The following is a 55,477-nucleotide window of genomic DNA, read 5'->3' on the forward strand; positions in this document are numbered from 1 at the left end:
CCAGCTTCCCCGCTGGTTCGCCCACTACAACGACGTCCACCCGCACAGGGCGCTGGGCTACAGATCACCCCGCGAGTACATCACCCAAACCCGCGAGACCCCGTCAGGCCTTTAGGGGGCAACAACAGGTCGATCGTAACGGATCACCGAGCCCTCGGGCATGTCGAAGACCGAGGAAGGCACCCCCGCGGCCTCGGTACCTCCGGCCAGGGACGTTAAGTCCACCGAACCGTGCAATGCTGGTACGTGCGCCGATCACCGCTCATGACTGATCGACTAGGCGAAGGCTAGGCTTAACGCTGAGCATCAACACCGTCGACCCTTCAACCGGCGGCTCTACTAACGCCGTACCAGGGTCAGTCAGAGTGCCCGCGGAAACTGCAGCGCTGCGCAGATACCCCCGACCGATCGGGGCGAGCGCAATGCTAGACACGCGTCCTGCCGTTCGCGTGACAAAGATGAACGACAATCTTTCGAGCAGCTCTATGTCGGCGTGGCTGGTGGCGACCAAGTTGCCGGGCCGTGACCGAGATTCGTGCATACACCCGTGGGGGGCGCCGGCTAGAGTAAGGAGCAGCTGGTGCTGCCGCGGAGTAAGTGGCACCTTTCTAGTGCTCCCCGCCGGGTTCACGGGGCTGGGCTTCTTCGCGATCGATCCATTCAGCATAGAAGCGCGCCATGGCGATATGCGCCATTCGCGCGGCCGGTTGCTGCGTCCGCCGAGCGCGATCGAGACAGGCGACCCGGCGATCCTGAAGATAGGAGAGTTCCATGCGATATCGCTCCGTCACGTAAGCGGGAGCACACGGGGTCTCTCAGCCGTCGGCGCTTGTTGATCCGATGTCGACGATGGCTACCATTATCACATCACTGTCGACGCGCTAAGCGAAATCGCAGGCAGGGAAGCGGCAACGGCCATAGGGCGGTCCCCGATCATCGGTTGTGGGCTGATAACGGGTGTCTGCCATGCACATCCCGCAACTGGCGAAAGCGGAGCCTGCGCGAACAACACAGGATGGAAGCGTTGCGTGGCGAGCGTACGCTCAGCCGGGTCGCTCGCGGTTCGAACGGGTGATTGCCGGAACTGGTAATCGTGCGTGACGTGCCGGTGCAAGCGTGGTAACCGGTGATCATCGCCAGCTTCGACTCTTCCAAGCGCCGGCGGCTGAGAGACCATCGTGCTCCCGCTTGCACTTAGGGAGATGCGTGTGCGTCTGAAATTCAGTGATGATACCTGTTCGTCCGGCATCTGGGTGGATGCCCACCGGCCAAGTGCCGCGCTCAAGTCGCGATCGCCGCGCGTCGTTCGTTCAATCGCGTTGAGGGGCGAGGTTGGGCGGGTTGTTCTCTACGCCTGGGGTGCCGATGACGAACCACGAGTGGAGAATGTTGCGTGCCTGGAGCTGGACGGCTCCGTCCGGTGGCGGGCTTCGTTGCCGGAGGGCTTAGTCGGCGACTGCTTCAACGGCTTGGAGGATGACGGTGTCGGCGTACTGGCGTCCACATGGAGCGGCCTGCGCATGCGCCTCGACCCGGTGACCGGCGGCGCGACGAAGGTTTAGCCCGGGTCCGGCCGGAGCATTGCCACGAAGCGGCCCAGCGCACTGCGCACCCGATGCCTGACCATCGACGACTTTGCTGAGGTCGAAACTGCGAAGGAGGAGAGGCGGTCGCCTTTCTCTGGGATCGGGCACCTGCTCATACGGAGCGGTCCGGCGCATCAGTCGGCGGAGTAGAAGAACGTACGGAGCGGCCGCGATCGGGAGTCTCGCTCGGCTCGTCGACGAGTTTGGCGCGGGCCGCGTCGCGGGCCAGCGCAGCATCGAGGTCCGATTTGGCGATGATGCGCGAGGCGCGTCCGCCGCAGGTCTCCACAATGAGCTCTATGCTGGTCGCGACAAAGACAGGGTCGAATGCGCCCTCAAACATCTCCTCGTGCGTGTGGATCGTGTACGAGCCGGCGGGCAGCTCGCGTACGTCACGACCCAGGCGGAAGGGACGGGCGAACAGGACCGCGGAGGCGGTCGTCCGGGTGCCGTTGGGATGCTGGCGCACTAGAGTGACCAAGTGCGCAGCGGCGTCCGGCGGACCGCACCCGTCAGCAGCTTCGCCCCGAACACACGCTTCATGGTCGCGGCCCCGTCGGAGTTGGTCAGCACCACCCGAGTTCCGCCGGACGCGAGCGTCTCAATCGCGGACACTTCCGCACCGTGCATCCGGCACGCGTTCAGCACTTCCTGCTCGGCTACGGCGACGTTTATGGCTCGGGACATGCCGGCTCCTCGATCAAGCGGGAGCGCTGCACCGTCTCTCAGCCGCGCCCATGCTAGGAAGGCGACGCGGTGTTCTTCAGATGGGCGTGAGCCGCCGGAAGCGCAAGCGCGAGCCGCGGCCGGGATCACCTCTTAATCGATGTGAGATAACTCCTGTTCTACCTGCCACATCCAGCGGGCAGCGTGAGGCGTTGACGGCATGTCGCGGCGGGATCTCTCTATCCTTGTTCGTCACTAGGTCCGCCGCGACATGTAATTCCACAAACATGCGGAGCAGCCGATGGAAGGTGACACGATCACGCACCTGCTTCTTGCCTGCATGATCTCAGCAGCGGTGGCAGCAATTATATACGAGTGCCATCAGTCGCGCGAGCGGATCCATGCGCGGCAGCGGCTGCGGAAGACTGCGACGCACAAGAAAGCTATGGCCAAAGAGGAGCGGCGTTGAACCGCTGCAACCCTGGCGCGATTGGGCGCGGCAGGACGTGGTAATCGGCGCAACCCTGTTGGCCATAATGACGGGCGTGTTCGTAGTCGGGCTACTCAAGCGGCGCGGCAAGACGGTTCTGCGCATGGGCAATGACGCGCTCGCCGCAATCCTGCTGTTCGCCGGCAGGCTCGGGCTGCTCGCGCGGACTAAGGAGTGAGGCGCTCAAGAAGAGAAGGGCCGCGTCAGACGGTAGAGGCGCAGGTACGCACATTGCCAAGCCGGATCTATTTCGCCGAAGCTGAGTGCCTGGACGCGGTCAGGTCGGTTACAGCTGAGAGTGGAGGCACTCAGCTGGCCTCCACAATTGTAATGAATGAACGACCGGTTTCGATTGGTAACCACCCGAAAGCAGACAGGCCGCTATCCACCAATCACCGCCTACCGACGGGGGGATCGAGGGGCCAAGCACGCCCTGCGATGGGCTGTACGGGGCAGTAGCTGCTAAATTGGCACCCGATCAATGCAAGCGAAGGAACGAGGCCTCGCAAAAGGAGAGCACGCGCGGGCGACTATGAGCGAGCAGGTTCGGGCGCTATGCTGCACGTACATCGGGAGCCTACGGATGACAGACCCGACCCAATTCGACCCCCTTAGCGGCGGCGATCGCCTTCGCGCATTAGAGAACGAGCGTAGTGCCGAGCACCGCGCCGGCTCGAGAGACGGTCTCGACGGATTGCGCGAGTATAGCACCGCATGGCATGAAAACCGTTCGACAGCCTATCTGCTGCAAAAAAGTTGGGCCGATCCAATCAGTCGCTGGTTCTTCATTGCGGTTGTGACGATCATTTTGATCGGGTGGGCTTACCTTCTCCTATAATAGTTGTCACTCAAACTCCGGCGGCTTGAGTTGCCCCTGATCAATCCAACTGCGAGCTTCGGCGGGTGTACGTCCCGTCGGCTGGTCATGCACGTTCGGCACCTCCTCACCACGGCGCAGCCTGGCTCTCTGAAGTGCTGAACTGCCGTTGCTCTGCTGAGAGGCTACCTCGCCCTCTATAGTCTCAGATCGAAGCCGGATTGTAGACAACTCCTGTGCCGCATCAATACTCGGCAACGTCGCTGACACAGCTGCATTGCTGGCTCGTACCGCCTGTTCACTCGAGTGTGCTGGTCGGAGCAGCCCACTCGGATTGGGTTCCACGAGATGTGTAGCCACTTCTGCTCGCATCTCGTCCCCGACGACCTGGACGTACCTAGAAATCAACTGATCGCGTTCTGTGACGATTTGAGCATCGCTGCTATGCCAATGCGCAGCATTCGCTGGATCGAAACGTCCATAGATCAGCGGAGTGCTGGCGATTTCAGCACGAGCGAAGCCCAGGAATGAGTCACTTGTGTTCAGTGCGCCACTAACACCAACACCGTCCTGTGCCGACCAACGAGCCTCAAGGCGGTCAGCGGCTTCATAAAAGCGACGCGACTCTTTGGTGAAGCCCTCTGCATCAGTTACACTCGAGCTAATCCCTGAAGCCTGACTCGCCACATCACTTCGCGAGCTGGTTGAGATAGAACGATCAAAGGTATCGCGGTTTGTCGACCAGCCGCGGTTGACCGACCAGCTTTCGAGAGCATCTTGAATTCGCGTGCCGTCGCGCGAAATGGTCGCAACGTCACTATCGGTCCAACGTTTACTCGCACCACCCGATAATCGGCCAATGACCCCAGCAGAAAGTGGGCCGAGGCTGCCGCTGAGCCCAGCGCTCGCCTCGGCGGAGCCACTTACAAACTTTTCAACCGCTATAGCGTCCGCCACCTCCGCCCGCAGCCCAAACCGGCTCTGGAGCATACGCGACGCCTGCTCGACCTCGTTGAAGCTGGACGTGATCGCCGCCTTGTCCTCGACGCCGTAGCTGTTCGCGACCGACTGATCGGTAGTGACCGCGTGCCGGAACTCCTGGAAGCGGGTGACCGCGTTGCTGACGCTCTCGACGGCCTGGTTGGACAGCGTCTCGCCGCGGGTGCGCGTCTCGGATGCGACCTTGGCCGCCTCGGCTGCGACCGACTGCGTCACCTGCGGCGTGAACGGCAGCTTCGACACCGGCACGTCGAGGGTCTGGTTGCCCGCGAAGTTGGTGGTGAGCGTGCCCGTGTCATTGAACGAGCGGGTCTGGGCGGCGCCAAGGCTGAAGCTTGGCGCCTGGTTCCACTGGTCGTGCTGGCGGGTCTGGACCGTCTGGTTGTCGAAGCTGGTGTTGCCCAGCGCGACGTTGCCGGTCGAGGCCTCGCGCGCCGCTTCCTCCGCCGCGTTCTGGGACGGGTTCAGGTAGCTCGTCGCGTGGTGGGAGATCGCCATCGCGCCGCGCGCAATGCCGCCGGCCAAGAACGGCACGGACGCGATCAGGTAGCCGGCGAGCAGGCCGACGTCGTCGCTCGCCTGCGCTATGCCCGTGAAGCTCGCGAGCGTGAGCCCCGTGCCGGTGCTCGCCCCCGCCACCTCGGCCGCACCTTTGAACATCATAATCATGTGCAGGATGACGTAGAGCGGCCCCCAGGCGGCGAGGTAGAAGAACCCGGTTAGATAGCCCTTGAGCGCGACCGGTCCGCTCCTCGGCATCAGGAACAGCGGGAAGAGCACGGGAAATAGCGCGTAGAACACGACCGTGAGCACGATGTTGAGCACCGGCACCCACTTCATCGCCGCGTGCGCGATCGAGCCGTAGGTCTTCTCGGTCTGAATGTCGGCGCGGGTCTGGGCATAGACGTCGACGCTCCCCGTCCCGCTCGCGCCTGCGGCGCCGTGCATGGCCTGCTGCATGGCGTTGATCGTCAGCGTCTGCTTCAGGATGTCGCTCGCGGACGCGGACACGCCGGTCAGATAGCGATAGGCTACGGGCAGGTCGGCGAAGAGCTTGGCCTTCGCGAGGTCGGCGGTTTGCTTCGGGTAGAGCTGACGCCCGAACAGCCGGCCAAGATCGTCGACCATGCCGGCCCATTGCTGGCTCAGCGCGGCGTAAGCCTCGCGGCAGGTCTGGATCGAGGAGGTGACCTCGCCCGAGCCACCGCGCGTCAGGAAGCGTTGCGCCCGGGCCTGGCTGCCCGGCCCGATCACGTTCCAGATGTCGGGCGCGTTGGCGAGCGTCTCCATCGAGTAGCGCCCGAGCAGCACGTCGTAGAACACGCACTGGCGAAAATGCTCGTCGAGGTTGGCCGCGAACTCCGGATCCTTAACCCTCAGGCCCCACGTCGCCTCGAAGAGCCGCGCGCCGTAGATCATCCCGTTGCGGCTATAGTTGAGGTCGCCGGGCAGTCCGAACACCAGCTCCGACGAGCCGACAAGGTAGTCGCCGACCTGGCTCGTGAAGCTCGCGATCATGGCGAGCCCGAGCGGCACGTTCGCGACATGCGCGGGCGCCAGGCTCGGGTTGATGCGGTCGGTGACCTGAACGTCGAGGCGCGGCACCATGAGCACGGTGTACATGAGCGTTGCCTGCAGGAACCAGTGCAGCCAAGCTCGCCAGTCGAGGCTGAACGCCACGATCAGGACCGAGTAGGCCAGCCCCATGACCATGACGACCTGGAGCAGGCTCTTGTAGCCCCCCGCCCCGGTCCAGGCGGCGACCGCATTGAGGACGGCGACGATGTACTCGCCGCCGCCGATCGTGAAGAGCTCGACCGTACCCATGCGCCCTGCTCCCCGCGCTTACTGGAGGCCGCGCGCGGCGATGCCGCGCGACCAGTCGAGCGACGCCGCCATGCCCGGCGAGAGCGAGTTGGCGAGCACATTCTCCAAGAACTGGGTCTTCTGGATGATCGCCATGATCGCGCTGACCCGCGCCTGCGTCGTCTGCTGCCGCTCGGCGAGCGCCGTGCGTGCTGCGTTGATCTGCTGCGTCCAGGCAGCGAGCTTCGCTTCGTCGGCGGCGATGAAGCTCGCCTTCGACTTGCCTACCTCGCTCACCAGCTGGTCGAGGGTGGCGTAAAGGAGGTCGATCGAGGCGATCTCGGCCAGGGTAGAGCGATCGTCGGTCGAGAGCCCGCGCGCATGGGCCGCTTGCACCGTCAGGATCTTGTACAGCGGCACGGACGCGATCTGGAGCAGCTCCTTCTGCGCCGGCGTGATCGCCGTGTCCGCGCGGATCGCGTCCACCATGCCGTCGATCAGCGCCGTCACGCGGGGCCGGAGCGCCTTGGCGGTCGGAACGTCGAGGCTGCCGAGCGCGGGTGACAGGCACTTGTCCTCGGTGTCGCAGCGATAGACCTGGACCGCGCCGCCGCTCGTTCCGTCGAGGAGCGCCGTGACCAGCGTCGAGGTCGTGTCGCCGGTGAGCGGCTGAAAGCGGCCCGGGTCGCTGTCGGTCGGCGGCACGTAAATGATCGTGCCGACCATGGTCATGACATACTCGGCGAGCTCGCGGTCGAAGCTCCCGCCCGACTGGAAGAACTTGGAGCCTCGGAGCACGTGCCAGGTGTAGTTGCGCGCCACCGCGCTGTTCACCGCGTCCCACTTGGCGGGATCGGCGCCGTCGAGCGTCGAGCGGCGCTCGCCCTTGTTCCCACAGCCATGCTTGGCCGCCGCATAGTCGGTGAACACCCCGTCCGAGTTGCCGATCGCCTCGCAGATCGCCTTGTCGGCGAGATCGCCCTTGGGCCAGACCGAGCCGACCAGCGCCTGCGCCGCCTCGCAGCTCGAGATGTTGAGCTGGTTCATGAGCTGCGCCTTCTGCGCGAACTCGTCCATGACCTTGGAGCATTCGGGGCAGACGGTGTCGATGGCGAGCTTGAAGGCGAAGCCCACCGCGTTGTTCGCGACCGCCTTCAGCATGGCCACCATCTCGCTCGCGTTGATGAACGAGAAGGAGCCGGCGAACAGGTCGATGCCGCCGCACCCGGCGCGCGCCGAGGGAAGCTGGATGTTGGCGAGGTTGGTCGTCTTTTGCGGGAAGCGCGTCCAGACGTTGCCCAGGCTATAGTAACCTGCCGACTGCCCCTGGAAGGCGCTCGGGCCCGTGACGTTGGCCGCCCCGCCCGCGTCGCGGACGAACTCGTCCATGGCGCGACCGACCTGAGCGCCGGCGGGCGCGACCGGCAGAAGCATGGGCGCCACCGCGAAGCCGACCGCGACGGCGCAGGCCCATGATGCCGCCGTGGCTGAGGTCCGACCCGCGACGCGGACGACTAGACTGACGAGGGAGCGGGAGAGCGCGCCGACGCGCGCGCGGACGCGATCAATAGTCACTGCCGACCTTTCGCTGGGTAAGGAGGAAGATGCGCTCGACGAGCTCGTCGGCGGCGATGACGCCGTAGCCGACCGGGATGGTCGTCCTGGTCGCGCTATCGAACAGCACGACCGCGGGCGTCAGCTTGGGCGTGAGCCCCATCGCGGCGCGTTGGTTCGTCTCGACCGTGTATTGCTGAAACGTCTCGGACGGGCCGCCATCCGTCGAGATGGCGCGCACCGTCAGGCGGTAAGTCTCGCCCACCGACTTCACGATCGGCGACATGACCCGGCACGCGCCGCAGCTCTGCGCGAAGAAATAGAAGAGCCCGTAGCGGTCGCCCAGCCGCGCCATGGCGCGCTCGCGCTCGACCTTGCGGCTGTCGAGCCATTGCTGCTTGGCTACCGTCCCAACGGGCCGCTCGAGCGTGTAGTCGAGCTCGGGCGTCCGCCACAGCGCCCGCTGCCACACGTCGCCGAAAAGCGACGCGCGGTCGAGCTGGGCACGCTGATAGCGGATATACGCCGTCACGTTCTCAGGGCTGGGCTCCAGGATCGCGCGCGCCTTCAGCTCGCGCAGCTCGGCCGTGACCGCGTCGAGCTGCTCGGTCGCGGTCGCCGGCGGTGCGCTGGACGGCGGCGCAGGCTCGACCGGCTCGATCTTGGGCCGTTCGCAGTAGAACCAGGTCCCGAGTTTCCGGTCCTCGCAGTAGAAGCGGTCGCCGGTCTGCGCGGCCGGCATCGCCGGTCGCTCCTGGCCGGCGAGCGCCGGGACCGACATAGCGGACGCGAGGAAGGCGACCGCGCCGAGAACGGGGCGCACCGACGAGCGTATCATCGGCTGCCTCCGTTCAGCGCGTAATAGTCGCTGATCTTCTGCTGCATCGCCGAGACGGTGCTCAGCTCTTCCGGGAGCTTCGCCGCATCCTGGAATTCGGCATAGACCTCCGAGAAGTCCATCCGGCTGAGATCAAGCCGGGCGAACTCCTCAATCGTGAAGCCGCGGCAAGTCTCGTTCTTCGGCTTGGCCCAGGGCTTGCCGATCTGAGGCCGCCCCTGCTCCTGAAGGATGCGGCTCAGCTTGGACTCGAAGCAGCAATAAGCCTTCTTCTTGGTGACGCAGACGCCGAGCACGCTGTCCGAGCAGTAGCTCCCGACATAGTGGCACAGCCCCTGCGCGTCGCGCTGGTGGAGCAGCACCTCCTCGCGGCTGCACCCCATGGCGAGCAGCAGCTGTGCGCCAGGCAGCAGCGGGAAGGCCTTGCCCTTGCAGCAGTTCAAGATGCCGAACACCTTGGAATGGCAGGTCTCGCGCTCGCCCTCGAACAGCGTCATCGTCGCCGGGTCGAACTCGCGCCCCGCCTGCGACGCGGCGTTGAGCGCGACCGCGGCGTCCTTGAACTCCTGGTTCGGTTCCCGTTCGATCGTCTCGCACTCGCCGTTGATGCAGTAGATGTCGCCATCGCAGACGAACTGCGGCGCAGGCGCGGGTCCGTCCGGCACCGGGCAGCGATAGACGCGCTCCACCGTCGGGCAGGGGTGCTCGTCGGTCAGGCACTCCTCGCGGACGAGCCGGCAGGCCGGGTTGCGGTCGAGGTCGCCGCAGTCCTGGGCGGGGCGAGTCCGGTTGCACTCGTAGCTGCGCTCCCAGGCCCAGCACGGCTTCGTGACCGACACGCCGTCGACGACCCGGGTGACCGGATCACTGGACGTGCAGGTCTCGGCCGTCATCGCACACTGGCTATCGGCCGCCGGCCCCGCGCAGGCGCTCTCGTCGCGACGCTCGGCGACGCTACTCGCCGTCTCGGTGCCGAGGAGCTCTGCGCCCGTCACCTGTGCGTCGCACAGCAGCTCGGTCACCGGCTCGCCGGGCTCGGTGCAGTAGAGCCGTCCACCCTGCTCATGACCCTGCAGGCAGCGGCCGGGATGATGCCCGGTGGCCGTGCAGGCCGCGGTGTCGAACAACGAGCAGTCGTCGACACCGTTGAATGCCGCGTTATAGCCGCTGCACCAGTAGCGATACGCCGTCTTCGTCGTCACCGAGATCGCGAGCGGCACCGCGCAGCGTTCGGTCCTTTGCTCCAGCGCGACGCCGACGTTGCAGGTGGCCTCATAGGTCGCGCCGCCCGCGCCTGATGGGGGCAGCTGACGGCAGCTCCCCTGCCCGCCGCCGACCGACATGCCGCTCACATAGGCGTTCGGGTCCGCGGCGATGGCCTGGCTCCGCGCGATCGTCGCCTCGATGTCCGCGACCGCCACCCGCGGCCGCCGGTCGAGCGAGGACCGCACCGTGCGATAGCCGTCGTTGCTCGACGCCGCCGACGCCGCCCGCGACGCGATCGCGTCCGGGTCTTGCGCCAACACGGCCTCAGCCGGGGTGCCCCCATAGCCGGGGAGGCTTGACGCGCTCGGCGCGGTCTTGGTTGTGGCCTGGGCGCGGCCGAGCGCGCCGGCGCCGAACGCCTTGCCGTCCGCCCGCGCCGCCTCGGTCGAGCTCGCCTGGCCGAAAGCCGTGCTGGCGAGCGCGCCGCAGCCGAGCAGCGCAGCCGCGACGAGATAAACCCGCGTCATCGTTGATCCTCTCGGGTAAGCCGGGCGCGGTAGGCGGCCGCGACGCGCGCCGCCGGACCGCCGCCGGTCGCGAACCGGTCGAGCGCGAACCCGAGCGTCACATTGCCCGACATGCGGTCGTGCGGGGGCACGGCGGTTCGACAGTCGAACCCGTCGCACAGGTCGAAGTCGGTCGCGGTCACGACAAAGGCGGGCACCGCCTCCACGTCGAAGGCGCGGAACAGCCGCGGGTCGACGCCGACCGCGCTCCGCGCTCCGCCGTCCGGCAGCGCACGGGCGAGCGCGGCGGTGAAGCTCCGGGCCGAGTTGCCGGGAAAGCCCCGGAATACGACTACCCCGCCCGCCCTGCTCACATCCGCGATCATCTGCTTCAGCGACGCCGCCGGCATCGACAGACTGGCGAACGCCACGAGCCGCGGCGCGTCGTCGGGCTCCAAGCCCTTGGTCGAGCCTGCGACCATCGCGTCGAAGTCGAACGTAGCGACCTGGTCGGACGCGGGCCGCGCTTGGCGGGCGTAGCGCGCCGCAGCGGCGCGGGCGGTCGCGGCGTTGTCGGCCGCCTCGCGCTTCAGCGCCTCGCCCCGCCGGGCGACCACCGTCGCGAACGCCTCCGCCTCTTCCGGCGACAGCTTGGCGCGCGCACGCACTTGTCCGAGATCGAGGCCGTCGACGGTCTGGGCGGGAACCGCGGAGCCGAGGCCGAGGATCGCGCCAGCGACCGACAGCGCGCCCGTGATGAGAAGAAGCAGCTTCTTCATCACAGCACGCAGCAGTTGCGCTTGCGCCAGACGAGGTAGCCCATGTCCTCGCCAATCGCGGGATAGACCTGGCCCGCCGACATGAAGGTCGTCGACGCCCCGATCGGCGCGCACGCGTAGCGGCCGCTCGTCTGCGGGTTGGGGTTGGTCGCCTGGAACCGGTATTGCTGCTTGCGCATCACCGGCATCAGGTACTTACCGCACAGGCCCTTCGAGCCCATCGTGCCCCAGGCGACGAGCTCGCGATGAAGCTTGTAGGCGAAGCGGGCGAGCGCGAGCCGCGATGCCTGAACATGGCCGATCGATGCGGCGATGTTGCCGTTCATCGGGTACATCGTCCCCTGGCAGCCCGCGCACCAGAAGAGCGGGTCAGTCGGCAGCCGCGTGGTCGCGGCGACGCAGTCGGCGGCGCAGGCGGCCAGCGCCAACGGGTTGGCGAAGAGTGCCGCTTCCGGGTTGATGATCGCGGTGAGCTCGGAATCCTGCCAGAGCGGGTCGATCTCGGTCAGGTAGAGGATGTCGATCGAGCCCGCCTCCAGGCACAGGAAGTCGGCGACGATCTCCATCCAGTAGATGAGGGGATAGGCGTACCAGTGGACGTGCCAGCCGCTCGTGTTCTGCGCCTTGCCGCCGACCGCGCTCGGGCCCGCGATCGTCTTGAAGCCGATGTCGAAACCGGGGTCGAGCTTCATCCCGCCGAGGTTCACGAAGCACCACGGCTTCATGCTGACGTCGGCGAGCCGGACCGGCTCCCAGAAACCCATGGCGACACCGACCCGGAGCCCGCAGTTGCACACCGGCAGGTCGGGATTGTCGGTGTCAGGACGCCCCGCGACCGAAGGCCAGATGTCGAGCCCGCCGACCGACATCGGGAACAGGCAGCTCCAGCAGATGTCGGTGAGCGGATTGACGAAGCGGCCGGTACAACGGCCCGGGCCGCTCTCGGCCCGCGCGGGAGCCGCGACCAGCATGGCGGCTGCGACGATGACGGCAGCGGCCAACGTCAACCAGCGCGCGCGTCGACGCGCTCCGGCGTGCCGCGCGTGCGCGGCCGCGAGCCAAGCGCGGTTGCCTGCCCCATTCATTCGCGGTCTCCTTTTGTTCGGCCCAGCACCAGCTCGCGAATGCTAAGCGTGCGGCCCTGCTGCTCGACGACGGCCGGCACGGCGCGGATGCCGAGCTGGCGCGTGAGCGTGCCCGACTGGTCGAAGAAGAAGCGGCGCCGTTCAGCCTTCATCAGCGCGAACGGCGAGCCCTTGACCAGGATGAGCTTGGCATTGAGCGCGGTCGTGCGCGACGTCGCCCAGGAGACCTGGGCGGGATCGTCTCCGTCGAGGAACACGAGCCGTTGGCGGAGCGGCACGGTGTCGAGCGGGTTCACGCGGGTGCCGGCCGCGACGACGACCCTGCCCTTTGCGTCGCGCAGGTCCTGGCGAAGGGTGATGGTCGGGTCGACGATCCACCCGCGCGGCTCGATGGCCGCGACGATGCCGTCGACCGGGGCCGGGCGTCGCACCCGCGCGGCGGTGCGCGCGGCGAGCGTGCGGTTGGCGCGATCGATCGCGCCGCTCGCCTGCATGTCGGTCAGCTTGTTGCGGATGACAGTGAGCAGGTCGGCCTCGACCACCGGGAACACCGCGCCCTGCTGGCCATAGTCGCGCGCCATCGCGGGCGAGGCGAACGCGGCCATGACGGCGAGCGGGACCGCAAGGGGGCAGCGAATCACAGGATCGCCTCCCCCACGCCGATCACCTGGGCACGGCAGATCCAGCCGATCGCGGCGTAGCGGCTGTCGAAGCTGTCCTTGTTCGGCGTCGCCACGAAGTAGCAGCCGCGAGGGAGCACGCCGGTCGGCCCCGCCACGAGCGGCTCGCCCCTTAGCGACACGGGCTTAGCGACACCGACCGCGTGGCCGTTGACGAGGAACAGGCGGCCGCGGCGTTCGACCCGGTCGCCGGGAACGCCATAGACGATCTTCCCGAACGGATCCCGATCGTGGCCGAAATGCTTCGTCAGGAGCGCGCTCGCCGGCGGCTCGAAGAAGATATGGTCGCCGCGCGCGGGCTGGCGATCGCGGTCGATCAGGAACGCCCAGTTCGGCAGGCTGGTCGTGCGGTTGACGAGCAGCGCGTGGCGCTCGCCCCAGGCGCTCAAGGCCATCACGACAGACAGGAACAGACCGCCGCCGGCAAAGATCGCCCAGCGCTGCCGCCGCTCGCGCGTCCAGAAACGGTCAGCGCTCGCCACGGGCCGCCTCCGTCGAGCGGATCACCGCCGCCCTCACCTGCTCGGTCCGGTCGGGAACCGACCGGCCGAGCGTCGCCTCGGAGACGAGCACCGTCGTGCCGTCGCGCGCGAGATCCGTGACCGCGCGGTTGACCGCGCCGAGATAGGCGCCGGTCCGCTTGGCCGCGTCTTCCGGCGACCCGCCGTTGCGCGCCTCGGCCGCGACGAAGTCCTCGACGAGGCGCGACAGGCTCACCGAGACGATGCGGCGCTCGCGCAGCTCGACCAGCGTCCGCGTGGCCCAAGCCGCCCAGACTAGGGCGGCGAGCAGCAGCGCCGCCGTCCCGACCCGTACCAGCGGCCAGCCCGCCAGCGTCCTTATCGGCCGGGCGATACGCTCAGCCACGCTCGCCTCCGTCCAGCTCCCGGTGGAGCCGCGCGGCGAAGGTCGGTGCGCGGGCGATGATCAGGAGGCTGACCAGCGCGACGAGCAGCGTCACGAGGTTGCGCTCGAACTTCGCCCGGGCGGCGGGCTCGGCGCTGAGATAGTGGCTCGACAGGTTCTGCAGGTGGGCGAAGAAGCTCGCGAGGTCGACGCCCGTGATGATCAGCGCCAGCAGGAGCACCAGCCCCAACGTCGCGAGCACCGTGCTCGCGAGAAAGAGCCACAGGCTGAGCGCGACATAGCAGCTGGTGGCGCACTTGCGGCGGAGCCGCGCGAAATGCGACGGCGGCGATGGCTTACGGTCATCCATGGATGGTCTCCCGCTGAGGGGTGGTGGGATCGGCGGTCCCGCTCGCGACCGCGTCGATCGCGTCGGCGATGGTCTCCCCGCGCGCGAGCCGACGCTCGATCGCGGCGTAGGTGTCGGGCGAGGAGGAGAAGACGGTCGCCGAATAGCGGTCGAGCACCAGTCGCCCGATCGCCTGTGCTTCGGGTCCTCGGATGAACACCTCGGAGTATTCGCTGCCCGACCGCTTCAAGGACCGGATCAGCCCTTCGGTACGGTCGTCGAGGTCGAGACGCGCCGACTTTCTGAGGTCCGCCACCGTCTCGGGCTTCTGCTGGAGAACCAGCATCCAGTCCGAGTTCTCCAGCGCCGCGGTCGCTCCGTCCGACTTGTAGAAGTCGTTCAGCGACTGGGTCGCGGTGCAGAGCGCCCCGCCATATTTGCGCGCGGTGCGGGCATAGGTCTCGACGAAGTCGGACATCGAGCCGCCCTTGAGCATGGCCCATGCCTCGTCGATGAGGAGCAGCTTCTTCACCGAGCGGGGCGTTCGCGTCATCGCCTGGCCGGTCATGAACATGACGGCGGTCAGCACGACCGAGCGCAACTCCTCGCGCGTGGCGAGGTCGGACATCTCGAACACGGTGAGGTCGTGTTCGAGCCGGAGCGTCGCCTCGCCGTTGAAGAAGCCGCCATAGGTGCCGCCGAGGCGGAAAGGGCCCATGGCGATGGCGAGATTGGCCGCGTCCGGGTTGCCGGTCTCCTCCAGCGCCGCGGCGACGGCGTCGACCGACCCGTCCCTGCCCTGCTCCTCCCAGACCCGGTTGACCGCCCGGTCGATCAGTCCGCGCTCGGTGTCGGTCAGCCGGTCGACGAAGCGCGCCATCTGGCCCGCGATCGCCTTCAACATCGCCATGCAGTCGAGCCGATAGTCCTCGTCCGAGGCGGCCCGCTCGGCATCGACCATCGAGAAGGGGTTGAGACAGAAACCGCTCGCCAGCGTGAACTCGACGAAGCGCCCGCCCTGAAGCCGGCACGAGTTCATGAAGGAGCGGCCGTCATCGATGACGACCACCTTGGCGCCTGCCCCGCACAGGCTCGCGCACATCTCCTGGAGCAGCACCGACTTGCCCGAGCCCGACTTGCCCAGGATCGCGACATTGTGGTTGCCCGCCGCGTTCTCAAAGGGCGACCAGAAGAAGGGCTGGCCGCGGCGGCCGAGCAGCAGGAGGTGCGGCACGCTCCCGCCCAGATACTCGCCTTGCATCGGCGCGATGTTGGCGGCCGTGGTCGACAGCATGGTGCGCATGCGTCGGCAGCGCTCGAGATCGACGCCCAAGCCGTCGGCGAGCGTCAGCGGCATGGCGCCGAGCAGCCCCTGGATCTGCAGGAAGCGTTCGTCGGCGAGGTCCCAGCCCGCGGCCTTGTAGAGCGATTTGACCGTACGCTCGTTGCGGTCGCCATCACCTTCCGGCGAGAAGGTGGTGACGCCGTAGAAGGCGCGGACCAGCCGGCGACCCTCCTGGAGCTGCGCCTGCACCTCGCGCCACTCGGCCGCCTGGTCGCGCAGGCGGGGAACGTAGCGCGCGGACTTGCCCTCGCTCAAGGACGTGGTGCGCAGGAACTTCAGTCCCGCGCGCGTCGAGGCCGCTTCCTGGTCGGGGTAGACGAGGCAGAGCATCGTCGCGGCCGGGCATGGGTAGCGCAGCTTGTCGGTGAACAGGTCGCCGATCAGCCGGGCCGTCTCCCACGGCGTCCAGCGTTGCGGCATGTTGCGGACCCCGAAATGCCGCACGTCGAACCGATCGGGGTAGATCTCGCCGATCTCGGGCGCGTCGCCGTCGCGCGCGCCCGTCGGCCGGAAGCGCTCGGTACGGAGCAGCATCCGGCTCTCCTCGATGGTGAGCTCGATGTCGCGGCGGAGCGCTTGGGTAGCGATGGGGTCGAGCGGGTTATAGTCGAGCGCGTCGTCGCCGCTCGCCGTCGTCGGAGAGGTCAGATCGTCGAGGAACGCGATGAGCTCGACCGGCTCGACGTCGAGCGCCGGCACGTCGAGCGAGCGCAGCATGCCCGTCAAGCTCTCGCGCACCGCGACCAGCTCCTCCTTGGTCGTGCCGCTCGAAGCGGGCACGCCGACCGAGACGAAGAGCTGGTGATGGCGTGCATGGAACGGGGCGGAGCCGGAGCCGCTCGCCCAGACCATGTCGTAGAGGCAGGCCGCGCGCGAGCGGGCGATCTTCTCGTAGACGCCGCCGCGGGCGTAGCGGGGTGCGAACCAGGGCGCGATGTTGCGGCTGATCCGGGGCGACGCCCAGTGCACGATCTGGACGCACGCGCCCGCCGGCAGCCCTTCGGAGAAGAACTGACCGAGCAGGTCGCCGACCCGCTCGTCCGCGCCGACCAGGGGAGCGACGTTGAGGACGAAGCCGGTCGAGCGCGCGTTGAGGTAGAGCCGCGTGGACGGCTCATAAACTCGGTACGGCAGGAAGCTCGACAGCATGTCGAGCCCGAGCACGGGACGTGCGCCCTCGCCCTGCTCGGCGTCGCCGAACAGCCCGCGCATGACCGCCGTGCTGAGGTTCCGGAGAGAGAGGGTCATTTCGGCTGCTCCCCACCCAAGGACCCGAACGGGTCACCCGGATCGCCGTTGGGCGGCGCCGCCGGGCGCAGCGCCGGCTTGGCCAGCAGGGGCGCCGCGAGCGCTTTCGCGCGCGTGCCCGCCGCCGCAGCGTCGCCGCGGCCTGTCACCACCTTCCCCTTGGGTAGCTTCGACGCGGACGGTGCGACGGCGGTGGACGGGACGATTGTCGCCGGCTCGGACCTGCCGATCCGGTGACCCGCCCGCGCTGCCGCAATCGCGGCGACGGTCGGAAGAACGGCGTCATCGGAGCCCGCCGTCGCGGCGATGATAGGTTGAGGGGCTCGAGGGAGGGACTCGAGCCCCTCGATCGCCGGTGCCGAAGCGCCTGCGATCGCCTCGCGCAGCGAGGAAGGGGCGGAGCTGCGCGAGAACTCGGGAAGCTTGTCGGCGCGGTCGGGCGCGAACGCCCAGCCGCCCGGCTCGACCACGGCATGGACCGTAGCCGCGTCGTGGAGGATGCCGGCCTCGTCGACATGGGCCGGCAGGAGGATGGTGAGCGTACGCTCGCCGACGCGGACGGGTGATCCCGATCCGACCGGGCCGGCAGGCGCGCGGGCCGGCCTCGACGTCTCCGCCACGCGGGCCTGCTCACCGCCGAGCACATCGACTGCGGCTGCGTCGATCGCGGTCATAGGCCGGCACGTGCCCTCAGGAGCACGGCAGGCGAAGTCACCCCTCACATTGGTGCCGAAGGTCGTGCAGCCGCCGGTCAGTCCGACGCCCGCCGCGAGCAAGAGCGCGAGCGTCCGGGTCATGCAGCACCCCCGTTCGCGAACGCCTTGAGGACGGCGGCCGGACGGAAGCCCTCGATCACCGCACCGTCCTCGCGGATCACGACGGGCGTGCCGCCGAAGCCGTGCTTGCGGGCGAACGCCTCGTTCGCGTCGAGCCCGGACGTGTCGCACTTCGCGCCGCCCGCGACCTTGCGGCCCGCATAGGCGGCGTGGAGTGCTGCTTCCGGGTCGGCGGCGCAGAGCACGGCCTCCGCGGTCTTCCGGCTCTCGGGCCCGAAGATCGAGATGGGCCGCTCCTCGACGCGCGCGCCGAGCTTGACCAGCTCCGCGGTCAGCTTGCGGCAGTAGCCGCAGGCGAAGTCGCTGAGCACGACGAGCTTGGGCCCCGTGACCGGCCCCCAGCGGATCGCGCCGGCCGCGGGCAGCTCGCCCAAGTTGACGCGGCTGGCCGCGGCTGGTGCCTGCGCGGGCTCCCCGTCATCGAGCTTCGCCCGCTTGCCCGCGGCGCCCGCAACCAGGAGGTCGGGATTGAGCTCCAGCAGCCGCGCGGCGGTCAGGTCGCTACGCGTCTCCATGTCGTAGAGCCGCCCGATCATCAGGTAGCGCGCGGTCCGGTCGACATAGAACAGCGTGGTTCCGGCCGCGACCTCGCACAGCCCGCCGAACCGAGCGCAGTCGATCGCGCCGAGCGGCGTCTTGGGCAGCCGGAGCTTGAGCGCGGTGCGCACCAGGTCGGTGTCGACCGCGGCCATCGTCGGCGCGGTCGCCCGGACGGTATTGACCACCGCTCCGGCGCCCATGCCGAGCCCGAGCGAGGTCGCGGCGACGAGGCTCCAGAAAGTCGCGCCCTCGCGGCGCCTCAGCTTGGCCAGCTCGCGGCCAAGCAGCGCATGTTCCGAAATCATTGGGGGTTCCTCACGTAAACGCCGTCGAGAAAGACGATCTCGACATCGATGCCGGTCGGCATCTCGATGACCGGCTGGTATTGTTCGGCCCGCTCGATCAGGTACTTGGACACGGTGTCGGCGGCGTCGCCGACCCCCTGCCCCAGCCCGCCCTGGACGATGTCGCCGGCGGACAGCGACGGACGCTTGCCATCGGTCCCGACGTTCAGCCCCGAGAAGAGGCCGTTCGCATTGGCCGAGAAGCCGCGCCCGAAGCCGCCGACGATCCCGGCTATGAGCGCCTGACTCGCTAGGCTGCCCTCGCGGCTGACGACGCGGCCGCGCACCCCGGTCTTGCCGGCGAAGCTGATGAAGCCCTTGACCTCGCTCACAGCGACGCGCCCGCCGGGCTGGTCGCAGGTCATCTTGGCGAGCTTGACGTAGACCTTCTCCGCCGAGAGGTCGCCGCGCGCGGCCCCGTTGACCACGCAGCCCTGGATGCGCGTGGTGAGCAGCTTGCCGTCCTTCACGACCGATCGGGCGGCGCCTGTGATCCTGAGGACCACGGGCAGCGGATCGGTCTGGCTCGCCACGCCTGCGGACGCGTCCACGCCGACGATGACGCGGGCGGGCGCATAGGAGTTGGGCGGGAGATAGTCGGGGCTGTCCTCCACCTCGATCGCGGGCGCCTGCGGGCGACCCGAGCGCAGGCCCGACTTCGTCGCCGCTCCTTCGCCCGCCGCCAAGGTGAACGAGAGCGTCTTGACCTGACGCTCCGTCGCAGGCGTCAGCGCCGGGTCAACCGGTTCACCGGGTTGGCCCGCGGTCGGCGGAGCCGCGGCACCAGGTGCACCCTGCCCGCCATAGATGGGCGGCGGTGCCGGCGGAGGCGCGGCCTGCGCGCGGGCGAGCTCGCCTCTGAGTTTGCCGTTTTCCTGCGCGAGCGCATCGATCGCGCGCGTGCCGTCGCCCTTCATCGCCTGGTTCTCGGCGGCGAGCGCGTCGAGCTTGGCCTGCATGTCGGGCGACACCGCCGCCCGGCTCTCCTCGAGCGCCTTCAGCTGACGCGCCTGCGCGTCGAGCCGGTTGCCATAGATCGCGACGAACTCCTTCTGGCTGAGGTCGCGGTTGACGATGCCGTCGGTTTCGATGCGCTGCGGCGCTTCCGCCCCGCTCGATGCGCCGGGGTCGCCCCCGAACACGAACCACGCCCCGAGCAGCGCCGCCATGCCGCCGCCGCCGAGCAGCAGCATGCGCTGGCGTTGACGCGTCTTGGCGTTGAGCGCGCCGAGCGCGTCGCCCGTTTCGTCCGGCCGTGCGGTCGCCTGGGTGGTCGAGGTGCCGGTCACGCGCCCGCACTCCCGTCCTGGACGACGTAGACCGTCGTGGCGCCGCGGGGGGGCAGCTCCCTTTGGCCGACGCTGACCGCGAGCGTGCCTGAGGGGGCGAGCTGGGCCGGATCGATGGCGACCGGCTTCTCCGAGCGGCTGTCGACCCGGATCACCTTCGCGGTTAGCCGCGCGCCGCGATACTCGGCGATAAGTCGGACGCTGAGGTCGCCCACCTTTGTCGGCGCGGCGGCGACCTGGCGGAGCTGGTAGCCGTCCGGCGTCCGGCCGCTCGCGACCGACTGGATGAGCCGGACCGCCGCGTCGCGCGGGGACGATTTCGCCTCCCACGCTTCCGCCCGCTCGGTCGTGATCGCCGGGTTCGAGACGAAGACCTGCTCGGCCTCCGGGCCGCCGAGCGAGCAGGCGAACTTGTACACATAGCCCTTGCGGGTCGTCGCGAAGAAGCTGAGCCGGCCCGGCGCAAAGCCTTCGGGAACGGACAGGTAGATGTCGCCCCGGATCGGCTCGTTGGTGACGGTGAAGTCGTTATAGGGGTATCCGGTCGTGATCTTGCTGACACTGGCGAAGGCGTCGCCGATCAGGCTGATGCGGGTGAGCTCGCGGGACGAGACGACGCACGCCACCTCGGCATTATCGGCCGCCTGGCGGTACTGCTCGGCATCGGCCGGGCTCGCGACCATGGCCACGGCGGCGCCGATCAGCGCGAGGCCCATCGGCTTGAAGAAGGTGTCGAACCGGCGCGAGGCGCCTAGGGCGAGCGACACCGAACCCGCCCCGATGAGGCAGGCAGGCGTGACGGCGATCATAGGGACGCGTCCTTCTTGTCGGGGACGAGCGCGAAGCTCAGGAGCGAGAGGCGCAGGCCCGCGTAGCGCCAGCCGAAGCGGAACCGCTTCTTCTCGCTCGCGATGACCTGCCCGCCCACGAAGGTCTTGAGATCGCCGTCGACCACAGACGTGAGCGTCTCGGCGTCGACGGTGAGCCCGGTGATGACGAAGGCCTGGCTCAGATCGGACCCACGCTGCTCGGTCACGATCTTGACCAGCTCGGCCCGGAGCGTCCCATAGGCCGACGGGTCGGCGACCTTCAGGATCTGCTCCATCCAATAGTCGAGCGCGGCCGGCGAGCGGTTGAGCAGCACCAGCGCGACGTCGCGGGTGACGAGCTCGAGATAGTCGGCCGAAACGCCCGACGAGCTGATCGCCAGCGGCCGCGTGTTGATCGGCTGCAGGATCACCTCGCGGTCGCGGGTGCTCAGGGACGAGACCAGCGCGAGGTTGGTCAGGAACGAGCCGCCTGCGGCGATGAGCAGGACCCTGCGCTGCCGCAGCAGCGATTGGGTGCGCTGGTGCGCGATGTCGGAGAGCATGGGATCCTCCTCAGCCGGCGAGGCGACGGCAATGGGAGGGCGGCGTGGCGCGCAACCGAACGAAGCTCTCGCCCAGGTACCAGTAGGCCGCGTGAATGGCCCAGGATGAGGCGCGCCCTGCTTTTGCCTTGCGAAGAGCGAACCAGGCACCCCCGGCCCCGATCAGGCCGAGCAGGATGTGCTGGGAGAAGATGCCCCAGGCGAACGGGACCGCGAGCCCCAGGAACTCGTCCAGGGTCCACAGCCCGATGAGCTCGGGATCGTCGAGCCGCCGGGGCACCATGTACTTGTCGGCCATCGCGCCGCTCCGCCCTCCTGACCTACGATCAGATGATCGCGGTGACGGTGGAGGTGACGATCGGCACACCGGTGCCGACGCCGATGCCGACAGCGACGGGGATCGCGACCTGGCCCAGGTTGAAGCGCCCCGACGCCATGCCGATGATGCCGCCCGCGAGGCTGAGGACGGCGATGATCTTGCCGCCCGAGCCCTCGAGGAAGTTGGTGAACTGGTCGAGCGCGGGGCCGAACGTCGCGTCGGCGCCGGCCTGCGCCGCCGTGGCGCAGGCCAGCACGGCGAGGCCGGGAAGGATGTAGTCGGCGGCGCGGCCGAGCCGTTGCTTGGCGCCCGCCAGGGTCAAGGTCTTCATGCGAGTGGTCTCCGAGGCTGTCGAAGCGGTCGATCCGTCGACCGCCAGACAGGCTTGAAGCACCGGTCGGGGTTCGCTCAACGATTAGGAACAGAATCGGAACATCCGACCTGCTCTTTCGCGCGGGACGCGCCAGTTCTCGCGCGGAACGCTGGGATTTTTCCTCGCCCGCGCGAAACTCGGTTGGCGCGATCAGCGACTTCTCGCGACCGGCGCGAGAACCGTCGCGCGGCCAAGCGATTGCGATCGGGTGCCCCGATTCGAGCCGGTGCGCGGATCGGACTCGGATTGCGCTCGTTCTCCGGCCCGATAGGATGTTCTTGTTTTGTTTTCCTCGCGCGGGTTAGTCGCTTATGTCGCGAGCGAATCGATTCGGGAGTGATCGGATGATCGAGGGCGGTAGTACCGGTGCAACGGGAGGTGTGGACCTGAAGGGTCTCGTCGCCGCGCTGCTACAGCAGTCGCGCTTTTCACAGCGCGAACTGTGCGACCGGACCGGGCTCAGCAAGGATCAGCTGAGCCGCACCTTCTCACGCAAGCGTCCAGTCGAGTTGCGCGAGGCACTCACGCTCGTGGACGCGGCCGATATGCCCGCCCGCGCGGCGATCACGCTTGCCCTGTTCGAACGCCCCGACCTCGCGGTCGAATGGTCGCGCTCCGGCATGTCGGAGTTCCTGGAGACGCTGATCAGGGAGCTGCCCGAAGCGATGCTGGCGGAACTCGGGGACGGCATCGACCGCGTGAACCCGCGCTGGGGCAAGCTCGCGGCGCGCTTTGTCGCCCAGCGCATCGCGCATCATGTCCAGGAGATCATCGACCGCGAGGAGGAGATCGCGGAGTTCAAGCCGAACGCGAGTCGCGCGATGGGCTGACACCAGTCGCGAAACCGCACCCCCTCAACACTGGCCGATGCTCGGGAGGGCGAGCGGAGGCGAGCACAGCGTGATCAGATGCCGACCGCCCTCCCGATCCTCGCCGCTGCTCCTCAGCGACCCCCGTGTGCACCGCGCGCGCGCCAATCCGTCCCGCCTGATGAACATCGCGCTGCTCTGGCCACCGGAAGCGGGAGGAGAGACCGGCTGCGGATAGCCGGAGGCGATCAGGCGACGCGAGCGGAACGGCTCGCCCCGTCTGGCCTCCTCTCGGCTGAGATTTCGACGCTCGGTACTTCCAGTTCGGACGACGGGCGATGAACGCGCCCCGGAGCTCGGCCGAGACCATCATCCACTTGGATCGCAAGCTGTCGCGCGCGGCGCAGCGGGGGCGAGGCGTGACCCTCACCTCCGACCAGCTCGACGCGCTCACCGAGCTCGGTCTGCTCGAGCGGCTCAGCGAGGCCAAGGCGGCCATCCTGAAGGAACATGCGCGGTGTCGACGGATAAAGGTGGCGTCTATCAGCGAGGAGGTTTCTGGCTCGATCTCGTTCGCGGTGCCGGCGGAGAGCCCCTCAACGACAACTGGTACATCTGGTGGTACGACTCCGAGCGCGGACGGCAGCGCCGCAAGACAACGGGCACGAACAATGTTCGGCTAGCATGCGACAAGCTGGACGAGCACTATCTCGCGACGTTCAGGCCCACGGCGGCCGACCAGGCCGTCTATGACGTGAGCACGGCGCTGACCGACTATTTTGTCGAGCACGGCCAGAAGCAGATCAGCGCGGAAGCGATCAAGGCGCGCTTGAAGCTGATGTCCCGATTCATCGATCACGAGGCGCAGGCCGGCCGACTGGCCACTCCCTTCCTGCCCGACCACATTGACGACTATTGGCTTTCGCGCTTCCGAGAGTGGGCGCTCGCGGAACCGATCGTCTCGCGCAGGAAGGACGCCAGCGGCCAGTGGGTCGCCGGCTCAAGCCGTCCGCGTACCGCTTCCAGCACCGAGGAGAGCATCATCCAGCTTAAGGCGGCCCTGAACCACGCCTTCCGGCGTCGGCGAATCCGCTACGTTCCGCCGCTCAAGCACAAGACGCGAGCGGCGGTGACTCCCGTCCGGACCTATCGGCTGAGCATGACGGCGCTCGGCGAGATGATCGACTTCACCGTGCGCGGCAGCGGCAACTATGCCGGCCACGCCGACAGGCTCCTGTCACTTCGCCGCTACCTAATCGCGGCGATCTGCACGCTGGCTCGTCCGGACGCCATCTTCGATATGAGCGTGCTGAAGGAGCGCGGTCAGTGGCTGCGCGCCGATCACCGGTTCAGCTTGAACCCAGAGGGCCGTGCGCAGACGAAGAAGCATCGGCCAATCGTGCCGGTCAACGATCTCCTGCATGTGTGGCTTGATGCAACCGACGAGTGGTTCGTCTGTCGAGAAAGGCTGGTGTTCGAGAAAGGCCAGGAGATCGAGCGCGTCGAGCAGATCGGGGTACGGAGCGTCAAGTCAGGCTGGGACACGATGCGTACGGAACTCAGGATTCCGGCAGGCTGGGGGCCGAAGCTCATTCGGCATTCGATGGCGAGCGAACTCCGCCGGCGCCGGGCGGATCCGTGGGAGCTCGCCGGTCAACTCGGGCACCGAGTGCTCAAGACCTCCGAAATCTACGCCATCTACGATCCCGACTACCTAAGCACCGTTCAGGCCGCGATCGACGACGTACTCGCGGATCTGCGTCGTTCGACAGGCGATATGCTGCCGCCGCGAACGAGGCCGCCGCTCCCTTCGCCCGTCGATGCCGGCGGACACGACGAGCGACTCACTCGCGACCGCTAGGTGCGAGAGAGTACTAAGCGAGGGCTGCAATCCGCTCCCTGTTACGAGGCAGGAACTCCCGCTTTTCCGAACCGTCGCGGCGCAGGACGAGGTAGAGGGGATCCGATACCCTCCTCCAGCCCGGCTATGATCGGACAGTCGGGCCGGTCGTCGCCGTGGCAGCTCGCGGCCAGCGTCTCGAGCGTCGCGATCATGCCCTGGATCTCGGCCACCTTGGCGCGCAACGCCTCGACGTGACCTAGCGCCAACGCCTTCACGTCCGCGCTGGCGCGGCTGCGATCGTTCCAAAGCGACAGCAGGTCGCCGATCTGCTCGACAGTGAACCCGAGGTCGCGCGCGCGGCGGATGAAGCGGAGGCGGTGGACATCGTTGTCGCCATAGTAGCGATAGCCGGTGTCTCGTCGCGCGGCTTGGGGGATCAACCCCGCCTGCTCGTAGTAGCGGATCATCTTGGCGCTGACGCCGGACGCCTTTGCCGCCTCGCCGATGTTCATGGACGCGCTCCCTCGCCTGCCGGATTGCTGACCAGGCCGAGCGCGGCCGCGATCTTCGGGCGCTGTTCGCCATAGGTGCCGTAGAAGAATCGATCGCCGACAAAGGTGATGGGCGCGACGCGCACCCCGGTCCGCGCCTTGGCTTCGTCCATCACCGCCGAACCGGTCAGGTCGCGTTCCTCGTAGGCGATGCCCTGCCCCTCGAACCACCGCTTGAGCGCGTGGCAGTCGGGGCAGGTCGGCGTGGTGTAGATGGTGACGGACTTGTCCATGATCCTCTCCCTTCCGTCAGGCCGCAGCCGCGGCGCGGGCGTGCGGCGTCGCCGGCGCGGCGTCCTCACCGCGGTCGGCGGCGAGCACGGGCTTGAAGGCCTTGAGCCGGAGCGCGTTCGTCAGCACGAACACGCTGGACAGCGCCATCGCTCCGGCCGCGAACACCGGCGACAGCAGCGTCCCCGAAACTGGGTAGAGCGCTCCGGCCGCGACGGGGATGAGCGCGGCGTTGTACGCGAACGCCCAGAACAGGTTCTGCTTGATGTTCCTGATCGTCGCCTTGGACAGCGCGATCGCGTTCACCACGCCGCGAAGATCGCCCGACATGAGCACCACGTCGGCGGACTCGATCGCCACGTCCGTCCCCGTCCCGATCGCGAGGCCCACATCGGCTTCGGCGAGCGCGGGCGCGTCGTTGATGCCGTCGCCGACGAAGGCGACCTTGCGCGCGCCCTCCCGGAGCTGGTGGATGGCTTCCACCTTGCCGTCCGGCAGCACCTCGGGGACCACTTCGTCGATGCCGAGCTGGCGGGCGACGGCTTCGGCCGTGGCGCGGTTGTCGCCGGTGATCATCGCCACCTTGAGCCCGAGATCGTGGAGCGCGCGGATCGCTTCGGGCGTCGTATCCTTGACCGGATCGGCGACGGCGATGATCGCGGCGAGCTTGCCGTCGATCGCGGCGTAGAGCGGCGACTTGCCTTCACCACCCAGCCGCGCGGCCTCGCCGGCGAACACGGCCACGTCGAGCCCGAGCTTCGCCATGTAGCGATCGGCCCCGACGGCGACGGTGCGGCCGCCGACCGTTCCCGAAACGCCATAGCCTGGCGTCGCCTCGAAGCCCTGGAGCGAGCCCACCCGCAGGCCCCGCCTCTCGGCCGCGAGCACGATAGCGTCGGCGATCGGGTGTTCGGACTTCGCCTCGACAGCCGCGACCAGCGCCAGCACCTCGTCGCGCTCGAACCCAGGCGCGGGCGTCAGGTCCGTCAGCTCGGGGCGGCCCTTGGTGAGCGTGCCCGTCTTGTCGAGCGCGACCACGGCCACGTCCCGGAGTGTCTGGAGCGCTTCGCCCTTGCGGAACAGCACGCCAAGTTCGGCCGCGCGGCCAGTTCCGACCATGATGGAGGTGGGCGTCGCCAGTCCCATGGCGCACGGGCAGGCGATAATGAGGACCGCCACCGCGTTCACCAGCGCGAAGGTGAGCGCGGGAGTCGGGCCGAGCACAAGCCAGATCAGGAAGGTGAGCGCGGCTACGCCCATGACGGCCGGCACGAACCAGGCCGTCACCTTGTCGACCATCGCCTGGATCGGGAGCTTGGAGCCTTGCGCCTGCTCGACCATGCGGATGATGTGCGCCAGCACGGTGTCCGCGCCGACCTTGGTCGCGCGGAAGCTGAACGCGCCCGTCTTGTTGATCGTGCCGCCGACCACTTCCGCGCCCGCTTCCTTGGCGACGGGCACGGGCTCGCCGGTGATCATCGACTCGTCGACGTAAGAACTGCCCTCGACCACCTCGCCATCGACCGGCACCTTCTCACCGGGGCGGACTTGGACGACATCGCCGGCGCGCACGTCGGCGATCAGCAGCTCGGTCACCTTACCGTCGCGCTCGACGCGCGCCGTCTTGGGCGTGAGCCCGACCAGGCGCTTGATCGCTTCCGACGTGCGCCCCTTGGCTTTTGCTTCGAGGTAGCGCCCCAGCAGGATCAGCGTGACGATGACCGCGGCGGCCTCGTAGTAGACGTTGGCGGTCCCGGCGGGCAGCACCTGCGGCGCGAAGGTCGCGACGAGCGAATAGCCCCAGGCGGCCGACGTGCCGACCGTCACCAGCGAGTTCATGTCGGGCGTGCCGCGCAGGATGGCGGGCACGCCCTTCTTGAAGAAGCGCAGGCCCGGCCCGAACAGAACCGCGGTGGCGAGCGCGAACTGAATGAACCAGCTCGTCCGCATGCCGATCGTGCCCATCACGAAGTCGTGGACGGCCGGGATCAGGTGCGAACCCATTTCGAGTACGAACACGGGGAGGGTCAGGACCGCGGCGATGAGGAGCGCGCGCTTGAGATTCGCCAGCTCGCGCTCGCGCGCGTCGCGCTCGGCGAAGGCGTCATTGGCGACCAGGCGGCGCGGCTCGTAACCGGCGCTCCGGATCGCGGCTTCCAAGTCCTCGACCGACGCGATGCCTCGGAGATAGCGGACGCTGACCTTCTCGGTCGCCAGATTCACGGTCGCCGCGGCGACGCCGGGCACGCCATTTAAGGCCTTCTCGACATGGCCCACGCACGAGGCGCACGTCATGCCCTCGACGCCCAGCTCGACCGTGCTTTCCGGCACCGAATAGCCCGCACCCTCGACCGCGCGGACCACCGCGGCGGCATCAGGCCTGCCGGCAAACGCCACATCGGCGCGCTCGGTCGCTAGGTTGACGTTGACCGAGGCGACGCCCGGCAGCGTGCCGATCGCCTTCTCGACATGGCCGACGCAGGACGCGCACGCCATCCCCTCGACGGGAACGCTGATCGTGGCACCCGTCCGGGCTTCGTGCTGCAATGGGATCACGGTCGCCATGAGCTGTCCTTTCTCGCTCTATGGCACCCCAGATAGGGTTTCCAACGATTGGAAGGTCAAGGGGCTCACTCGCATCCGCCAGCTCTTGACCTTACCATCGTGGTAAGCCCCACATGGTTCCGCGAACGTCATCACGAAGGAGAGTTCGCGTGTTCAAGTTGCATGTACCCGGTATGACCTGTGGCGGCTGCGCCCGCCGTATTACCACCGCCATTCACGCCGTTGATCCAGCGGCCGAGGTCATCGCCCGGCCGCCCAGCCGCGAGGTCTCGGTGCGTACCACGGCGGACCTGCAGTCGCTCCTGGCTGCGCTGGAGGACACGGGCTACCCGGCGACCGCAAGCGGTGGGGTCGCCTGAGGTGAGCCGGGTGTCTGTTCAGGTCGCGCAGAGGTGATCGGTCGAAGAGAAGCGAAAACCTGAGCCGTCCCGGAGGTGGCTCTACCGGCGCGGGCACGCGGCCTATGGCGGAGGTCTGAGTGCCTGAGCTCTTGGACGTCACCGGGCGCATCAAAGCCCGGACTCCCGCTGCCGTCCCAAGCTGCACGGAGTCGATTGACCTGATCGAGGCTGCGTGCTCGGACCTGTAGCCACCTTGACGGGGAGCGCCGGGCCGAGTCACGCTTTGTCAGGTCCGTCGCCCCGTCAGGAAACTCGCAGTCATGCCGCAAGCAGCAGCCGTCGCGCATGTTCCATCCAGTCACGCTGAACTGGTTCGCGAGCTCATTCGGCGCTGGCGCGACGACTCCGGGGCGACGTACCGCTCATGGTTCCTCTGGGACGAGCGTCTGAAGAACTTCCGCTCGATCCGGCGCGGCCTGCAGCAGGTCGTATCCGAGATCGAGGCGGGGACGTTCGGAGTCGCTTACCGCGGCTCGTCGCTGGAGACGGTGGTCCACTCGATCGCCGAGCAGCGTCAGATCTTCAAGGGCGCGGATCATGCCTGGCTGTGGAAGCCGAAGCTGCGCATTCCCGACATCTACGAGAACCCCGACAACCAGCGCGCCTTCGGCCGCCTTCTCCACAACTGCTCCTGTTGCGACACCGCCGAGGAGATCATCCGTCACATCCGGGGGATCGACGCGCTGAAGATCAAAGGACTCGGGCCGGCGGCAGCCAACCTACTTTATTTTCTTCATCCGACCCTGATCCCGCCGTTCAACACCGCGATCGTGAACGGCTACAACGCGCTGACCGGCGCCAAGGTGAAGCTCGGGTCGTGGGACCACTTTCTGGCGATGCGGGCCGGCATCCTGGATCTGAACGACCGGTTCCGCGACCTGCTCTCAAACGACCTCGGCGCGATCGGCGGCCTCCTGTTCGATGTCGGCTCGAAGCGCTACCCGGCTCCACCGCTCGACGACGACGCGTCCGCGGGGAAAGATTGGTTCACCCGACTTGAGGAGGCGCGCGCGGAGGCGAGCAGGCTCGACAAAACTGCCGCCGCCCAGGGCGAGACCGACCGCACCCACGCCGAGATCCAAGCCTGGTTGCGAGACCTCGGCTTGTCGCTCGGATATGACGTCTGGATCGCCGCGAACGATCGGGGCCGTCTTCACGCCGGCGTGCCGCTCGCGCACGGATGTGTGGAGCGCCTCCCCGCCGCTCTCGCCACCTCGCCCGGCGCGGACTCCATCCGGCTCATCGATGTGCTCTGGCTGGCGAAGGGCGGCGAGAATGTCGCCGCGGCGTTCGAGGTAGAGCACTCGACCTCGATCTATTCGGGGATCGTTCGCATGCTCGACCTAGCTTTGTCCGGAGGCGACCTCCATGCGGCCGCCGGGCTCTTTCTGGTGGCGCCCGACGCACGCGAGGCCGATGTTCGCGCTCAGCTCCGCCGTCCGGCGTTCAGCCGCATCGCGGACCTTGACTTCTCCTACCTACCCTATGGCGAGCTGGAGCGGCACAAGGAGGCGATCGCCCGCTTCGGCTCCGGTCTGAAGGCGATCAAGGCGATCTCAAGCCCTTTGTCGTGACATAAGCAAAACACCAGACGGCTTGTGGGTACCGCGCCGATACCTGCCCGTCGCTGATGCGCTCGCCGCGCACGTCAGGCCTGAGTCCTCCCTACCTGTCTAGGCAATTGTGCTGTCGTATAACGCTCGCCCTTCGTGAGCGACCACTTGGAAGTGCTTGGGGCACGCTCCGGCGGGAACCCTTCCCGTAAGCCGCGCATGACTCGTCAGCAGCTCGTTAGGGCTCGCAGTGTTCACCCACACAGGAGATTGCAGATGTTCGGGATGTCGGATCAGTTCTCGTCGGTCGAGAAGAAGATGCATCACGAGATGATGGAGGCCAAGGGCGACACCACGGCGGAGACCTGGATCAAGAAGATGATCGCGCACCATCAGGGCGCCATCGACATGTCGCGGGTGCTGTTGGACAATAGCGATCATGGCCCGACGCGCGCGATGGCGCAGAAGACGATCGACGAGCAGCAGAAGGACATCAACGAACTCGCCGACATGCTCGTCCAGCACCAGGCCGAGCTACGGTCCTAATCGATGGGCGTGGCATTCCGGCCCGTTCGGGACGCCTCGCATCCCAGTCAGAATGATGGTTCGACGTCGGACCATCAAGTCGTTTGGGCGGGCCGTTCCTCCGATCTGTCGGTCGCCGATGCCGGTCAACGGCGCTTGGACCGGCGATCGGAGGATCGATAGCGTTCGGTAACCCGATCACCCAGCTTCGTCGCCAGTGCGGCGTCCGCCCGTTCGAGGAGCGACTTCACCTTCCGCGAAACCGGCCGTCGAATGAGACCGGAGATAGGCCCCTCGCATCGGACGTGATGTCTGACCACCGTCCGCGCGCCCGCGCCCGACAGCGTATAAAACTCGTCGACGGTCAGAAGTCGTGGAACCCATAACCGCCATCCCAGCGTGCGTTTCGGCTCGAAGTGGAGGACGCGCGCAGGAACGGTGCGCCGAGCCGGAAGACCGGCCAGCTGCTTCAATCCGTATCGGATCACGCCGCCATAAGCGGCTCGGCCCTCGATCCACACATAAGGGTGCCACTGCTCGAACTCGGCGAACGCGGTCAGCACGTCCCACACGCGCCCGATGGGCTGATCCACCTGTACGATGTTCTCGACCTCGAACATGCCCGCAATTCCTAGCTCATCCCGCTCCGGGAGGAGGTCCGCAACGTGTTGCCGATCGGCGCAACGAATGCGAGCTCCCCTTCGAAACAGCGGTCACACCCAGCAAAAGATCTTCATTCGTCGGCAGGGCGAAGCCGCGGTAGCAGGCCCGCGAGCCAGGCGAGATCACGAGGCTCGAGGCAAGCGGCTACTGCATCGGGCAATGTGACGCACCTTCGGGAGAGTAGGCGCGCGCGGGCCTGACGGTCGTCGGGCAAGGCGAGCCAAGTTCGCACGCAATGCTCGAGGTCGCCCACCGATGAGAGTTGCTCGTCGACATAGAGCTGCGACTTCGTCCGCCACGGCGGGACGGTTCGTGATCGATTATAAGCCATGGCGGATAGAAGGACCGGCAAGACCTGCGCCCCGGCGTCCCGCGAGCCTCGGCGTGGCGGGCCGGGCAGCGGCCATGCTGGAACTCCGACCGATCATTTCTGGCGCTCCTCGAGCAAAGCCGCGAGTTGTTTGCGGGCACGATGCAGCCGGGTCTCCACCGCCTTGGCCGTGACGCCGAGCGCTTGCGCGGTTTCCCCCTGCGAGAGACCTTCGACAGTGCGTAGCAGCAGAGTTTCCCGAAGGTTGGCGGGGAGTCGGAGGATCGCGTCCTCGACACGCCTGAGCTCGCGACGATCGGACGCGGCGTCGTCCACCGCGGGGCGTAGATCGGGTACCTGGTCGATCACCTCGTCGGGCGGCCGGGAGCCGAACGAGAACAGGCTTCGTATACGCTGGCGTCTGCGCCAATCCCTGCACCGGTTAAGCGCGATGGTGGCGAGCCAAGCGCGCATTGAGCGCTCGTGATCGAACTGTCCGATCGTCCGAAACGCCGCCGCGAAACAGTCCTGCGTCAGGTCGAGAGCCTCCTCTGGATCGCCCGTGCAGCCGCGAACAAGACGGTAGATCGGGTCGCGGTACCGGCGCACGATCTCGCCGAACGCAGGCTGTCGACCAGCGGCCGTCAGCGCGGCGAGTTCGCCGTCGGATAGCTCCGCATAGATCAGGCTCACCGCTTCTCGACGGTCAGCGCGTCGACCACCGCCCGATCGAACTTCCGCGCCTGATCGGGCCGCAAGACCTGCCGCATGGCGAAGATGTGACCGAGCGTCTCCTTCTGTAGCCGGCCCATCGCTTCGTGGGACGCGTCGACCGCCGCAGCCACCTGCGGTCCGTTCCCATGCTCGGCTTGGATGGCATCGGCCAAGCGGGCGTTGGCCGCGCGAAGCTCCAGTTCCAGCGCACGCCGTCTTAGCGCGAAATGCTGCTCGAGCAGCTCGATCCGACGCTCCTGGTCGACATCGAGATCGAGCCGCTCGTGCAGGAAGGCATGCAGTTCGCTGCCTTGCGCCTGCGGCTGTGGCATCACCGCCCGGCCCACGAACACGCCCGCGACCGCCGCTACGAACGCGAGCAGCACCAACCAGAACCAGCGGCGCACCTCCTTCATGGCCCTGTGGCGAGGAGCGTCGAAGGCGCGAGCGGCGACGATGCCCCGAAGGGCGCGAGCGCCGAAGCACTGGCCTTCGCCTCACCTGTCGGCAGGACGGCTCCCGCGGTTCCAAGCAGCGCCGCCGCCGCGGCGGTGATGATCCCGATCCGGATCGGCGGGCCGGCCCGCGCGTCGCGCTCGGCCTCGATGCGCGCGAAAACGGCGCTTTCCAAGCCGTCGAGCCCCGGGTGGGTCGGAGCGGCGGCAAGCCGCTGGAGCGCGTCGTCGATATTCATCACAGGTCCTGCTGGTCGCGTCGTTACTAACATATACGCATCAAGACGCTCCGTCCCTCAGGCGCAAGTGTCGGGGACGGCCGGCCTGTGGCGCGTTCACGAGTGATTGAGGGGCTTTCAGTTCATATGCGTACTTTAGAATATCGGCGTCATGCCGGTTTTGTGGAGAAGACTCATGCGTAACCTGATCTCCGTTCTCGCGGCTGCGATGGTCGCCTCGACTGCGACCACGGCCTATGCTCATCCCAAGCTCCTGTCCGCCTCGCCGGCGGCCAACGCGACCGTCGCGGCTCCTAAGGCCGTCCAGCTCCGGTTTTCCGAGAAGCTGGTCGCCCGCTTCTCGACCGCCGACCTCGTCATGACGGGCATGCCGGGCATGGCCGACCATCCGCCGATGAAGATGAGCGGCGTAAAGACGAGCGTTGCGGGTGACGGACGAACGCTGGTCCTCTCGTCCGCGCGTCCGCTGGCGGCCGGCACTTATCGGGTCGACTACCGCGTCGTCTCCAGCGACACGCATCCGATCAAGGGCAGCTACTCCTTCCGGGTGAAGTGATCGGTGGTGGACGCGACGATGGTCCTCGTCAGGCTGGCGTCCTATCTCGACCTGACTGTCCTGTTCGGACTTGCGGCGTTCGGGTTGTATGGCCTGCGAGGCGAGGAGCGGAGCGGTTCGGCGCTCCGCCTTCGTCCGCTACTCGTCGCGGCCGCGCTGCTCGGCCTTGTCGTATCGGCTTTCGGCCTGCTCTCGCTGGCCGCCTCTTTCGGCGGCACGGGTCTCCTCGATGTCGACCGCGAGACGCTCGGCGCGATCCTTGAGGACACGAGCTTGGGGACGTCGTGGATCGTACGCGTCGCCGCGCTGGCTCTCGCCATAGGCGCGGCGGCTGCAATCCCGAGAGCGCCCGCCGCGGCGTTGGGGACCGTGCTCGCCGCCGGAGCGGTGGCGCTCGCGACGCTCGCCTGGACCGGACACGGCGCCATGGGCGAAGGAAACCTCGGCTGGCTCCATCTGGGCGCCGACATCGCGCATCTGCTGGCCGCCGGCATCTGGATCGGCGCGCTCGTCGCGCTCCTCCTGCTCGTCTTCCGGCGATCGGCGCGGGTAGACGAAGCGCATGTGAGGCTGTCGCATCGGACGTTGGAAGGCTTCTCCCTCGTGGGCACCGCGCTTGTGGCGGTTCTCGTACTGACCGGCGTGGTGAATACCTGGTTGATCGTCGGAGTCTCCGGGCTTCCGACCCTCCCCTTCTCGCTTTATGGTCAGTTGCTGATCGCCAAGCTCGCGCTCTTCGGGGTGATGCTTCTCCTGGCAGCGCTGAACCGCTTCCGGCTGACACCGCGGTTGCGCAGCGCGATGGGCCAGGGTGATCATCGCGGCGCGATGTACGCCCTCCGGCGTAGCCTCGCCGTTGAGACCTCAATCGGCCTGGCAGTACTCGCGCTGGTAGCCTGGCTCGGCGTTCTCGAGCCCTCTGGTCCGATGTGATGGCGAGGGCGGACTTTGGCCTGTCCAACGCCAGCGTCGTGAGCTGAGGAGGTCGGTGCTCGCCTACGGTCGCGCTGTCACATTCGCTCAATAGAGTAAGAAAGGGCGGCCGAGGGCCGCCCTTTTCCGTCGACGTTCCTAGCTATTGGCTACTGGGCGGACTTGCCCATCTTCCGCAGCATGGCCTGCAGGGTTGCGATCTCACGATTCTGGCTGGCGATGGTCTTCTGCGCCTCCCGGCGCACCTCCGCGTTCTGCGTGTTCCGCAGCACGAGCTGGGACATTTCGACGGCGCCACGGTGATGCTCGATCATCTTGCGGGTCCAGGTCTCGCCCGCATCGGCGCCCATCGCGGACATCATCCGCTCGTGCATCTTCATCTCGGCCGGCGGGAACGGGTTGGCCGCCGTCGGCTGCATCATCCCGCTCATCTGTGAGTGGTTCATCTGCGAATGGTTCATCTTGGAATGATCCATCGCTTGCTGAGCGACCAGGGGAGCGGCGAGCAGCGCGGCGGCACCGGCGAGTACGAGCTTCGACTTCATCAGCGGGTCTCTTTCCTTGCATTTCCGCAGACGTCACGGGACGCCTGCTCCGGTTTGATAACCAGCAGCGGACCGAATGGTGCCGTCGTCACGGGACCGGCTCAGCTAGCCCTGTAATTTGTCTAGGCAACCGAATGGCTTTCTGCACCTCGGCCACTGACTGAAGCAGCTTAGGCTTGCCGACCGTAATCGGGTCCATCACACCCGGAGAACATAGCCAGGGAAAACTGATGATCCTCGTCTCTCGCGTGCTTCGTGCTTCAGCGGTCGTGGCCGCGGCGCTTCCAACCGCGGCATTCGCGCACGACTTCTTTCTGCTGCCGTCCGCTGGCGCCGGGCCGACGACTGTCGTCGCAACGGTCGGATCTTCCTTTCCCAAGCCGGAGATCGCGGTCACGCCCGATCGCGTCGCGACCGCGCGGGCCGCGACGTCGACCGGACCTGTGGACGTTCGCATCGGCGCCGTGTCCGGCGTCACGCTTCCCATCGCGATCGGCCCGGCCAAACAGCCCGTTGTGGCGTCGGTAACGCTGAAGCCGCGCGACGTCGAGTACCGCGACGACCGCATCGATCTTATCATGGACGAGTATCCGGTGGGTCCACAGGCAAAGGCGGCCGTGGCGGGCCTGCCGCGCCCGCGCATCCTGAAGGTGAACTCGCGTCGTTTCGCAAAGACCGCGGTCTGCCCCGAACGGTGCACTGGGCTCGCGAGCAAACCGGCGCAGGGGCTGGAACTCGAGTTCGTCGCCGTCTCGGACGGCCGCTTCCGCCTTCTGCAGAACGCGTCGCCTGTTGCAGGACATGAGGCGATCGTCGCGACCGCCGACGGGAAGCGGCAGCATGTCACGACCGACGCGCAAGGTGAACTGGCGCTGCCGGTAGGCGTCAGCGGTCCGACGATGCTGTTCGCCTCGACCATGACGCCGCCATCGACTCCGGATGGTCGCTTTCTGCTCCGCCTGACCTCGTTCACGTTGGGGAGCCGCTAGTCTCCTCGCAGGTCTTGATCCAGGCGGCGACGTCTTTTGCGAAGGTGTCTGTGAACCCTTGATGGTCCGTGCTCGCACCTGGGAGTCTAGAGAGCCGGGAGGCGGCAGCTGAATAGCCGCTTTCAGGTCGCGTCATGACGCGTTCAATCGGCACCTGCCATTCACTTGCTCAGAGGAGAAGTGAAATGAAGGCAATGCTTGCGACTCTGATCGGCACCGCGGCCCTGCTCGGTGTAGCGACCCCCGCGTCGGCGCACGAAAACGGCCCGCGTTCTCGCCATGCCCAGCAGCATGACCGCTTGGCCGATCACCACGACAGGACGCATGACCGGCTCGAGTACCAGCACGACCGCGCACACGACTACCGCCTCACGCGACGCGAGCATCGCGCGGTGCACCGCGACCTGAACCGACAGCATCGCCGTGCGGATCGGCGGCTGGAGCGTCGCCACCACGACCAGCACGATCGCCGCGACTACGGCCGGTACTACTGAGCGTCAGCGCTGGGTGTGGCTCAGGCCACGCCCAGCGCCAGCTGCTCCGCCCTCCGCCTAAAGGGGGCCAAGGCGAACGCTTCAGAACCATACCCGTAAGCCGGCCCGTGCCGACAAGCCGCCGACATCCTCGCCGGCGGCTCTGGCCAAGCGCGCCGATCCTCCCAGCCTACGCTCGTAGATGAGGGCGGCGTATGGCGCGAATTTACGGCTGAACTCGTATCGCGCCTGAACGCCCGTCTCGATCACGGAGAACCCGGAGGCTATCTGGCGTTCAGGGACGTCGGTGAGGTAGAAGTCCGTTTCGACCAACGGCTGCAGGATGAAGCGGTTCGTCAGCAGCAGATCGAACGACTGCTTGGCCCGGATGCTGACGTCGCCCTCCAGGCCGACGAACGCGTGCAACTCGGTTTCGATGAAATAGGGCGCGAGCCCTTGGATGCCCGCCACGACATAGGCCCGGTTGTCGGGCTTGAAGTCCGTGCGCAGCCCGATCTGCGCGTCGAAATAGGTCCATATGTTGCGGCTGTAGAGCGCCTGCACCTCGGCCTGCTCGAGACGCGGTCCGTTGAGCTCGCCTTCCGTCTTCCACCAGAACTTGTGCCGGTCACCGCCTACCCAGCCCTCTGCGTCCCAGCTGGCGATATCCTTGCCTTCGAGACGACCATAGTCCGCCTGGATCAAGCTGTAGGTGTAGGTCCGGTCGGCGTGGATGCCCATGCCGCCCATGTCCACCTCGCGCTCCATTTCCCGGTTTTCCTGAGGTGCGGGCTGGCCGGACGGCGCCTCCACCTGCTGCGCAGAGACTTGGCCGCCGGCCAGCAGCGCGGCCGCGCCCATCATCGTGGCCCGGCGCATCAGTGCGCTCCGTGCGAGGCATGGGCGCCCGGGGCGGCCGGTGTTCCGTCCGGGTTGTCGACGGTCGCGACGATGAACTTCTGCATCATGCCGCTCTCCATGTGGTAGAGGAGATGGCAGTGGAGCGGCCACTCGCCCGCTTCGTCCGCGGTCACCAGCACGGACTGCGTTCTGCCCGGCGCGACGGCGATCACATTCTTGTCGGGCAATCGGTCGATGGGCTGTCCGTTCTCGACCTGGAAGAACATGCCGTGCAGATGCATCGGGTGCGCCATCATCGTCTCGTTGACGAAGGTCACCCGCACGCGGTCGCCGTACTTGACCCGGATCGGCGGAGCTTCGCCGAACTTCGCCCCGTTCAGCGTCCAGATGTACCGCTCCATGTTCCCCGAGACCTTCACCACGATCTCCCGGACCGGCGCTCGTGTGTCGCGCTGCGGCTCCGCCGCGCGCAGGTCCCGGACCGAGAGGACGCGCGCGCCATAAGGAGCGCCGGACGACCAGCCGAACACACGCCCTGATCCGTCTAGGTCACCCTCCCGGGCGAGCGCGGGCATGCCCATTCCGGACATGCCGCTCGTCTCCGACATGCCGGACATGCCTTGCATCGAAGCGTGGCTCATGCCGCCATGTCCCATGCCGGCCATGTCCATCCCAGCCATCGGGTCGGCGCCGAAGCCGTAGTTGACCGTCGGGAACGGCGTCCCGCCCGCCGGACGAACCGCCTGCGAGACTGCCGTGCCGATGCGCACGCCCGTCGATGTCGTCGGCTGCGCGCCGGGAGGTGCAGCGTCAGTGGCGTGGTCCATGCCCGGCATGCCGATCATGGGAGTGTCCGCGGGTGCGGCTGCCTGTCGCTCGCAATGGCCCATCGCCGCGTGCTCGGGCGCGCAGAACTGGGCGGCGCTGTCCGAACCACCGACCCGCGCTGTCTGTGCATCGCTCATGCCCGGCATCGTCGAGTGATCCATGCCCCCCTCACCGACATTCGGGGTCGATCGCGTCGATCGAGGCTGCGGCGCGTCGTGGTTCATCCCTGTCATCGCGCCATGGTCCATCTCCTCCATCGGCTGCGGCTGTCGCGCCGCCGCTTGGTTGAGCTGATCGGTCATGGTGTCCCGAGGCGCCGCCGAGCCCGTCCTGGCGTGATCCGTGCCGTCGGACCTCGCGGCCGCGATCGGCGCTCCATTCATGGCCGCCGACATCCGATGCCCCGCATGCGCGCCGCCCGGGGCGGCGGGGGTCGGCCCGCCCATTGCCATGTCACCCATCGCATGGCCCATTTCGCTCATCAGCAAAACCGGCCGGGGGCGTGCGCCCGGAACGGCCGCGCGCGCGGTCGGGCTGGACGCCAAGGTGGCGAGCACCGAAGCCTTGCGGTCGAGCGTTTCCACGTACAGCGGATAGGCCCCATCCTCCTTCGGCTCGACGATCACGTCGTACGTCTCGGCGACCCCGATGCGGAACTCGTCCACCAGCACCGGCTCGACCGCCCGCCCGTCCGCGGCCACGACCGTCATCGGCAGCCCCGAGGTGCGCACGTCCATGAAGCTCATCGCCGAGCCGTTGACGAATCGGAGGCGGACACGCTCACCCGCCCTGAGCTCGAGCCACGGCTTGGCAGCGGTCGGCTTGCCGTTCACGAGCAGCGTATAGTTTCCGACATCCGCGATGTCGGTCGGATCCATTCGCATCCGGCCCCAAGCGCGCCGGTCGGCGAGCGTCCGCTTCCACCCGAACTTCCTCGCGTCGGCGAACAGGTCTGGCAGCGTGCGCCGGCTGAAGTTGTAGTAGCCGGCGTCGCCCTTCAGGTTGCGCAGGATGCGCTCCGGGTCTTCGCGCGTGTGCTCGGACAGCACCACGACGTGCTCGCGGTCCACCCGCTGCGCCGGGGCGCCGCGCGGCTCGATGACGAACGCGCCGTACTCGCCGATCTGCTCCTGGGTCGCGGAGTGCGCGTGATACCAATAAGTCCCGGTCTGGCGTAGGTCGAAGGTGTAGGTGAAGGTCTGGCCCGGGTCGATACCGGGGAAGCCGTTGAAGCCCGGCGCGCCGTCCTGATCGCCGGGCAGGAGCAGTCCGTGCCAATGGATCGCGGTTCGCTCCTTCATTCGGTTGGTCACGCGGATCGTCGCCCGCTCGCCCTCGGTGAAGCGGAGCACAGGTCCGGGAAGCGAGCCGTTCACGGTGATCACATTGTCGCGTCGGCCTGGCTCCACCTCGAGCCGCTGCCTCTCGATCACCAGATCATATGTTCTCGCTTCCGCCACGCCGCTCGCGAGCAGCCCGAACAGCGCAATCAACATCGTGCGCAGCACCATATCCGTCTCCGCCGTTCCAAGCTCGGACGCCGACCGCACCGTTGGGTGCGCCCGATCATCCTTTCTGCATACGCACCAGCAACGCATCGCCCTTGCCGTTGCGAAGAAAAGTTCAGCCGCGCAGCCCGAAACCCGGCTCGCCACAGTCAGCGCCGAGCGGGCTTGCGAGATGCGCGCCAGCCGGAAACTCCGGCTCGGGTGATCGGATCTTGGTGAGGGCAAGGCGCGCGCCCTGCGTACTGGATGGAGGAACGGCAGGGAGTTTCGTGCATGCGCATCGCGATCGGACCGGCTTTGGCCGTCCTGCTGGCCATCGCCGCACAGGCGCCCGCGTCCGCCCACGAGGACAAGAACGCGCTCGGCGCAGGCCCAGGTCACGAAACCACGACTTCGGTGAACCGCGCGCCCGACCACGCTCGCGGCGGCGCAGCCGCGGGACATGGTCCCGCGGACGCGGCGGTGGGCGGCCAGGATATCGCCGGTGACGACGTGGCGGGCCATGGTGATCACGGGCGGCGCGGTGGCACGTTCTGGCAGCGGCTGGCGAGCTGGCTCGGCCGGGTCCATACGGCGGTGATCCACTTCCCGATCGCGATGCTGATCGGCGCGTTCGCGTTGGAGCTGCTTGGCGTCTGGCGCGGTCGTCCGCAATTCCGGGATGTCTCGCGAGGCATGCTGGTCGTGGGCGCGCTCGGAGCTGTCGCGGCCGCGGCTTTGGGCTGGTTTGCCGGCGGCTTTTATCTCACCGACCGCAATCCCGTGCTGATGATCCATCGATGGCTCGGCACTACGCTCGCGGTGCTGACCTCGATACTCGCCTATCGGGCGGTGACACGCAGCGCTGCGCCCGGCGAGCGTTCTATCGTCAACCTCTTGTCGCTCGGGGCGATCGCCGCAGCCGTCGCCGTCCAGGGGTATCTAGGGGGCTCGTTCATGCACGGCGGCCTCGACCACCTGGCCTTTTGAGGACGACGCGCGGTGCCGAGTGTCCCCGATCTGAGCAGCCAGCCAGTGCGCGACATCCGAGCCACCGGCCGCCTTCGGGAGCGGATCGCCCTCTCATGAGCACGGTCGGGGAATCTGCCGCGCACCAAGCGTCATCGCCCATGTACCGGCGCATCAAGGAGCACATCCTTGAGCATATCCTTGCAGGCGACTGGAGCGCGGGCGACAGGATCCCGTCCGAGCATGAGCTCAAGGATCAATTTCGCGTGTCCCGGATGACCGTACATCGGGCGCTGCGCGAACTGGTCGACGAAGGCTACGTGTCCCGGGTAGTCGGGGCCGGCACCTATGTGATGGATCGGCGCGTGGCGGCGGCGACCATGGCGGTCCATGATCTGTGCGAGGAGGCCCGCCGGAGCGGACGCCGATGTCGGACGAAGTTGCTTGCCTTATCTCACGGCACTGTTTGGCCAGAGATCGCCGCCCGGTTGGGAGTAGCGTCGGGGTCGAGCGTCTCCCACGTTGTGATCGTACGCTGGGTCGATAATTGGCCCGTGCAACTGGAAGAACGCTGGGTCGCGTCGGCGCGCGCACCATCCTTCCTTACGCAGGATCTGACGGATGAAACGCCTGCGGCCGTCCTAGGTCGCCTTCTCCCGGCCATTTCGTTCGATTTCGAGGTGCGGGCGGTGATGCCGCGTCGCCGGATAAGAACCATCCTGGCTCTCGGTGCCGAAGAGCCCGCGCTCCTGGTCACCGAGACCGCGACCCTTGATGGAGAGATCGTCTCGGTCGCCGACCTCCACCACCCGGCCAGCCGTTACGCGCTGCCCGGGCGGTTCTTGTGATGAGCGGCGCTTAGGCGGCGACGCTCAATGAAGCGAGCGCGTCGTTGCAAGCCTGCTCGCAGCGCCGGCAAGCCTCCGCGCAGATGCGGCAATGCTCGTGCATGGAGGCGTGACGCTCGCACTCGTCGCCGCACCGGCGGCACGCGATGGCGCAAGCCTGGATCATGGGCACCAGCAGCTCGACATTGCCGCCCGTCCGGCGGGACGAGGTCGAACCCGTCGCCGCGCACACGTCGGCGCAGTCCAGATTCAATCGAATGCACTGCCGAAGCTCGGCAACCATATCCTCCGCGATGCAGGCGTCCGCACAGGTGGTGCACGTCTGCGCACAGGAATAGCACTCCTCTACGCACCGGATCAGCGCCTCATTCGTGTCTCCGCGGACGTCCGGATGTGTCGAGATGATCTGATGGGCGTGCATCGGCTTTCTCCTGATGATGCGTTGCTAGAACTACGGCTACGCCAATGGCCCGAGCGGCTGAAGGTTGCGGACCCTACGCGGCGATCGCGAGCGATCCGCAATCGGTCTAGACATCTGGCTAGACGCATGACGGAGGACGCCAGCCGCCCGACCAATCCGCCGGCTCTAACAATCTGAAACTCCGGCGGGTTCCCGCAGCGGTTCCCGGAAGGAGACGGCCGATACGGAGTGGCGGCGACCAGGGTCTTCACAGCTCGTGCGCTCGCGACGAGATGACGTTGTGCACACAGACGATCGCCAATTGCCGACCGGATCACCAAGGCAAGCAAACTACAGCGCCGCGCCTTCCGGCGCCGTTCACGTCCGCGAGATCGGCGACCCGTCGCATCTATACATGGACGGGCTGCGGGCGCTGCTCGCGATCACCGTCGTATTCGGCCACGCATGGATTCTGATTATCGAGGACTACGCCCCGACCTCCAGCCTGCTGGTCCAGTCGCTCTACGGCCTTGCGGGCTTCGCGCACGCAGCGGTGATCCTGTTCTTCGTGCTCAGCGGCTACTGGATCACGCGCAGCGTCGTGAGACGCGTCGATGTGGGATGGTCTTGGCGAACCTACCTCGTGGACCGCTCCGCCCGGCTCGCAGTCGTGCTCGTGCCGGCGCTCGTCCTAGGCGGGATTCTCGACGCCGTCGGCGTGTGGATCGTCGAGTCCCCGACGCATCTCGGTCGGACCGGAAGCTGGGTCCTTCGCAAGAACGTTGAAGCGGATCTATCGATCGCCACGCTGCTATCCAATCTTCTGTTCCTCCAGAGCATCGTCGCGCAGCCGTTCGGAACTAACGGTCCGCTCTGGAGCGTAGCGGTCGAGTTCTGGTGCTATGTCTGGTTCCCGGCGCTCTGGCTGCTGTTCAGGTACCGGCGACCGTCATGGGCCGTCCTGACGCTGGTTCTCGCGGCCGCTGCTCCGCAGCTGATGAGCTACTTTGCGATTTGGCTCTGCGGATCAGGACTGTTTTTCCTCGAGCGCAAACTAGTCTCGGACCAAAATCGGGGCGACGCGGGCCGGCTCACGATGATGGTAGCGGTCGCGGCCTTCGCGGCGGCGTTGGCGTGGAACCGTTCTGGCACCTCTTTCCCGGCCGACCTGGTGCTCGCAGCTACATTCTCGGCTGTCCTGCTCGCGCTCAGGGTCAATCGCCCCGCCTTTCCTCGGCGTCTCGCTCCGCTGGCCGGCTTCGGTGCGCGGGCGAGCTTCTCGCTCTATGCGACCCACTTTCCCCTTGTCGCGCTCCTCGCAGGGTTTGTGGTCGGAAGCCGCCGGCTGCCGCCGTCGCCCACGAACATGGCGATCGTCGCCGGTGCTGTTTTCGGCTCTCTGCTTGCGGCGAGCCTTTTCGCCCGGCTGACCGAGGCGAAAACCGAGCGCGTCCGCGTTGTCGCTCAGCGGCTGCTACAACCTCGATGGGGCAAAGACGATGCGATCGCAAAGGCCTGACTCAATTGTCGGAAAGCATGCATTGCTAGCAACTCCGCAGTAGCGAGGCCAAGCAGACTTCGTTTGCCCGGCCCGGCGAGACAAGCGACCGGCTTGCTGCAGGCGGCAGAACACTCCGCGAACGATTCGACACGGAGCAGGCGCAGTGCCCGAGCGGTCTCCAACGTCACATTCACCCGCCGCAACCGCGAGCACGCCGATCCGTTGATCGCTCGCGATCGCGATCTGACCCGACGTAGCATACGACATGCGAAGAGCATTGGGAACTCGCTACCGCGCCTCCCGCACCTGCGCGGGACGAGTAAATTGCCCTGCGTCTCGCCACGAGCTGACTGCATATCAGTGGGTCGGTGGCCGACATCGTCGCCGCTCGCTCAGACCCTCGACATATTCCGTTGCAGTGGAGCCGGTCGAAGTGAACGCCACTGACGTGACCCCCGACTTTCATCCAGCCGGAACCAGAGACCGACGGGTGTTCTGATGCAAAGCAACGGCCCGGGCTAGCCCGGGCCGTTGCTTTTCGATCTCCGCGGCGAAGGCCGCCGGGGTGACGTAGCCGAGCGACGAGTGAGGCCGCTCGGTGTTGTAGTCGTGAACCCAGGCCGCGATCGTCGCACGGGCGTGGGCGAGGCTCGTGAACAGCGTCTCGTTCAGGAGCTCGTCCCGCATCCGGCCGTTGAAGCTCTCGACGTATCCGTTTTGCATCGGCCGGCCTGGGGCGATGTAGTGCCAGCCGGTGCCTGTCTCGCCCGACCAAGTGAGGACGGCGTTGGAGGTCAGCTCGGTCCCGTTGTCGCTGACGATGGTGGTTGGCCGACCCCGTTCCGCCACCAGCATGGTCAACTCGCGCACGACCCGCCGGCCGGAGATCGAGGTGTCGACCACAGCCGCCAGGCACTCCCGCGTGATGTCGTCTACGACGTTGAGCACCCGGAAGCGTCGCCCGGTCGCGAGCTGGTCGTGGACGAAGTCTAGGCTCCAGCGTTGGTTGGGCAGCGCCAGGACCGGCGCTGGCGCCCGCGTGCCGGTGGCGCGCTTGCGACCTCGCCTGCGCCGGACGGTGAGCCCTTCCTCGCGATAAAGCCGCTGAACCTTCTTCCTGTTGACCGCGCGGCCCTCGCGCCGGAGCAGGATGTGCAGCCGACGATAGCCGAACCGCCGACGCTCCCCGGCCAACTCACGCAAGCGGCCCCGCAGGTCCGCGTCGTCCGGCTTGCATGAGCGGTAGCGCATGCTCTTCCGGTCGGCCCCGATGACCGTGCAGGCGCGGCGCTCGCTCATGGCGAACGCGGTCCGGAGATGCGCGACCGCCTCCCGCTGAGCGGCCGCGCCTACCACTTTTTTGCGAGCAGGTCCTTCAGACCCGCATTGTCCAACATCGCGTCGGCCAGGAGCCGCTTCAGCCTGGCGTTCTCGTCTTCGAGCGCCCGGAGCCGCTTCGCCTCCGACACCTCCAGCCCGCCGTACTTGGCCTTCCAGGCGTAAAAGGTCGCGCTCGACATCCCGTGCCGACGGCACAGGTCCAGCACCACCGCGCCCGCCTCGGCCTCCTTCAGGATGCCGATGATCTGCTCTTCCGTGAACCGCTTCCGCTTCATGTCCGTCCCTCCGCTTGGGGCCGGACTCTAGCTCCAGGTGGAGGAAAAAACGGGGGTCACGTCACCACGTGGCCAAGCGCAAGCGGACCGAGGAAGGGCTTACGGCCGACGGCGCCCCTGACGCGCCCTCGCGGCAATACTGGTGAGCAGCATGTGCGGTACCGTGAGGGCGGCGAGCCATATGAAGACCGTACGCACGGCGGCGACCTCTGGTGTCGCGCCGTCGACCAGAAGGGTGTATCCGGCCGCCGCCATCGCCGCTGCTGCGAAACTCAACGGCGCAGCGTTACGTAGAAGGTGGAGCGGGCTCTCTCCCGTCTCTCGACCCGCCTCGATCATCGCCCGCGGCGCATGGACCAGGCAGAAGAATAATGTGAACGACAGGAGCGGGCTCAGCGCCACTGCCACTGCGGTCAGCGCCGCCGACTCCAATGAGGCGGATGCACGCGTCAGAGCCGTGCGAGTCAGATAAGCGACGAGCGCCGGCACCCATGCCCACGCGGCCGGCCCGCGCAGGATAGTAGCCAGTGCCGCGCCGTCGGTGCCCGCCATCCATCCGAAGATCATGTCGATGTCGCCGGGATGTGCGAGCGCCGGCGCGACGATCGGAATACCGCCCCGCGCGAACCGCTCGACCACCAGCCATGCTCCATGTGAGTTCGCTTCGCCGAAGTGCGCCCACGACAAAGCCAAGAAGAGGGCAAGCCCGACCACCGGCAATGCGCACCACAGCGCCACCATCGCGGCTGCGGCGCCGATATAGGCGCCGGCGAATGGCAGCGGCCAAGCAGCACCGAAGCTCGGAGTTAGCACTTCCCGCCCTGCTCGATGATCAAGCCCGCCGTGTGGCGTGCCGACCAGCACGACACCCGCTACCAATACTGCCACCTGCATGGGCAAGTCGGGTTCGCCGAGCACCGTCCCGAACACGGCAGCGACGAGGAGCAGCCCGACCGCTACAGTGCGGTGCCGATCGAGAGCACTTCGTGCGTCTACTGCTGCCTCCACAGACGATCGACGGTCGACAGAGCGTAAAGTTGCGACTGACCTGAACCGTCGGTGCCGTCGGGTCGTTTCGCCGGTCGTTCATATTTCAACGGAGGCGACAAGCATGAACCCGAAGCCGCTCGATACGTCGACCGAATATTGGCTGTGGATCGGCGTCGCGGGCATGGCGCTGTCTGCAGCCGTGATGCTTTTCCAGGCGCGTCGTTCGCGCACGCCGTTCGAGGAGGGTCAATCGGTCAACCAATTCTTCGTGCTGCTTATCGCTTTCGGCACTTACCTTGCGATGGCGCTCGGTCAGGGAAGCCTCACGGCGGACGATGGTCGCCAGGTGTTCGTCTCGCGTTACGTGACCTGGGCCTTCACGACGCCGCTCCTGCTCCTCGGACTGGCTACCACGGCACTCGGCGTACCGGTGACGCGGCGTAAGCCGATCGTCTTCGGCATGCTCGGTGCCGATGTGATTATGATCCTCACTGGCCTCGTCGCCGCACTCTCGCCATCCGGTTCGGCCGAGAAGTGGACTTGGTACCTCGTCAGCTCGGGGGCCTTCCTGGCGGTGCTCTACCTGCTCTGGTCGACGCTTCGCACGGAGGCGCACGTGTCCGGTCCGGACCAAGCCCGCCTGTACGGTCGCAACCTCCGCTTCCTGACGGTCATATGGCTGCTCTATCCCGTCAATTTCCTGCTCGGGAACGAGGGGCTTCGCGCTTATGGCGGCACCGAGACCACCGCCGGCTACACGTTGCTCGACCTCATCTCGAAGGCGGTGTACGGCTTCTTCGCCATCGCGGGTGTCCGCCGCTTGGTCGATGCTCACGGCGCGCCCGACGACTCGCTAGACGCGGTGGCGCGCAGAGCTGCCTCGGACGGAATGACGAGCTGAGACGCTGATCGACGCTGCGCCCTGCCGTCACCGCTCAAGCTCCATATTTGCCCCTTTGGACTGGGTCGGGAACTGAGCTCGATCCAGGACACTAAGGGTTCGGGTGATCGTGTATTGCGAGCACGTCGCCGTTCTGGGCCTGCCGTAACGCCCTCATCAGCATCAGGCCCGTTCTGCCCTGCCCGCTCCGCTAGGCGTAGATCTTCGACGACCGCGCGCACGACCATCTCATAGACCGGTGTGTAGGGCGACACCTAGGGCATATGCTCGACGAACACGAGTGGGGAGCAAGCGAACAGTCCGGAGGTCTTCAAATCTAGAGGCAATCGGACTCGCTATTATCGTCGAGAACAGTGAGGTTGAACTCCAGGCTAATACCGGGGAAGGCGGCCAACGGCTCTCATAAGCGACGGCCGACGCCGGGATTAGACGACGTACTTGTCCCAGCCGGCATAATGCTCGCGGCTGCGATGACCCCGTGGAAAGCTGAGCGCGACGAGTGACACGCCAAGCGCAACACTGGCGACACCGGCGGCTGGCCCATGGCCATCGAGAAGCCATGGGGCCGCGACGAGCCAAGCCCCGAGCGCCGCGTTGAGGAACCGGAGTGCACGCGCCACCTCGGCGGTCGCGATAATGGCAACGGTGATCGCGAGCGCACCGACCACATGGTCGCTGTTCGCCATCGGCCCGGAAGTCCCGAACACGACACGGGTGAGCATCAGGAAGGCCCCGATCGCCATCATAGCGGCAAGAGTCCAGGGCAACGTTACGCCGCGCGTCGTGTCCCGCCAAAACGCCCCAGGCGAGGCGAGCGCGTCCGAGTCGTCCACCGCACCGCCCTCGACGGCGTCGCCCTTGAAGAAGGTGCGCAGAACCGACTTTCCGCGGCAGCGCGCCCACCACAGGAACTGACCCATCGCGATGACCTCGTCGAGGGCGAATGGGATCATGATCAGCATCGCCAGCGCCGCGATCAGGGTGGGCGTACTCCATGTCCCGATCATGATCGGCTGGATGATGATGAAGTAGATGCTGATCACGCCCAGCGGGATGACCAGGATGCCGAAGAAAGTCACCATCCACGGCATGGTGCGCCACCGGTCGCGCGTGCCCATGACCGCCATCAGGATTTCAAGCAGGTAGCTTATGGCCCCGAGGCCGGCGTCGGGGATCGGCCAGGCCCGGGACACGTCGGAGGTGATGATCTCCTCCGTGCCGTTGCGCGGATCGGCGGGCGAGCCCTGGAAGAACGGCTCCCACGCGTGGTCGATGTGACCGAACTGGTAGGCGGTCAGATGCCTAGAAATCAGGAGCCCGATCAGGCCCATCGCCACGATGGGCAGGCGTTGCGCATCGGTCGAGGGCGAGTAAGTCCAGCCCGGCGGCACGCTTTTGGGATCCATCATGCCGGCCATGCTCATGCCCGGCATCATCGGGACCAGAACCGCGAACGCGATCACGCCGGCGCCCACGATCATGGTGTTGAGGTATTGCGCCGCGCTCGGGGTCCACAACAACAGCGGCGCGAAAAGGAGCCAGATGCCTGCGAACGCATTGGCCCATTGCCCGAACCATGCCGTCCGCTTCGACAACGACATGGCCCCGAATATCATGATGGCGAGCCCGGTCAGCATATCGCTCACCATCATCGCTTGCGCGCGCCACTCGACCGAGGGCAGTCCTCGCTCGGCCGTGACCGCGCGAACCGCCTCGCTTACGCCCGCGCTGGTCGTTGCGTCGTAGACGAGCGGGCTGGCGAGCAGCCAGGCGCCGAGGCCGATAGTGGCGTAATGCGCCCAACGGGCTCGGCGCTCGTCGCGCTCCATCATGGCCATGTGCCCGGCATGCGCGTCGCCTCCCTCCGGCGCGGCGCCATGGCCCATGCCGGCGTGGCCGCCATACCGGCTGTGATCCATATCCTCGTGCGCGCTCGCCGGACGCGGCGTTTCCTCGTCCACCATCGCCGCATGGTTCATGCCCGCGTGGACCGTCCCGGGCTGCTCCATCGCGTGATGATCCGAACCGCCGACGGCAGCAATCGGCCCGGACTCGCCGGCACCCTTCGCCGGACGCTTGCCATACCAGGCGACGAGCGCCGGATTGAGCTTGTTGGCGCGATACCAGCCCTGAGGGTCCGCCCTGAGCGCCGCCACCATCTTCGGCAACGCGTCGCGCAGCCGATGGCTGGGCTCCCAACCCAGCAGCGTGCGCGCCCGCGTGATATCGAGGACGTAATGGTCGCTGCTCGCGTCGACCATCCACGGCCTGATGGACGCGTCATCGCCAAGGAATGCGTCTTGGACCCAAGCACCCGCCTTGGCGATCGGTTGCGGAATGCGCAGGGTCGTCCAGCCCTCGCCATGAAGTGAGCGGCCGATGACGTCCTGGACCTCGCCGTAACCCAGCGCCTCGGGTTCGCCGATCAGGAGCGGAAGCTCCGGCGGCAGCTCGCGGCGGCGCTCGACCAGCCTCGCGACAGCGTCGGCGAGGTCGTCCAAATGCACGAACGACTGTCCCGCGCACAGCATGCCGGGATACAGGTGCCCGATCAGCCGGTGCTCGTAGATGCGCGCGATCTGTTCGGCCAAGAATGGCTGGTGGCCGTAGTCGTCGTAAACGCCCGCGATCCGGAGGAACACGACGGGGATGCGACCGTGCCGCTCCCGTAGCAGCTCCTCCGTGCGCACCTTGGATTGGGGGTAGGCCCAGGCAGGCGCGATGGGGGAGTCCTCGTTGATCGTCTCATCCGGCTGGTCCGTCGCGGCGTGGACGAGCATGGTGCTCGCGAACACGAACTGGTCGATGTCGAACGCCTGGAGGCCATCGATCAGTCGGCGCGTGCCCTGGACGGTCACCTGCTCGTACATCGGGTTCAGCTCGCCCGTGACGTCGTAATAGGCGGCGAGATGGATAACCGAAGCGATCCGCGAGCCATATCGCTCCCTCACCTCGGTCAGCGCCTTCTCGACACCTTCGTCTGAACCGAGGTCCGTGTCGACCGAGTCGCCGTCCATCGCGCGACCCGGCTTGGTGCGGTCGAGAGAGACGACCCGGTATGCGCCGCCGAGCCGTTTGCGGACGGCGGAACCGATATATCCCGTTCCGCCGGTGACCAAGACGATCGGTCGTTCGGCCTGCGCCGGGGATGTTTCGTCTTTCTGCTGCATAACCCGCCTTCGATCGGTTCACCTCCGAAACACGGCCGGGAGCGGGATTGTTGCGGAGAAAGTCTTCGTGGCTTGCCCGGCCGGTGATCTGTCTAGGCAATACTTGGACCGGCTTGGAGCCGCCTACGCTCGTCCAGGAAGTACGCCGCCGCACCCGATCGGCACATTGCCTAGACAATCGGACCTTTACGGCGGCCGATCGGTGCATATCCGGAACCCAGGCCTAGTGCACCGCGTGTGGCCCCTGCGCGCCAAGCAGCCGGCGGCGAAACTCGGCTTCAGGAGGACGGATCATGGCACAAAAGCAAGCACGTGAGGTGAGGCAGGACCGCGATGAGGGCCGCGTCGACCGTGTGATCGACGAATATCGGCTCGCGATCGGAACCCAGCGCCCGGACTTCTTTTCCGGCCGTTCCGACAAGATGAACATCGAGTTCGGGCGCGGACAGTCCGACGCGCTCATCGGCGCAGGGATGGACGACGCGCTGTGGGGCGGTCGGGGCAACGACGTCGCGTTCGGCGGCGGCGGCATGGACGAGCTGGATGGGGGAGACGGCTCGGACATCCTGTTCGGCGGCGCGGAGAATGACGGCCTGACCGGCGGCGACGGTCGAGACGTCCTCGACGAAGGGGCGGGCCATGGCGATCTCGAAGGCGGCAGGGGCGACGACGTCCTGATCGGCGGCACCGGGGCCGACGCCTTCGTCTTCGACCCGAACTCGGGTGACGACGTGATCTACGATTTCAGAGCCGGTCCCGGCATGTTCGATCACTTGGTCATGCGCGACATCGATCCCGAGGAGCTGCGCTTCGAGGAGACGGGCGCCGGTACTCGGATCAGCTGGAACGATGGCAAGGCTTCGGTCCTCCTTGCCGGAGTTGCGAAGTCCGAACTCGCCCAGGACGACTTCATGTTTCCGGAGGATCGCCAGCTCCTGCTGCCGGGCGATCCCGCTGACACCCGTCTGGAGGCCGTCAGTTACGCGAAGAATGAGGGCGGCAATGTTTCCGCTCCGGCGGTGAACGGCAACACCGCTCCGGCGGTCGACTATGAGTTCGACGAGTTCAACGTCCAGTATGGCGGTGCTGGCGGCGACACGTTCCAGGCCACCGCCGACCGCGACGTGTACTTCGGCCTGGGCGGCGCCGACCGGCTCTACGGCGGGGCCGAGGACGACCACCTCGACGGCGGCGACGGGAATGACGTGCTCGACGGCGGAGACGGCCAGGACGCGCTCAAGGGCGGCGCCGGTGCCGACGCGCTATATGGCGGCATGATGGCCGACAACCTCATGGGCGAGGAGGGTAACGACCGGCTCTTCGCCGGGGCCGGCCACGATATGCTCGAGGGCGGCCGCGGCGACGACCAGCTGAACGGCGGCGATGGCGCAGACGCCTTCATCGTGCGTCCGGATAGCGGGAATGACGTGATCGTCGGCGGCTTCGACGCGGGTCCCGGTGCGTTCGACCACATCGCCTTTATCGACATCCTGCCGGGACAGGTGAAGGTCGAGGACACGTCGGGCGGCGTGCTCGTGTCCTGGGACACCGACCAGGGCGACGGCTCCGTGCTGATCCAGGGGATCACCACCTCGCAGATGGCGCAGGATGACTTCATGTTCAGCAGCGTCGAAGGCGGAGGGTTCGTGAGCAATCCGAACATCACCTATCTCGGTTCGGAGTACCTGTTCCTCTGACCCCTGAAGGAGTGGGCCGGCTTCGGGCCGGCCCACACTCTCAACCTAGTTGCTCGCGCCGATTCAAGCGCGGGCTCGATCCCTTGACCTTGCCACGATGGCAAGCCCCATATCCGGTGAGCGTGGAGTGAGGGTTTTGTCTCGCTCGCGCGTACTGGATCGGGAGTAGCGGCCGAGTGTTGCGGCCTATCGAGGGAAGAATGAACCAGCTGATGAACAGGCGCCAGCTTCTGCGGAGCGCCGGAATGGCGGGAAGCGGTCTCGCACTCGCGGCCCACATGCCTGCTTGGGCGCAGCCGGTATCGGCCGGCATCGCGAAGCCCCTCCCCACCGTGTCGGGCGAGGACATCCGGCTCCGCGTGGGCCATGTCATGCGCACGATCGACGGCAGGCGCACCCACGGCATCGGCATCAACGGCACCGCGCCCGCGCCGCTCATTCGCTTGCGCGAGGGGCAGAACGTGCGCCTGCACGTCGAGAACACGCTGGACGAGGAGACCTCGATCCACTGGCATGGGCTGCTGCTGCCGTTCCAGATGGACGGCGTGCCGGGCGTGAGCTTCCCGGGCATACCGGCCAGGTCGACTTTCACCTACGAGTTCCCGGTGATCCAGTCGGGCACCTACTGGTACCACAGCCATTCCGGGCTCCAGGAGCAGGAAGGCCATTACGGGCCGATCGTGATCGATCCCAAGGGTGCCGACCCCGTGGCGTTCGACCGCGAGCACGTCATCGTGCTGTCGGACGCCAGCTTCATGCACCCGCACGCGATCTTCCGGCGGTTGAAGCTGGAGGCGGGCTACTTCAACCGCCAGCGCCAGACCTTGGGCGGGCTCCTCGCCGGCAAGGGGCAGAGCGCCGAGGAGCGGGCCATGTGGGGCAAGATGCGGATGGACCCAACCGACATCGCCGACGTGACGGGCTCGACCTATACCTATCTCGCGAACGGCTACGGCCCCCGCGACAACTGGACGGCGCTGTTTCGGCCCGGCGAGCGGGTGCGGCTCCGGTTCATCAATGCTTCCGCGATGACGACCTTCAACGTCCGCATCCCCGGCCTCCCCATGACGATCGTCGCGGCCGACGGGCTGAACGTGCGCCCGGTGGAGATCGACGAGTTCCAGTTCGGCCCCGCCGAGACCTATGACGCCATCGTCACGCCCACCGAGGACCGCGCCTTCACGCTGGTCGGCGAGAGCGTGGACCGCTCCGGCATGGCGCGCGCCACCTTGGCCCCGCGCGAGGGCATGACCGCGCCCGTCCCGCCGCTGCGCCCCCGCCCGATCGCGACCATGAAGGACATGGGCATGGGCGGGATGGATCATGGCGGCATGAACCACGGAGCCGCCCAGGGCGGAGCCGCAGGTTCGATGGCGGGCATGGACCACGCCGCGATGGGCCACGGCTCCCCCGCCGCGCCGGCGACCGACCATTCGCAGATGAACCACGGCGCGATGGCCGGAGCCGCGGCGGGCGCAATGGCAGGCATGTCGGCTGCCGACCATGCGGCGATGGGACATGGCAGCCAGGCGGGCGCAACGGCGGCAGACCATGCCGCCATGGGACACGGAACCCAAGCCGGAGCCGAAGCGGCCGCCGATCACGCGGCCATGGGTCACGGCACGCCGGCGGCTGGCGGTCAAGCCATGGACCACGCCGCCATGGGCCACGGCTCAGGCGGCATGGACCACTCCATGCGCGACTTCTCGAATGCGCCCGGCGTGAAGAAGGGTCCGGGCGTGCAGACCATCTCGCCCATGCCCGTCGACCGCACCGACTTCCCCGGCCAGGGGCTGGAGGACGTAGGCCACCGCACGCTCACCTACCGCCAGCTCATGGCGCTGGAGCCGAACCCCGACACGCGCGCGCCCGGCCGCGAGCTGGAAATCCACCTCACCGGCAACATGGAACGCTACATGTGGAGCTTCGACGGCGAGAAGCTGTCGGAGGTGAAGGAGCCGATCCCGATGCGGACCGGCGAACGGGTGCGCGTTACGCTGGTCAACGACACCATGATGGGCCACCCCATCCACATCCACGGTCACTTCTTCGAGCTGGTGACGGGACATGGAGCCTACGCGCCCAGGAAGCATACGGTGCTGGTGCAGCCCGGCGGCAAGGTGAGCTGGGACGTAACCGCCGAGGCCGGCGACTGGGCGTTCCACTGCCACATGCTCTACCACATGCACGCCGGCATGATGCAGGTCGTCCAGGTCCGGAATGAGAAGGGAGAGGTCGCGTGAGAGCCGCCCTTCTCGCCGGGCTGGCGACGGTCGCCCTCGCCGCTCCCGCCGCGGCCCAGCACGCCGGCCACAACATGCCGGGCATGACCATGCCGGCGAAACCGGCCGCCAAACCCGCCCCGCGGAAAAGGCCGGCAGCGAAGCCCGCCACCAGGCCGGCGGCACGGAAGGCGCAGCCCCGCGCGGCTGCTACGCCGGCAGCCCGCAAGGCGACGCGCCCGGCCGCTTCGACGCGGAGAACACCGGCGGCCGACCCGCACGCCGGGCACTCGATGCCTGCCGCGGGTTCGCCTTCAACGCCTGCAGCCGATCCGGATGCAGGTCACGACATGTCCGGCATGCAGGGCATGTCGGGAGCCCAGACCGGCCAGGCGGCGCCAGCGGATCCACATGCCGGTCACGACATGAGTTCGATGCGCGATGGCGCGTCGACCTCCACTGCGCCTGCCGATCCTCATGCCGGGCACAACATGTCCGCCATGCCGCAATCGGAAAACGGGGCACAGGTTGGGCAGCCAGGTCACGACATGAGCCGAATGACAGATCATTCCGCCCCAATCGGCACCAATCTCCCTGCCGGCAATTCGCCCGCGCCGACCGCATTTCAGGGCAGTGCCGCAGGGCGGTTCTACGGCGAGGAGCGCATGGCCGAGGCGGTGCGCGACCTGAAACAGGAGCATGGCGGCGGCATCTATCGCCAAGTGATCTTCAACCTCGCCGAGGCCCAGATCAGGGACGGCCGCGACGGCTACCGTTGGGACGGCGAGGCGTGGATCGGCGGCGACATCAACAGGCTGGCGATCAAGACGGAGGGTGCCGGCGACTTCGGCCGTCCGATCGACGACGCCGAGGTGCAGCTGCTCTACAACCGCGCGCTCGATCCTTACGTCAACTTCCAGGCGGGCGTGCGGTACGACTTCAAGCCGAACCCGTCCCGCGCCTATGCGAGCGTCGGCTTCGAGGCGCTGGCGCCGTACTGGTTCGACGTCGAAGGGACCGTGTTCCTCTCCGACAAGGGCGACGTGCTCGCGCGCGCCGAGGCCTATTACGACCAGCGGCTCACCAACTGGTGGGTGCTCCAGCCCCGCGCCGAGCTGAACTTCGCCGCCCAGGACGTGCCGGAGAACGGCATCGGCTCCGGCCTGTCCGACATCGAGCTGGGGCTGCGGCTGCGCTACGAGCTTCGCCGCGAGTTCGCGCCGTACATCGGCGTGTCGTGGGACCGGAAGCTGGGCGACACCGCCCGCTTCGCGCGCGCCGAGGGCGAGAGCACGGGCGGGTTCAGCTTCGTCACCGGTGTGAGGGTCTGGTTTTGAGGGGCGCGTGCAGCTTGCGAACGCGACAGCGTCTCTCGAGGTACGTGACGTTGGATAGTGGGCTGGCGCTCCCGCCGCGACCGCGGGCAATAACGGCACCCCTTGCCTGGAGGTCGTTTGAATGAGTCACGTACGGTTTCTGCTAACCGCGCTGGCCCTTGCCGTACCTGCCTCAGCGGTCGCGGCCGATGCGGTTCTCGTCCACCGCGACCCTGGCTGTGGCTGCTGCGGCGAATGGGCCCGGCAGGTCAAGGCGCAGTTCGGCCGCGCAGTGCGCATCGTCGATGACGCGAATCGCGCGACGTTGATGAAGAGGCGCGGCGTGCCCGCCGATCTCGCGTCCTGCCACACCGCGATCGTCGACGGCATGACGTTCGAAGGGCATGTGCCGATCGCGGATATGAAGCGCGCGCTCGCCCAGC

The 55,477-nt window shown here is 67.2% G+C and carries 56 protein-coding genes and 1 pseudogene (1 of these 57 cut by a window edge); 20 read left to right on the forward strand and 37 right to left on the reverse strand.

Annotated features, from left to right (window positions below):
* On the forward strand, window positions 1-115 hold a 115-nt coding region (locus CKY28_RS16855), incomplete at its 5' end, for an integrase core domain-containing protein (RefSeq protein ID WP_141243959.1).
* Between the two features lie 493 nt (window positions 116-608).
* Here CKY28_RS16855 and CKY28_RS18840 read toward each other — a convergent pair.
* Window positions 609-773 carry a hypothetical protein gene (locus tag CKY28_RS18840; RefSeq protein WP_176473155.1) on the reverse strand — a complete coding sequence of 55 codons (165 nt, stop codon included), beginning with the start codon at window positions 771-773 and terminating at the stop codon, window positions 609-611.
* A gap of 435 nt (window positions 774-1,208) precedes the next feature.
* Between CKY28_RS18840 and CKY28_RS18395 the strand changes: the two genes are divergently transcribed.
* Window positions 1,209-1,562, forward strand: coding sequence for a DUF7957 family protein (locus CKY28_RS18395; protein WP_141243974.1), 354 nt, complete (start codon window positions 1,209-1,211; stop codon window positions 1,560-1,562).
* A 136-nt stretch (window positions 1,563-1,698) separates the two neighbouring features.
* Here the strand turns inward: CKY28_RS18395 and CKY28_RS16865 are convergent, their stop codons facing one another.
* Complete coding sequence (locus tag CKY28_RS16865) at window positions 1,699-2,055, reverse strand: hypothetical protein (RefSeq protein ID WP_095999570.1); 357 nt, start codon at window positions 2,053-2,055, stop codon at window positions 1,699-1,701.
* Window positions 2,055-2,273 carry a hypothetical protein gene (locus CKY28_RS16870; RefSeq protein WP_095999571.1) on the reverse strand — a complete coding sequence of 73 codons (219 nt, stop codon included), beginning with the start codon at window positions 2,271-2,273 and terminating at the stop codon, window positions 2,055-2,057. The genes CKY28_RS16865 and CKY28_RS16870 overlap by 1 nt, the downstream gene beginning before the upstream one ends.
* A gap of 506 nt (window positions 2,274-2,779) precedes the next feature.
* Between CKY28_RS16870 and CKY28_RS18845 the strand changes: the two genes are divergently transcribed.
* Window positions 2,780-2,920 (forward strand): hypothetical protein, encoded by a 141-nt coding sequence (locus CKY28_RS18845; protein WP_176473156.1) that lies wholly within the window; start codon window positions 2,780-2,782, stop codon window positions 2,918-2,920.
* A 405-nt stretch (window positions 2,921-3,325) separates the two neighbouring features.
* Window positions 3,326-3,580 carry a hypothetical protein gene (locus tag CKY28_RS18400; protein ID WP_141243975.1) on the forward strand — a complete coding sequence of 85 codons (255 nt, stop codon included), beginning with the start codon at window positions 3,326-3,328 and terminating at the stop codon, window positions 3,578-3,580.
* 6 nt (window positions 3,581-3,586) lie between these two features.
* Here the strand turns inward: CKY28_RS18400 and CKY28_RS16875 are convergent, their stop codons facing one another.
* The 18 genes from CKY28_RS16875 to CKY28_RS16960 form a co-directional block, all read right to left on the reverse strand.
* On the reverse strand, window positions 3,587-6,385 hold the full coding sequence (locus CKY28_RS16875) for a conjugal transfer protein TraG N-terminal domain-containing protein (RefSeq protein WP_095999572.1): 2,799 nt from the start codon (window positions 6,383-6,385) through the stop codon (window positions 3,587-3,589).
* An 18-nt stretch (window positions 6,386-6,403) separates the two neighbouring features.
* Entirely contained in the window at window positions 6,404-7,798 is a 1,395-nt protein-coding gene (locus tag CKY28_RS16880; protein ID WP_176473168.1) for a conjugal transfer protein TraH, read from the reverse strand.
* 130 nt (window positions 7,799-7,928) lie between these two features.
* Entirely contained in the window at window positions 7,929-8,756 is an 828-nt protein-coding gene (locus CKY28_RS16885; RefSeq protein ID WP_095999573.1) for a conjugal transfer protein TraF, read from the reverse strand.
* Window positions 8,753-10,489, reverse strand: a complete 1,737-nt coding sequence (locus CKY28_RS16890; RefSeq protein WP_095999574.1) for a conjugal transfer protein TraN — start codon at window positions 10,487-10,489, stop codon at window positions 8,753-8,755. Before CKY28_RS16890 ends, CKY28_RS16885 begins: the two co-directional genes overlap by 4 nt.
* Window positions 10,486-11,247, reverse strand: coding sequence for a type-F conjugative transfer system pilin assembly protein TrbC (gene trbC / locus CKY28_RS16895; protein ID WP_095999575.1), 762 nt, complete (start codon window positions 11,245-11,247; stop codon window positions 10,486-10,488). The genes CKY28_RS16890 and trbC overlap by 4 nt, the downstream gene beginning before the upstream one ends.
* Entirely contained in the window at window positions 11,247-12,218 is a 972-nt protein-coding gene (gene traU / locus CKY28_RS16900) for a conjugal transfer pilus assembly protein TraU (RefSeq protein WP_245841909.1), read from the reverse strand. Before traU ends, trbC begins: the two co-directional genes overlap by 1 nt.
* 110 nt (window positions 12,219-12,328) lie before the next feature.
* Entirely contained in the window at window positions 12,329-12,973 is a 645-nt protein-coding gene (gene traW / locus CKY28_RS16905; RefSeq protein WP_342747179.1) for a type-F conjugative transfer system protein TraW, read from the reverse strand.
* Complete coding sequence (locus CKY28_RS16910) at window positions 12,970-13,494, reverse strand: S26 family signal peptidase (protein ID WP_245841899.1); 525 nt, start codon at window positions 13,492-13,494, stop codon at window positions 12,970-12,972. Before CKY28_RS16910 ends, traW begins: the two co-directional genes overlap by 4 nt.
* Window positions 13,481-13,879: a TrbI F-type domain-containing protein gene (locus tag CKY28_RS16915; RefSeq protein WP_095999577.1), complete on the reverse strand. Its 399-nt coding sequence runs from the start codon at window positions 13,877-13,879 to the stop codon at window positions 13,481-13,483. Before CKY28_RS16915 ends, CKY28_RS16910 begins: the two co-directional genes overlap by 14 nt.
* Window positions 13,872-14,228: a hypothetical protein gene (locus tag CKY28_RS16920; protein ID WP_095999578.1), complete on the reverse strand. Its 357-nt coding sequence runs from the start codon at window positions 14,226-14,228 to the stop codon at window positions 13,872-13,874. The genes CKY28_RS16915 and CKY28_RS16920 overlap by 8 nt, the downstream gene beginning before the upstream one ends.
* Complete coding sequence (gene traC / locus CKY28_RS16925) at window positions 14,221-16,800, reverse strand: type IV secretion system protein TraC (RefSeq protein WP_095999579.1); 2,580 nt, start codon at window positions 16,798-16,800, stop codon at window positions 14,221-14,223. Before traC ends, CKY28_RS16920 begins: the two co-directional genes overlap by 8 nt.
* Window positions 16,797-17,474, reverse strand: a complete 678-nt coding sequence (locus CKY28_RS16930) for a TraV family lipoprotein (protein WP_176473157.1) — start codon at window positions 17,472-17,474, stop codon at window positions 16,797-16,799. The genes traC and CKY28_RS16930 overlap by 4 nt, the downstream gene beginning before the upstream one ends.
* A gap of 119 nt (window positions 17,475-17,593) precedes the next feature.
* On the reverse strand, window positions 17,594-18,376 hold the full coding sequence (locus tag CKY28_RS16935) for a DsbC family protein (protein ID WP_095999650.1): 783 nt from the start codon (window positions 18,374-18,376) through the stop codon (window positions 17,594-17,596).
* A 101-nt stretch (window positions 18,377-18,477) separates the two neighbouring features.
* The gene (locus CKY28_RS16940; protein ID WP_245841900.1) at window positions 18,478-19,809 is read right to left on the reverse strand and encodes a TraB/VirB10 family protein; all 1,332 of its coding nucleotides are present in this window, start codon (window positions 19,807-19,809) and stop codon (window positions 18,478-18,480) included.
* The gene (locus tag CKY28_RS16945; RefSeq protein ID WP_245841901.1) at window positions 19,806-20,618 is read right to left on the reverse strand and encodes a type-F conjugative transfer system secretin TraK; all 813 of its coding nucleotides are present in this window, start codon (window positions 20,616-20,618) and stop codon (window positions 19,806-19,808) included. Before CKY28_RS16945 ends, CKY28_RS16940 begins: the two co-directional genes overlap by 4 nt.
* Window positions 20,615-21,181, reverse strand: coding sequence for a type IV conjugative transfer system protein TraE (locus CKY28_RS16950; protein WP_095999581.1), 567 nt, complete (start codon window positions 21,179-21,181; stop codon window positions 20,615-20,617). The genes CKY28_RS16945 and CKY28_RS16950 overlap by 4 nt, the downstream gene beginning before the upstream one ends.
* A gap of 10 nt (window positions 21,182-21,191) precedes the next feature.
* Window positions 21,192-21,479: a type IV conjugative transfer system protein TraL gene (gene traL, locus CKY28_RS16955; protein WP_095999582.1), complete on the reverse strand. Its 288-nt coding sequence runs from the start codon at window positions 21,477-21,479 to the stop codon at window positions 21,192-21,194.
* Between the two features lie 28 nt (window positions 21,480-21,507).
* Window positions 21,508-21,831, reverse strand: coding sequence for a hypothetical protein (locus CKY28_RS16960; protein ID WP_095999583.1), 324 nt, complete (start codon window positions 21,829-21,831; stop codon window positions 21,508-21,510).
* 422 nt (window positions 21,832-22,253) lie between these two features.
* Between CKY28_RS16960 and CKY28_RS16965 the strand changes: the two genes are divergently transcribed.
* Window positions 22,254-22,703 (forward strand): hypothetical protein, encoded by a 450-nt coding sequence (locus CKY28_RS16965; RefSeq protein ID WP_095999584.1) that lies wholly within the window; start codon window positions 22,254-22,256, stop codon window positions 22,701-22,703.
* 496 nt (window positions 22,704-23,199) lie between these two features.
* Entirely contained in the window at window positions 23,200-24,543 is a 1,344-nt protein-coding gene (locus tag CKY28_RS16970) for a site-specific integrase (protein ID WP_095999585.1), read from the forward strand.
* 41 nt (window positions 24,544-24,584) lie between these two features.
* On the opposite strand, the gene cueR is transcribed toward CKY28_RS16970, so the two are convergent.
* Genes cueR through CKY28_RS16985 form a run of 3 tightly spaced genes read right to left on the reverse strand, consistent with a single transcriptional unit; the run spans window position 24,585 to window position 27,872 of the window.
* Entirely contained in the window at window positions 24,585-25,037 is a 453-nt protein-coding gene (cueR, locus tag CKY28_RS16975) for a Cu(I)-responsive transcriptional regulator (RefSeq protein ID WP_095999586.1), read from the reverse strand.
* Window positions 25,034-25,309 (reverse strand): glutaredoxin family protein, encoded by a 276-nt coding sequence (locus CKY28_RS16980; RefSeq protein ID WP_095999587.1) that lies wholly within the window; start codon window positions 25,307-25,309, stop codon window positions 25,034-25,036. The genes cueR and CKY28_RS16980 overlap by 4 nt, the downstream gene beginning before the upstream one ends.
* 16 nt (window positions 25,310-25,325) lie before the next feature.
* Window positions 25,326-27,872: a heavy metal translocating P-type ATPase gene (locus CKY28_RS16985; protein WP_095999588.1), complete on the reverse strand. Its 2,547-nt coding sequence runs from the start codon at window positions 27,870-27,872 to the stop codon at window positions 25,326-25,328.
* Between the two features lie 149 nt (window positions 27,873-28,021).
* On the opposite strand from CKY28_RS16985, the gene CKY28_RS16990 reads away from it, so the two are divergent.
* The 3 genes from CKY28_RS16990 (at window position 28,022) to CKY28_RS17000 (ending at window position 30,372) form a co-directional block, all read left to right on the forward strand.
* Window positions 28,022-28,231 carry a heavy-metal-associated domain-containing protein gene (locus CKY28_RS16990; protein ID WP_176473158.1) on the forward strand — a complete coding sequence of 70 codons (210 nt, stop codon included), beginning with the start codon at window positions 28,022-28,024 and terminating at the stop codon, window positions 28,229-28,231.
* A gap of 302 nt (window positions 28,232-28,533) precedes the next feature.
* Window positions 28,534-29,847: a type II restriction endonuclease gene (locus CKY28_RS16995; protein ID WP_095999590.1), complete on the forward strand. Its 1,314-nt coding sequence runs from the start codon at window positions 28,534-28,536 to the stop codon at window positions 29,845-29,847.
* A gap of 255 nt (window positions 29,848-30,102) precedes the next feature.
* Complete coding sequence (locus CKY28_RS17000) at window positions 30,103-30,372, forward strand: DUF305 domain-containing protein (protein WP_176473159.1); 270 nt, start codon at window positions 30,103-30,105, stop codon at window positions 30,370-30,372.
* Window positions 30,373-30,497: 125 nt separating this feature from the next.
* Here CKY28_RS17000 and CKY28_RS17005 read toward each other — a convergent pair whose 3' ends face one another.
* From CKY28_RS17005 to CKY28_RS17020, 4 genes are all read right to left on the reverse strand, one after another.
* Window positions 30,498-30,971, reverse strand: coding sequence for an SRPBCC family protein (locus tag CKY28_RS17005; RefSeq protein ID WP_095999592.1), 474 nt, complete (start codon window positions 30,969-30,971; stop codon window positions 30,498-30,500).
* Between the two features lie 467 nt (window positions 30,972-31,438).
* Window positions 31,439-32,017, reverse strand: a complete 579-nt coding sequence (locus tag CKY28_RS17010; protein ID WP_095999593.1) for an RNA polymerase sigma factor — start codon at window positions 32,015-32,017, stop codon at window positions 31,439-31,441.
* Window positions 32,014-32,454, reverse strand: a complete 441-nt coding sequence (locus CKY28_RS17015) for a periplasmic heavy metal sensor (RefSeq protein ID WP_095999594.1) — start codon at window positions 32,452-32,454, stop codon at window positions 32,014-32,016. The genes CKY28_RS17010 and CKY28_RS17015 overlap by 4 nt, the downstream gene beginning before the upstream one ends.
* A complete protein-coding gene (locus CKY28_RS17020; protein WP_245841902.1) occupies window positions 32,451-32,732 on the reverse strand; it encodes a DUF4164 domain-containing protein in 282 nt (93 codons plus the stop codon). Before CKY28_RS17020 ends, CKY28_RS17015 begins: the two co-directional genes overlap by 4 nt.
* Before the next feature lie 175 nt (window positions 32,733-32,907).
* Here CKY28_RS17020 and copC point away from each other — a divergent pair, with 175 nt between their 5' ends.
* Together copC and copD are read left to right on the forward strand one after the other, a co-directional pair.
* A complete protein-coding gene (gene copC / locus CKY28_RS17025) occupies window positions 32,908-33,288 on the forward strand; it encodes a copper homeostasis periplasmic binding protein CopC (protein WP_095999596.1) in 381 nt (126 codons plus the stop codon).
* Window positions 33,289-33,294: 6 nt separating this feature from the next.
* A complete protein-coding gene (gene copD, locus CKY28_RS17030) occupies window positions 33,295-34,221 on the forward strand; it encodes a copper homeostasis membrane protein CopD (protein WP_342747180.1) in 927 nt (308 codons plus the stop codon).
* Window positions 34,222-34,370: 149 nt separating this feature from the next.
* Here the strand turns inward: copD and CKY28_RS17035 are convergent, their stop codons facing one another.
* The gene (locus CKY28_RS17035) at window positions 34,371-34,766 is read right to left on the reverse strand and encodes a DUF305 domain-containing protein (protein WP_095999598.1); all 396 of its coding nucleotides are present in this window, start codon (window positions 34,764-34,766) and stop codon (window positions 34,371-34,373) included.
* Window positions 34,767-34,996: 230 nt separating this feature from the next.
* On the opposite strand from CKY28_RS17035, the gene CKY28_RS17040 reads away from it, so the two are divergent.
* Window positions 34,997-35,755 carry a DUF4198 domain-containing protein gene (locus CKY28_RS17040; protein WP_141243977.1) on the forward strand — a complete coding sequence of 253 codons (759 nt, stop codon included), beginning with the start codon at window positions 34,997-34,999 and terminating at the stop codon, window positions 35,753-35,755.
* Window positions 35,756-35,916: 161 nt separating this feature from the next.
* Here the strand turns inward: CKY28_RS17040 and CKY28_RS17045 are convergent, their stop codons facing one another.
* The 3 genes from CKY28_RS17045 to CKY28_RS17055 form a co-directional block, all read right to left on the reverse strand.
* Window positions 35,917-36,219 carry a hypothetical protein gene (locus tag CKY28_RS17045; RefSeq protein WP_095999600.1) on the reverse strand — a complete coding sequence of 101 codons (303 nt, stop codon included), beginning with the start codon at window positions 36,217-36,219 and terminating at the stop codon, window positions 35,917-35,919.
* 111 nt (window positions 36,220-36,330) lie between these two features.
* Complete coding sequence (locus CKY28_RS17050; protein WP_095999601.1) at window positions 36,331-37,107, reverse strand: copper resistance protein B; 777 nt, start codon at window positions 37,105-37,107, stop codon at window positions 36,331-36,333.
* A complete protein-coding gene (locus CKY28_RS17055) occupies window positions 37,107-39,770 on the reverse strand; it encodes a multicopper oxidase domain-containing protein (protein ID WP_176473160.1) in 2,664 nt (887 codons plus the stop codon). The genes CKY28_RS17050 and CKY28_RS17055 overlap by 1 nt, the downstream gene beginning before the upstream one ends.
* Here CKY28_RS17055 and CKY28_RS17060 point away from each other — a divergent pair.
* Together CKY28_RS17060 and CKY28_RS17065 are read left to right on the forward strand one after the other, a co-directional pair.
* Window positions 39,699-40,394, forward strand: a complete 696-nt coding sequence (locus tag CKY28_RS17060; protein ID WP_245841903.1) for a DUF2231 domain-containing protein — start codon at window positions 39,699-39,701, stop codon at window positions 40,392-40,394. The two genes, CKY28_RS17055 and CKY28_RS17060, sit on opposite strands and share 72 nt — an antisense overlap.
* Window positions 40,395-40,534: 140 nt before the next feature.
* A complete protein-coding gene (locus CKY28_RS17065; protein WP_176473161.1) occupies window positions 40,535-41,221 on the forward strand; it encodes a UTRA domain-containing protein in 687 nt (228 codons plus the stop codon).
* A gap of 10 nt (window positions 41,222-41,231) precedes the next feature.
* On the opposite strand, the gene CKY28_RS17070 is transcribed toward CKY28_RS17065, so the two are convergent.
* Complete coding sequence (locus CKY28_RS17070) at window positions 41,232-41,642, reverse strand: four-helix bundle copper-binding protein (protein WP_095999604.1); 411 nt, start codon at window positions 41,640-41,642, stop codon at window positions 41,232-41,234.
* A gap of 280 nt (window positions 41,643-41,922) precedes the next feature.
* Between CKY28_RS17070 and CKY28_RS17075 the strand changes: the two genes are divergently transcribed.
* On the forward strand, window positions 41,923-43,140 hold the full coding sequence (locus CKY28_RS17075) for an acyltransferase family protein (RefSeq protein ID WP_141243978.1): 1,218 nt from the start codon (window positions 41,923-41,925) through the stop codon (window positions 43,138-43,140).
* Window positions 43,141-43,584: 444 nt separating this feature from the next.
* Here the strand turns inward: CKY28_RS17075 and CKY28_RS17080 are convergent, their stop codons facing one another.
* From CKY28_RS17080 to CKY28_RS17085, 3 genes and pseudogenes are all read right to left on the reverse strand, one after another.
* Window positions 43,585-44,658 (reverse strand): IS3 family transposase, encoded by a 1,074-nt coding sequence (locus CKY28_RS17080; protein ID WP_425442544.1) that lies wholly within the window; start codon window positions 44,656-44,658, stop codon window positions 43,585-43,587.
* Window positions 44,586-44,738 (reverse strand): annotated as a pseudogene (locus CKY28_RS19385) (transposase); the annotation flags it as partial. The pseudogene CKY28_RS19385 and the gene CKY28_RS17080, both read right to left, overlap by 73 nt.
* A 99-nt stretch (window positions 44,739-44,837) precedes the next feature.
* On the reverse strand, window positions 44,838-45,668 hold the full coding sequence (locus CKY28_RS17085) for a Brp/Blh family beta-carotene 15,15'-dioxygenase (RefSeq protein WP_176473162.1): 831 nt from the start codon (window positions 45,666-45,668) through the stop codon (window positions 44,838-44,840).
* A gap of 181 nt (window positions 45,669-45,849) precedes the next feature.
* On the opposite strand from CKY28_RS17085, the gene CKY28_RS17090 reads away from it, so the two are divergent.
* Window positions 45,850-46,629: a bacteriorhodopsin gene (locus CKY28_RS17090; RefSeq protein WP_176473163.1), complete on the forward strand. Its 780-nt coding sequence runs from the start codon at window positions 45,850-45,852 to the stop codon at window positions 46,627-46,629.
* A gap of 425 nt (window positions 46,630-47,054) precedes the next feature.
* On the opposite strand, the gene CKY28_RS17095 is transcribed toward CKY28_RS17090, so the two are convergent.
* Window positions 47,055-49,799: an NAD-dependent epimerase/dehydratase family protein gene (locus tag CKY28_RS17095; RefSeq protein WP_095999608.1), complete on the reverse strand. Its 2,745-nt coding sequence runs from the start codon at window positions 49,797-49,799 to the stop codon at window positions 47,055-47,057.
* A gap of 293 nt (window positions 49,800-50,092) precedes the next feature.
* Here CKY28_RS17095 and CKY28_RS19160 point away from each other — a divergent pair, with 293 nt between their 5' ends.
* From CKY28_RS19160 to CKY28_RS17115, 4 genes are all read left to right on the forward strand, one after another.
* Window positions 50,093-51,496 carry a calcium-binding protein gene (locus CKY28_RS19160; protein ID WP_141243979.1) on the forward strand — a complete coding sequence of 468 codons (1,404 nt, stop codon included), beginning with the start codon at window positions 50,093-50,095 and terminating at the stop codon, window positions 51,494-51,496.
* Window positions 51,497-51,696: 200 nt separating this feature from the next.
* Window positions 51,697-53,739 (forward strand): copper resistance system multicopper oxidase, encoded by a 2,043-nt coding sequence (locus tag CKY28_RS17105; protein ID WP_095999610.1) that lies wholly within the window; start codon window positions 51,697-51,699, stop codon window positions 53,737-53,739.
* An 89-nt stretch (window positions 53,740-53,828) separates the two neighbouring features.
* Window positions 53,829-55,055, forward strand: coding sequence for a copper resistance protein B (locus tag CKY28_RS17110; RefSeq protein ID WP_425442548.1), 1,227 nt, complete (start codon window positions 53,829-53,831; stop codon window positions 55,053-55,055).
* Window positions 55,056-55,176: 121 nt separating this feature from the next.
* Window positions 55,177-55,477, forward strand: the 5' portion of a protein-coding gene (locus CKY28_RS17115) for a DUF411 domain-containing protein (RefSeq protein WP_095999611.1). 140 nt of this gene lie beyond the right edge of the window; 301 of the gene's 441 nt are visible here — the first part of the coding sequence; its start codon is at window positions 55,177-55,179; its stop codon lies off the right edge, out of view.

The sequence above is a fragment of the Sphingomonas lenta genome (genome assembly GCF_002288825.1).
In the GTDB taxonomy this organism is placed as follows: domain Bacteria; phylum Pseudomonadota; class Alphaproteobacteria; order Sphingomonadales; family Sphingomonadaceae; genus Sphingomonas; species Sphingomonas lenta.

Excerpts from the sequence above, each read along its gene's own strand:
- CKY28_RS16960 (WP_095999583.1), bottom strand. The coding sequence starts at position 21,831 with ATGAAGACCTTGACCCTGGCGGGCGCCAAGCAACGGCTCGGCCGCGCC.
- CKY28_RS19160 (WP_141243979.1), top strand. The coding sequence starts at position 50,093 with ATGGCACAAAAGCAAGCACGTGAGGTGAGGCAGGACCGCGATGAGGGC.
- CKY28_RS17070 (WP_095999604.1), bottom strand. The coding sequence starts at position 41,642 with ATGCACGCCCATCAGATCATCTCGACACATCCGGACGTCCGCGGAGAC.
- CKY28_RS16935 (WP_095999650.1), bottom strand. The coding sequence starts at position 18,376 with ATGGGCGCCGGAGCGGTGGTCAATACCGTCCGGGCGACCGCGCCGACG.
- CKY28_RS16930 (WP_176473157.1), bottom strand. The coding sequence starts at position 17,474 with ATGACCGCGATCGACGCAGCCGCAGTCGATGTGCTCGGCGGTGAGCAG.
- CKY28_RS16875 (WP_095999572.1), bottom strand. The coding sequence starts at position 6,385 with ATGGGTACGGTCGAGCTCTTCACGATCGGCGGCGGCGAGTACATCGTC.
- CKY28_RS17060 (WP_245841903.1), top strand. The coding sequence starts at position 39,699 with ATGCGCATCGCGATCGGACCGGCTTTGGCCGTCCTGCTGGCCATCGCC.
- CKY28_RS16950 (WP_095999581.1), bottom strand. The coding sequence starts at position 21,181 with ATGCTCTCCGACATCGCGCACCAGCGCACCCAATCGCTGCTGCGGCAG.
- CKY28_RS16880 (WP_176473168.1), bottom strand. The coding sequence starts at position 7,798 with ATGCTTCTGCCGGTCGCGCCCGCCGGCGCTCAGGTCGGTCGCGCCATG.
- CKY28_RS16870 (WP_095999571.1), bottom strand. The coding sequence starts at position 2,273 with ATGTCCCGAGCCATAAACGTCGCCGTAGCCGAGCAGGAAGTGCTGAAC.
- CKY28_RS16995 (WP_095999590.1), top strand. The coding sequence starts at position 28,534 with ATGCCGCAAGCAGCAGCCGTCGCGCATGTTCCATCCAGTCACGCTGAA.
- CKY28_RS17035 (WP_095999598.1), bottom strand. The coding sequence starts at position 34,766 with ATGAAGTCGAAGCTCGTACTCGCCGGTGCCGCCGCGCTGCTCGCCGCT.
- CKY28_RS16980 (WP_095999587.1), bottom strand. The coding sequence starts at position 25,309 with ATGGACAAGTCCGTCACCATCTACACCACGCCGACCTGCCCCGACTGC.
- CKY28_RS16985 (WP_095999588.1), bottom strand. The coding sequence starts at position 27,872 with ATGGCGACCGTGATCCCATTGCAGCACGAAGCCCGGACGGGTGCCACG.
- traL (WP_095999582.1), bottom strand. The coding sequence starts at position 21,479 with ATGGCCGACAAGTACATGGTGCCCCGGCGGCTCGACGATCCCGAGCTC.
- CKY28_RS17015 (WP_095999594.1), bottom strand. The coding sequence starts at position 32,454 with ATGAAGGAGGTGCGCCGCTGGTTCTGGTTGGTGCTGCTCGCGTTCGTA.
- CKY28_RS17090 (WP_176473163.1), top strand. The coding sequence starts at position 45,850 with ATGAACCCGAAGCCGCTCGATACGTCGACCGAATATTGGCTGTGGATC.
- CKY28_RS17095 (WP_095999608.1), bottom strand. The coding sequence starts at position 49,799 with ATGCAGCAGAAAGACGAAACATCCCCGGCGCAGGCCGAACGACCGATC.
- traU (WP_245841909.1), bottom strand. The coding sequence starts at position 12,218 with ATGCTGGTCGCGGCTCCCGCGCGGGCCGAGAGCGGCCCGGGCCGTTGT.
- copC (WP_095999596.1), top strand. The coding sequence starts at position 32,908 with ATGCGTAACCTGATCTCCGTTCTCGCGGCTGCGATGGTCGCCTCGACT.
- CKY28_RS18400 (WP_141243975.1), top strand. The coding sequence starts at position 3,326 with ATGACAGACCCGACCCAATTCGACCCCCTTAGCGGCGGCGATCGCCTT.
- traC (WP_095999579.1), bottom strand. The coding sequence starts at position 16,800 with ATGACCCTCTCTCTCCGGAACCTCAGCACGGCGGTCATGCGCGGGCTG.
- CKY28_RS17040 (WP_141243977.1), top strand. The coding sequence starts at position 34,997 with ATGATCCTCGTCTCTCGCGTGCTTCGTGCTTCAGCGGTCGTGGCCGCG.
- CKY28_RS17105 (WP_095999610.1), top strand. The coding sequence starts at position 51,697 with ATGAACCAGCTGATGAACAGGCGCCAGCTTCTGCGGAGCGCCGGAATG.
- CKY28_RS17000 (WP_176473159.1), top strand. The coding sequence starts at position 30,103 with ATGTTCGGGATGTCGGATCAGTTCTCGTCGGTCGAGAAGAAGATGCAT.
- CKY28_RS16885 (WP_095999573.1), bottom strand. The coding sequence starts at position 8,756 with ATGATACGCTCGTCGGTGCGCCCCGTTCTCGGCGCGGTCGCCTTCCTC.
- trbC (WP_095999575.1), bottom strand. The coding sequence starts at position 11,247 with ATGAAGAAGCTGCTTCTTCTCATCACGGGCGCGCTGTCGGTCGCTGGC.
- CKY28_RS17005 (WP_095999592.1), bottom strand. The coding sequence starts at position 30,971 with ATGTTCGAGGTCGAGAACATCGTACAGGTGGATCAGCCCATCGGGCGC.
- CKY28_RS17110 (WP_425442548.1), top strand. The coding sequence starts at position 53,829 with ATGCCGGCGAAACCGGCCGCCAAACCCGCCCCGCGGAAAAGGCCGGCA.
- CKY28_RS16920 (WP_095999578.1), bottom strand. The coding sequence starts at position 14,228 with ATGGATGACCGTAAGCCATCGCCGCCGTCGCATTTCGCGCGGCTCCGC.
- CKY28_RS17020 (WP_245841902.1), bottom strand. The coding sequence starts at position 32,732 with ATGAATATCGACGACGCGCTCCAGCGGCTTGCCGCCGCTCCGACCCAC.
- CKY28_RS16890 (WP_095999574.1), bottom strand. The coding sequence starts at position 10,489 with ATGACGCGGGTTTATCTCGTCGCGGCTGCGCTGCTCGGCTGCGGCGCG.
- cueR (WP_095999586.1), bottom strand. The coding sequence starts at position 25,037 with ATGAACATCGGCGAGGCGGCAAAGGCGTCCGGCGTCAGCGCCAAGATG.
- CKY28_RS18840 (WP_176473155.1), bottom strand. The coding sequence starts at position 773 with ATGGAACTCTCCTATCTTCAGGATCGCCGGGTCGCCTGTCTCGATCGC.
- CKY28_RS16945 (WP_245841901.1), bottom strand. The coding sequence starts at position 20,618 with ATGATCGCCGTCACGCCTGCCTGCCTCATCGGGGCGGGTTCGGTGTCG.
- CKY28_RS17065 (WP_176473161.1), top strand. The coding sequence starts at position 40,535 with ATGTACCGGCGCATCAAGGAGCACATCCTTGAGCATATCCTTGCAGGC.
- CKY28_RS17050 (WP_095999601.1), bottom strand. The coding sequence starts at position 37,107 with ATGCGCCGGGCCACGATGATGGGCGCGGCCGCGCTGCTGGCCGGCGGC.